The organism is Kitasatospora sp. NPDC041917 (genome assembly GCF_055589745.1).
This window is the reverse complement of sequence record NZ_JBVJBI010000044.1, coordinates 1-56,604: the sequence shown is the minus strand read 5'-3', so window position 1 is coordinate 56,604 and position 56,604 is coordinate 1. Positions and strand designations below refer to the sequence as shown.

Below are 56,604 nucleotides of genomic sequence, written 5' to 3'. Positions count from 1 at the left end.
GTCTCGCCGAGCGCGCCGAGCAGGGCGCGCACCGCCTGGACCAGCAGCCGCAGCCCCGGCGTCCCCTCACCGGCGGCCGCGGGCAGCGGCGGCAGCCGGTCGGCGAGGTCGGGCAGCAGCGGGCGCAGTGCCCCGGCGCTGGCCGGGATGCGGTCGGCGGGCGGCAGGAACGGGCCGACGCCGCGCAGCGCGTCCACCACCGGGCCGAAGGCCAGCGGCTCGCGCAGCGGATGGCAGAAGCCGGTCAGCACCAGGCGGCCCGCCGCCGCGGCACCGGCCGCGGCCTCGGCCACCAGGCGGGACTTGCCCAGGCCGGCCTCGCCCTCGACCAGGACCACGGCGGGCGGGCGGAGCATCGCGTCGGTCAGGCGGTCCAGTTCGGGCCGGCGCCCCACGAACACGAAACCGGCGCCGGGCGATCCCGGCTCGACGGGCCGACTCACGGCCGTCCGGTCGGTTCGGGTGCGCGGCGCTCGCCGAGGAGGGGTGCGAAGGCCATGGGCACATCATGCCGTGACGGTTTCCGGCGGTACCCGCCGGGGCGCCCTCGCGGCGCAGGTGGTGCGGGCGGTGCGGTGCGTTCCCGCGGTGCGTTCCGGTGGTGCGTTCCCGTGGTGTGTTGCTGTGGTGCGGGAGGTGTGTCCGTGCGCGTGCGGGCGGTGCGGGCAGTGTGTTCAGGCGGTCCGGGCGCGGACCGGCGGGTGGGGCGGCGGGACGTCCGGGCCGGGCAGTTCGAGTACCGCGCAGCCCAGCGCCTCCAGCCGGCGCACCGTCGCCCGGGCACTGCGGTCGTCGAGCGAGAAGACGAACGGCCCCGGCACCAGCACCACGTTCACCCAGCCCTGTTCGGCCCGCTCCAGCAACCGCTCCAGGGCGGGGTGCGGGTCGCCGGAGCGCACCCCGTCGTCCAGGAAGGCGGAGGGCACCGGCAGGCCGCGGTAGCGGGCCAGGCGCTCCAGCACCGCGCGCTGGTACTCCAGCCCCGCCGCGTCGGCGGGGTAACAGCGGAGGTACAGCGCGGGCCGGGCCGGGAGGCCGGGGTGCGGGGGGCGGTCGGTCATGTCGTTCACCTGCCCGGTGGGTGAGGAGTGCGACGGGAGTGGGGCGCCCGTCCACTCCAGCAGGCCCCGGTGAACAGTGCGGGATCAATAGCGGTCGCCACCCAATCGTGCGACCGCCGAACAGGTCACCGCCCCGCCCCGCAGGCCCCGCGGGCCCCGGGCGGCGCTCGCGCTCCCGGCCGTCCCGGGGGCCCCGCGCGGCGCGCCGAGGCGCTCCGGGCCGTTGACGCGGCGTCAACTAGCTGGAATGAAGCACACGTTCGCACCAAGGAGGAAATCGGCATGATCGACAGGCGCACCTTCACCAGGGCCGTCGGACTCGGCGCGGGCACCACCGCGCTGTCCCTGGCCGCCCCACCCCTGCCCCAGGCCCAGGCCCGGGCCGCCGGGGCCCCCGCCCCTGCACCGGCCGCCGCCCCCGCCCCCGCCCCCGCCGCCCGGACCGGCTTCGCCCGCCTGGCCCAGATCCGGGCCGGCCTGCTCGACGTCGGCTACGCCGAGGACGGCCCGGCCGACGGCCCCGCCGTGATCTGCCTGCACGGCTGGCCGTACGACATCCACAGCTACGTCGACGTCGCCCCGCCGCTCGCCGCCCGGGGCTACCGCGTCGTCGTCCCGTACCTGCGCGGCCACGGCACCACCCGCTTCCTGTCCGAGCGGACGACGCGCAACGCCCAGCAGGCCGCGGTCGCCCTGGACGTGCTCGCCCTGATGGACGCGCTGGGCATCCGGCGGGCCGTGCTGGCGGGCTTCGACTGGGGCTCGCGCACCGCCGACATCATCGCCGCGCTGTGGCCCGAACGGGTCGAGGCGCTCGTCTCGGTCAGCGGCTACCTCGTCACCGACGTCGAGATGCAGAAGGAGCCGCTGGCGCCCGCCGCCGAGCACACCTGGTGGTACCAGTTCTACTTCGCCACCGAACGCGGACGGCGTGCCATGGAGGACCGGGACAAGCGCCGCGAGCTGTGCCGCCTGGTCTGGCAGCAGGTCTCGCCGACCTGGGCCTTCGACGACGCCGTCTTCGACCGCACCGCCGCCGCCTTCGACAACCCCGACTACGCGGCGATCGTCATCCACAACTACCGCTGGCGGCTGGGCCTGGCGGAGGGCGAGCACCGCTACGACCAGCTGGAGCGCCGCCTCGCCGCCCGTCCCCGGATCGCCGTGCCGACCGTGACCCTGGACGCGGGCCGCGACCCGTTCACCGCCCCCGGCGACGGCGCCGGCTACCGCGACTTCTTCACCGGCCCCTACCTCCACCGGAGCCTGCCCGAGATCGGCCACAACGTCCCCCAGGAGGCACCCGAGGCCTTCGCGCAGGCCGTCCTCGACGCCGACCGGCTCTGAGCGAGGAATGCTCCTGACGTCAGGAGGCACAGGGGCATGTCCTTTCGGCCAACGTCGGGCGAGCGGACTTTGCCTGTCAGGACAAACCCTCCGGGCAGTCCTGACTGAGAGTCTGGGGTGCATGGCCATCTCAACAACACTGTCCGAGGTCGTGGGCTCGGCGATACGCCCGGGTGACCCGGGACTGTCCGTCGGGATCTACACCGACGGGAAGCTGATCCACCAGGCGTCTGCGGGGCTGGCGAGCGTGGAGTTCGAGGCGCCGGTCGACACCCGGACACGGTTCGACATCGCCTCCATGAGCAAGCAGTTCACCGCCGCGGCGGCGTTGCTGCTGTGCCGGGACGGGCGACTGTCGCTGGACGACGACATCCGCACGCACCTGCCCGAGCTGAAGCTGGCGGTGCCGGTGACCGTCGGTCAATGTCTGTGGCACACGGGAGGTCTGCGGGACTGGCTGGCGCTGGCGACGATCGCCGGCCGCCCGCTGACGAGGATCACCCAGGACCGGACGCTGGCCTTCGTGGCAGGGCTGACCGAGGTCGACTTCGAACCGGGGACCGCGTTCTCCTACTCCAACACGGGGTACGTCCTGGTCGCCTCGCTCGTGCGGCGGCTCACCGGTCGCACCCTGGGGGAGTTCACCACGGACCGGATGTTCACACCGCTGGGCATGAACGAGACCGTGTTCCGCGAGGACAGCCGGGAGCCGCTGCCGCGATTCGCCTACGGGTACGATGTCACCCGCGGTGCCGTCCGGCGCGCCGACACCGAGGAGTCCGCGGTCGGCGACGGCGGCCTGGCCACCAGCGTCGCCGACCTGGCGCCGTGGTTCGGGTTCCTGCAGGACGGCCGGGTCCTGGGCGCCGACATCCGCGACGGGCTGGTGCGGCAGGTCGACTCCGGGGACGGGGAGGAGTGGCCGTACGCGCTGGGTCTCTACCACACGACGATCGCGGGCCACCCGGCGTTCGGCCATGCCGGCGGTGTCCCCGGGTACCGGTCCCAGCTGCTGTTCATGCCGGACGCCGACCTCGGCGTGGCGCTGCTGAGCAACAACTCCTCGATCGACTCCGCGAAGCTGGCCACTCGGGTGCTCCGGCTGGCCGCCGGGCTGCCCGAGGACGATCCCGTCGCGCTGACGGCGGACCCGGTGGCCGCCGAGCCCGCTGCCCGGCTGGCGGGGGACTGGCTGGATCCGCGATCCGGCCTCACCCTCCGGATCGACGCCGTGGGCAACGGCCGGATCCGCATCCACGACGCGCCGTCCGCCGGCGAGTTCGCCCCGGCCGTCGACGGCAGCTGGCACGGCCTGGAGGACAGCGCCGGCTTCTGGCTGCGGGTGTCGTCCGGCACGATCAGGATCGGATCGGTGTACCGCCCCGGCCGCGCCACGGAGTACCGGCGCTGTCCCCCCGCGGCTGCCGGTGCCACACTGCCACCGGCCGTCTACCGCAGTCCGGAACTCGGTGTCCTGGCGACGGTCACCCGGGACGGCACGCTCGAACTCGGCCTGGAGTTCGTCGGGACGATCGAACCGGCACCGGACGGCGCGTTCCGCGCGGGCGGCCTGATCAGCCTGCGCCCCAGCGGCGACGACCTCCTGATCAGCACGCACGGTGTCCACCGGATGCGCTTCGTCCGACAGCCCGACGACACCGCCCCCCTGGGACTTCCCCCCGGCCTCAACCTCGTCCCCTGACGGCCCCCGTCCGCTGCTCGCTCTCCGCCGACCGCCCCGAGGTGTCCCTCATCGGCGCCCCCTTCACCCGACCCATCCCCTGACGAGGACTCCCCATGACTCCGACTCCGCCGAGCCGCCGGAAGGCCGCCGGGCCGAGCAACCACGTCGCCCCCCTGGTGGGCCACACCACCCCGCGGCCGGCGGTGGCCGGTCCGGAGAGGCAGCTGCCGCCGACCGGAACGACGCATGTGTTCCCGGCCGGTGAACAGGTGACCGCCGACGGTGAGTCCACCGGAGAGCGCCGAGGCCGGATGCCGCGATCGGAGCGGCGATGACAGCCCCCGCCGGGATCACCCTCGGGGTCGTGCTCGACAGCCTGGGAACCGACCTCCTACGGCCGCTCGCACTGCCGCGAGGCCGGGCGGTCGCCGTCGGGGCGCCCACGATCCATGACACCGACGCCCCCGGGACAGGGCTGACCGACGCGATCGTCCTGGTACCCGGCCGACTGACCGCCGACGTCCTGGAGCGGGCAGCCGAGCACCACGCCACGGCGGTGGTCATGCGAGCCGGCAGCACGGACACGGCAGCGCTGACACAGGCGGCCGAACGGACCGGAGTGGCGCTCCTGGAGCGCAGCGCCGAGATCTCCTGGGGGCAGCTCTACACCCTGATCGACGCGCTGCGTGCGATCACGAGCCCGGTGTTCGAGCCGAACAGGCACCGGTCCACCGACCTGTTCGCCCTCGCCAACGACATCGCCGTGCGCGCCGGCGGCGCGGTGGCGATCGAGGACCTGTCCATGCGCGTGCTGGCCTACTCCACGGTCCCGGGCCAACTGGTCGACGACCCGCGCCGTGACGGCATCCTCGGCCGCCGGGTGCCGGACCACCCGACCCACGCCGAGGAGTACGCCGCCGTCCTGCGCTCCGACACCGCGGTCTGGAGCTACGAGCCGAAGGAGTACCGGCCACGCCTCGCCATCGCCATCCGGGACGGTGGCGAGGCGCTGGGCACCATCTGGGTGCTCCAAGGCGATGAGCCCCTGACGGAGGAGGCGGCGGACGTCCTCGCCGAGGGCGCGCGGCTGGCCGCGCCCCACCTGGCCCGGGTCAGCCTCGCGGCGGACGCCGAGCGCCGGCAACGAGCCGAGCGCCTGGGCTGGTTGCTCCGCGGCCCGGGAGCGACCCGGGAGCTCGCCGACTCGTTCGCGATACGCTTCGACGCCCCGGCGACCGTGCTGGTGATCGGCCGCTTCGGCGACCCGGCCGGTCACGCGCGAGGCGTCTCGCCGGACTCCGCCGCCGAATACGTCGGCGACCTGCTGCGGATGGGACTCTCCGCCTACCGGCTGGGAGCCGCCGCCGGAGCGCTGGACGGTCAGGCCGTGGCGGTGGTCGACACGGCGCCCGACGCGCCCGTGATCCAGCTGATCATCGCGACGGTGCTGGCCCGGGCGAGCGACACCCTGGGCGGCGGCTGGCGGGCGGGGATCAGCCGCACCCTCCCCGGCCTCGCCGACGTCTCGACAGGGCTGAGCCAGGCCAGGCAGGCGCTCGAGGTGGTGTGCGGACCGTTCGGCAGGACGGAGATCGGACGGCACGACGAGCTGGCCGCCCCGATATTCCTGCGGGACGTCCACGAGGCGCTCCGGTACCGTCCGGCCCTGCACGGGGAGCCCCTGTCGACGGTGCTCGACCACGACGCCCGGCACGGAACGGAGTACGAGAAGACACTGCGCTGCTGGATCGCCGGGCACTACGACGTGCCACGGGTCGCCGAGGCCATGACGCTGCACCCCAACACGTTGCGGCACCGGTTGCGCCGGCTGGCCGAGCTGATCGACATCGACGATCCGGACCTGCGGCTGGCACTGGCGCTGCAACTGCGGCTACGGCTGCCGGACATCGGCACAAAGGAGGCCAGGTGAACTCGGGCCCGGACGCCAATGGCCCGGAGCGGCCCGCCGAGCAGACTCGTCGCACGGTCGATTTTCCTTCCGCCGGCGCGGAACGGGCGGACGTCCGAATCCGGTTGCTCCGGACCGTACCCGAACTCCAGCAGGCCGACGCGGTGCTGCGCACCGTGTGGAACACCCCGGACATCGCCGAGCCACCGCTGGCCCTGGACGTGATGTGCGCGCTCGCCCACACCGGCGGCTACGTCGCGGCGGCGTATCTCGGGACGGCGATGGTCGGCGTGACCGCCGGATTCCGCACCATCGGGGACAGCCTGCACTCGCACGTGGCCGGCGTGCTGCCGGGAATGCGCGGGCGCGGGATCGGCGCGGCGATGAAGTCGCACCAGCGGGAGTGGGCCGCCCAGGCGGGCCTGTCGTCGATCTCGTGGACGTACGACCCGCTGATCCGCCGCAACGCCCACTTCAACCTGCGGCGGCTCGGGGCGGTCGCGGAGGCGTACCTGCCCGACTTCTACGGGCCGTTGGCCGACGGCATCAACGACGGCGACGACTCCGACCGGCTGTTCGTCAGTTGGCCGGTGCACGGGACGCCGCACGCACCGGCACCGCTGCCGGACCCGGCCGCGGCGGAACCCGTGCTCGAAGCGGACGGCAACGGTGAGCCCGTACCGCGCGCCGCGACCGGCGGCGTACTGCGTTGTGTCACCCCCGTGGACGCGGAGTCCCTGCGGCGAACGGATCCGGCCGCCGCCCGGCGCTGGCGGTCCGCGATGCGCCAGGCGCTCGGCGGCGCCCTGGAGAACGGCTACCGGATCGACGGGTTCGACCGGTCCGGCTGGTACGTCCTGCGACGGAAGGAAACATCGGAATGAAGCTGCAGCAGGTGGAGTTGCGTGAGGTGGCCCTGCCCCTGGTCGCGCCGTTCCGGACCGCACTGGGAACCCAGGAACACCGGAACTCGCTGCTGGTCAAGGTCACCACGGCCGACGGAGCCGTCGGCTGGGGCGAGTGCGTGGCCGACGACGATCCGACGTACAGCGCCGAGTACCTGGCCGGGGCCCGGGAAGTGGTACGTGAGTTCCTGCTGCCCCGGTTGTCCCGGGCCCCCGGGCTGACCGCGGCACTGGTACCCGAGCTGCTCCGGCCGGTCAGAGGCAATCCGATGGCCAGGACGGCCGTCGAGATGGCGGTACTGGACGCCGAACTGCGGACCGCCGGCATCAGCCTCGCCCAGTACTTCGGGGCGACGCGCACCGAGCTCGCGGTCGGCGTGTCGGTCGGCATCACGGACACCGTCGACGAGCTGATCAGCGCCGTCGACGGCTACCTCCGCGCGGGCTACGCCCGGATCAAGCTGAAGATCGAACCGGGCTGGGACGTCGAGCCGCTGCGAGCGGTCCGGGAGACGTTCGGCCCGGACATCGCCCTGCAGGTGGACGCCAACACCGCCTACGGTCCGGCGGACCAGCCCCACCTGCGCCGGCTCGACGCCTACGGGCTGACGCTGATCGAGCAGCCGTTCGCCCCCGACGACCTGCTCTCGCACACCCGGCTGGCGGCCCGCATGGACACCCCGATCTGCCTGGACGAGTCGATCACCTCCGCCCGGGACGCGGCCACCGCCATCCGGCAGGAGGCGTGCTCGATCGTCAACATCAAGCCCGGCCGGGTCGGCGGGTACCTGGAAGCCCGCCGGATCCACGACCTGTGCCTGGCGAACGGCGTACCGGTGTGGTGCGGCGGCATGCTGGAGACCGGGCTGGGGCGGGCGGCCAACCTGGCGCTGGCCGCGCTCCCGGGCTTCACCCTGCCCGGCGACATCTCGGCCTCGGCCCGCTACTACACCCGCGACATCACCGACCCCTTCGTCCTCCACGACGGCCGTCTGACCGTCCCCACCGGCCCGGGGATCGGCATCGTCCCCGACCCCGACGCCCTGCAAGCCGCCACCACCTCCACGGAACTCCTCACCGTCTGACGAGCCGTAGGGCCTCGGGCACCGCCGTGCGGTGCCCGAGTCAGGGGGCTCCTCCCCGGCAACCCCGCAGCTCGACACGGGATCCACGGACAGGCCCGACACGACAGGACATCAGCCGGCCGAGGGCCGCTCCCGCGCCGCGCGCCACCTCTCGGGTCGCAGCCGGAGGAACTCGTTCCGGCGGGTTGCCGCAGCGGGTTGAGCCCGCCGCGCGAGGATCACACCGGCGGCGTGCTCACCGGCTTCCCCGGCTTCCCGCGCCGACACCCCACCACTGTCACTCCGGAGGGCCACACGAGACGGATCAGCCGCGAGACCATCCTGAGGACGGCGACCTTCTGGCTCCGCCCGGCGTTCGCGCTGCGCGTGGTCAGCCGCTTCCAGCGACTCGTGGGCTTCGACCGCTCGATGGCCCTGGCCTCGGCCGCGCTCACCGCCCTGGTGCCGCTGGCCATCGTCTGCGGCACCCTCGTCGTCCGCCTGGGCGGCAAGGACGTCGCCCAGCGCGTCATCGACCGCTACGGACTCACCGGGGGCGGCGCCGAAGCCGTGCGCGACATGCTCTCCGCGTCGAACGACTGGGGCACCGCGGGGCTCTTCGGGATCGCCTTCCTCCTCGTCTCGGTGCTGAGTTTCGCGCGGGCCGCCCAGCGGCTGTTCGAGCAGGGCTGGGAGCTGGAGCCGCTGAGCGTCCGCAACACGGTGAACGGCCTCAAGTGGATCGCGCTGCTGGCCGGGTACGCCGCGCTGAGCGGCTGGGTCCACGCCGTTCTCGACCGCGGGCCGCTGGGGCTGGGAGCGGACGTCGTGGAGGCGCCGCTGACGGCGGCCTTCCTCGTCTGGAGCGGTCGGCTGCTGTCCGCAGGCAGGATTCCCCGGCTCGGCCTCGTGCCGTTCGGGTGCATCGCGGCGGTCCTGCTGGCCGGGTACTCGGTGGCCATGGGCGTCTACCTGCCGCGCCTCGTCAATTCCTCCACGGACCGCTACGGCGCGATCGGGGCGGTCTTCGCCATGCTCTCCGCCCTGTTCGGAGCCATGCTCGCCATCGTGGCCTCGGCGGCGCTCGGACGGGAGGTGCGGGACGAACTCGACAGGATCGGGCGCGGCGAGCGCCCGCCGGACGACGAGGTCCGCCAGCAGTGGGACACGGTGCTGCGGCTGGCGCGCTCGCGCTGGCAGACGACTCGTGGCCACGGCCTCCTGGGGCGACTGCCAAGGAGACATTGAGTGCCTGGCGCCCCTCGCACCAGGGTGGGCGAGGGGCGCTGCGGGGTTGGGGCGGTCAGGCGTGGTGGTCGAATTCGCCGGCTTTGAGGCCGTGGAGGAGGGCGGCGAGGGTGGTGGGGGTGGTGCGGAGGACGAGGTGGCCCTCGTCGGACTCACGGAGTTCGACCGCCCCGGCGACCGTGCGGACCTCCACGCACTCATTGTTTGCGGCGCTGTAGCTGGACTTCTGCCAGGTGGACTCAGGCATTGTTGTCTTCCGTTTCCATCCTGGCCGGGGACCTTTGCCTTCGCGGTGCGGTGGTTGCGCCCCCTCGCACCAGGGTGGGCGAGGGGCGCTGCGGGGTTGGGGCGGTCAGGCGTGGTGGTCGAATTCGCCGGCTTTGAGGCCGTGGAGGAGGGCGGCGAGGGTGGCGGGGGTGGTGCGGAGGACGAGGTGGCCCTCGTCGGACTCGCGGAGTTCGACCGTCCCATTCGTGGCCCGCAGTTCGACGCAGTTGTCGCTGGCGCCGGAGTAGCTGGACTTCTGCCAGGTGGAGCTATGCATCCTTACTTCCTACTTCTTCCATGATTGATCGAATCAGATCTCGTGACATCTCTTCGGAGAGGGCCGAGCGGTCCATCTGGTCGAGGAGTGCGCGAAACCTTGCCAGATGTGCAGGCGCATCGAACATCCGGATGCCATGACCCGTGTCCATCTGAGCGGTGTCGAGCTCAGCGATCGGACCTTGCGCGTAGGTGAAGTTCTCGCTGGGACTTGGGGCGAAGCTGGCACTGAACGGCACTACACGGACCGAGATATCAGGGCGCTGGGAGTCAGTGATCAGCGAGCCGAGCTGTTCGGAGTGAGCCTCCGGTCCGCAGAACTGCATTCGCAGGGCGGCCTCGTGGACGTACGCAGTGTATGGAGTGCCTTCGGAGCGAACGGCGTCCTGCCGCCGCATGCGGAACGCTGTTCTCAGGTCGATCTCGTGACGTGGCAGGGGCGGAAAGGTCTGCGAGAACAGGGCGCGAGCGTAGGCGTTGGTCTGGAGAAGGCCTGGAGCGAACGCGGTCGTGTACGTGGACAGCCGTTGTGCCCCGGCTTCAAGCTCGGCGACCTCTGCGAAGTCTATGGTTACTTCACCTCGGTACTCCTCCCACCAGCCACCCTTCTCGCGGTCCGTGATGATGTCGGCGAGGGCGTCGATCAGCTGCTGGTTGGCGCACATGCAGACCGCAGCGATCGTGTGCAGCCGCTCGACACTGATCCCGGTCTTCGCGTTCTCCATCTGCGTCACCTGGGCGGGATAGATGCCGAGTTCTCGGGCAAGCTGACTGCCTCCGAGACCTGCCTGTTCCCGCATCCTTCGCAGCTCGGTGCCCAACCGCCGCTGGCGAAGGGTTGGGTTCAATCGAAGGGCCATGGCGTCCTCTCTGCGAGCTATGAGATCAGTGTGCCGCAGGGACCCATGTGGCTGGAGCCACGTTCGGGGGAACTTCACGGCGAGCGCCATAAATTTCTGACAGCGTGCGCTATGGTCGATCTCACATCGATCCGACGGATCGTCAGTAATGCCTGCTGGCAAGCGCTGAAGAGCAGCCACCTCCATCTCCACCGGCCTGGCTCACGGCGACACCTGTTCCGCCGGTTCCTCCCTCACTCACGCCTCGGGAGAACTCCCATGCGTCACGTCAACACCCCCACCATCGCCATCGCCCGTCAGACCCTCCACAACACCATGACCCGCGTCGGCTGGTCCCCCTCCGTCATCTCCGACGCGCAGCTCGCCCTCTGCGAGCTGCTCGTCAACGCCTGGCGCCACGGGGACACCCCCGCCCCGCTCGTCGAGATCATCTCCACCAACGGTTCGCTGCGCGTCTCGGTCACGGACGGGAGCCCGATCCTCCCCACCACCCCGCCGCTCTCCCTGCTCGCGGAGTCCGGCCGGGGCCTCCAGTTGGTCGAGGGCCTCACCCACCGCTGGGGCGTCGACCCCCACGAGCGCGCCAAATCCGTCTGGTTCGAGCTGGACGGCGCCGCGTGATGGCCCGCCGCCACCCGATGCTGCCGACCGACCCCCGGATCCGGCACTACACCGACGCCCACATCAGCACGCTCCTCGCCGAAGTCCAGGACCGGGGGCGGAAGTTCGGCCTGATCTTCCCCTCGGCCGGCACCGACCGGACCATCGACGGCCGCGTCCTCGTCCGCTTCAACACGGCGCCGGCCTCGACCCTCCTCAACCTCCTCGTCCTGCTCCTCGACGCGGAGCGGGACTCCTGGTGAAGTTCCTGATCGGGACGGCCTTCGCCGTCCTCCTCGCCGTCGCGGTCTCCATCGTCGCCCTGGGCGTCGTCACCGCCCTCCGCACGACCCCGCCGCCCGACGAGGACGCCTGACCCCGCCGGCCCCCGCCGCCTGTGCGCCGGGGGCTGCGGCAGTGCTTCATTCACGCCCTTGACGCCCCTTCACGGGCGGGGCCAAGGTCGTGGAACTGCGTGGAATCCACTCGGTACGGGAGGTAGTCATGACGCTAAAGTTCTTGGGGATCTACCCGAACACTCCTGATGACGGCTCGCCGACCATCTGGCTGGACGAGGCGACCGGCGACCTGGTGATCCAGTCCTGGAAGGCCGACGAGGCCACCATCAGGGAGGCCCAGGAGGTCGGTTCCATCCCGGGCCACTCCACGGACATCCCGGATCACGAGGGCGTGTTCCGGCTGCCCGCCAACATGATCCAGTTCATCCCCCGGCCGGACAGTGAGGTCAACGACGGTGGCAACGGCGGTTCGTGAGCAGCTGGCCAAGGCACAGCGCTCGGCGGTGCATCTGGAGATGCGGGACAGCTACATGCTGGACGACCCCGAGTTCATCGCCTGGCAGCAGGGCAAGAGGCTCGATCCGACGGACCGCGAGTCCTGGTGGCGGTCGTGGCTCGACGTGGTGGCCGAGGCGACCGGCCGCGGGGTCGCCATGCGCCGTCTGCGTGTCGTCTCCGAGCCGGTGACCGACTACATCCGGTACGAGTACGACGTGACGTTCCCGAACGTTGCGGCAGGGGAGGACGTGCGGTGGCTGCCGCGCTCCCGCGCCGGCGACCTGCTCCTGCCCGGCCTGGACGGCTGGGTGATGGATGACGAGGTGGTGATCCTGCACCACTTCACCGGGGACGGGCAGTGGGCCGAAGCCGGCATGGAGGTCCGGACCGATCCGGAGCTGGCCAAGCGGTACCTGGCAGCCTACGAAGCCGCCTGGGAACGGGCGACGCCGCACGCGGAGTACCGTCCCGGCTGATCGATCACCGTCCATGGCTGTCCCGGCGTCTTCGAGTGTCCAGCGTGCCCGCCAGAATCTCGCCGACCGGCTCGGCGAGATCCAGCGGGATTCCGGGCTGTCGGGGCGTGACCTGGCCGCGGCGTGTGGCTGGTACCCGTCAAAGGTCTCGCGGCTGTTGAACGCCCACACACCGCCGTCCGAGGACGACATCCGGAAGTGGTGCCGGGCCTGCGGGGCCGAGGACCGCGCGCCGGACCTGATCGCCTCTCTGCGGGCCGTCGAAGGCATGTTCATCGAGTGGCGGCGCATGGAGCGCGCCGGCCTCAAGGCTGCCCAAGAGGCTCGGCTTCCGCTGTACGAGCGAACGCACCGCTTCCGGTCCTACTCGTCCTGGTTGGTGCCCGGCCTGATTCAGACGCCGGGGTACACGACCGCCGCTCTGCAAGCCATCCAGCGGCGCCGAGGGCTTGTTGACGATGTTCCGGCTGCTGTGACCGCCCGCATGCAACGCCAACGAGTGCTGTACGAGGGCGATCGGCGGTTCGCCTTCCTGATCGAGGAGTCCGTACTGCGCTGCGGGATCGGCGGCGGCAGCGTCATGCACGACCAACTGCGCCACCTGGCGACCGTCGGATCGCTTCCCCATGTGAGCCTGGGAGTTGTTCCGATGCGCCCCGATCGGACGCGTTGGCCGGCCGAAGGCTTCTGGATCTTCGACAGTGCGCAGGTGAACGTGGAACTGATCTCCGGCTACCTGACCATCACCCAGCCGAGCGAGATCACAATGTACGCCGAAACGTTCTGCGAGCTGGCCGAGTTGGCCGTCTACGGGTCGACCGCTCGTGAACTGATCACATCCGCCGCTGCGCTGCTCGGATGATCTCCTGCCATCGGTGTGGAATTCCGTGGAACTTCATGGCGGTGACTGCCGCTCGCTCCGTACCTTCCTGTCAAGAGCATCGACGTCGGATCGCGGCGCGAGGCCGAACTGCTGGGACCAACAACCCGGCCAACCGGCCGAGCTGTCGGTCCCGTCAGCACCACCACGCAAAATGGAGGCGCAGCACAGATGACAACCGCACCGTGGGGTACCACCCGCATGGAGCCGTTCACGGCCACCGTCCCGGTCCCGCAGTACACGCCCGTCATCGACCCCGAGACGCAGGTCGCCATGTTCGTGGACGAGCGCGGCCGCACGGTCGAGATGGGCGGTCACGGCACCAGCACCAGCGGTTTGACGCCCACGCAGACCATGCCCGACGGAAACCCGGGCTCCCCGACCGACGCCGACACCACCGAGTCCTACGACCAGGACCAGAGCAACGACTGATGGACGACCGAAGCGGGTCGGTGCTGGTACTGACCAATCCCCTTGACGTGACCGCGGATGCGGTACTGCGGGTGCTCGCCGAGCGCCGGGTCCCGGTGGTCCGTCTCGATCCCGGCACCGACCTGCACACGGGTGCCTCGCTGACTGCCACGTACCGCACGGGCGGTCAGCGAGGCACCCTGCACACGGCCGGCCGGAACGTCGACCTCTCCGTAGTCCGGTCCGTCTGGGTACGCCGGGCGTCGCCCTACGAGGGACCGCCCGAACTGGCCAGCCAGGACCGCAGGTTCGCCGCCGCGCAAACCCTGGGGTGCGGGCGGCATCCTCGCGTCGCTCCCCGCCGCGCACTACGTGAACCACCCCTGGGCCAACCGTGCCGCCGAGCACAAGCCGGCACAGCTGGCGGCCGCGCAGCGCTTCGGTCTCACGGTCCCCGACACGGTGATCACGAACAGTGCGGACGAGGCCCGGGAGTTCGTGGCGGCCCAATCCGGCGGGGCGGTGTACAAGCCGCTGTGGAACACCCCTTACGCGGTCGAAGGGCGGCCCCACGCCGTGTGGGTGCGCGAGGTCGATCCGGCCGACATCACCGGCGCAGTGTCCGCCTGCCCGCACCTCTTCCAGGCGAAGGTTCCGAAGGCGTTCGACGCACGCGTGACGGCCGTCGGCGACCGCCTGTTCGGCGTCCGGATCGACAGCCCCGACCTCGACTGGCGGCGCCGCCAGGACCGGATGACGTGCACGCCGATCGACGTACCCGGGCCGGTCGCGCGTTCGATCGCCGCCTACCTTGGGCGGTTCCGCCTGGTCCACGGGGCCTTCGACTTCGCGGTGACCGCCTCGGGCGCCTGGTACTTCCTCGAATGCAACCCGAACGGCCAGTGGGCATGGCAGCCGGCCGAGACCACCGACGCCATCGCCCACGCCCTCGCCGACCAGCTCCAGAAAGGTTCCGCCGCACATGAGCACACCGGCTGAACTCCGCAACGCCCTGGCCGACAGGCTCACCGAGAGCGGTGCGCTGACCGAACGCGCGTGGCAGAGCGCCGCGAGGGCCGTTCCACGGGAACTCTTCGTCGGAACCCACTTCGCCCCGGTCACCGGCAGCGTTCCGACCAGCTACCGACCCGTCCGCGAGGGTGAGCCCGGATGGTTGGAGGGGATCTACGACGACCGGACGCTGGTCACCCAACTCGACGGCCGCATCGGGCCCGAGGACACGGCCGGTGAAGCGGTGACGGGCACCCCGTCCTCGTCGTCCACCCTGCCGTCCGTGGTGCTGCGCATGTGGCAGCAGCTCGATGTCGAGCCCGGGCACCGCGTGCTGGAGATCGGTACCGGGACCGGGTACTCGACCGCCCTCGGCGCCCACCGCCTCGGGGACGCCAATCTCACCAGCGTCGAGTACGACCCTGCCATCGGTGTGGCAGCGGCGGCGGCGCTCAAGGCCGCGGGATTCTCCCCCCGGCTCATCGTCGGGGACGGGCTGCGCGGGGACCCGGACGGCGGCCAGTACGACCGGCTCATCGCCACCTGCTCGGTTCGGTACATCCCCCTCCCGTGGCTCCACCAGGTCAAGCCCGGCGGTCGGATCCTGGTCACCCTCTCCGGGTGGAGCTGTGCGAACGCCCTCGCGCTGCTCGACGTGACCGGCCCCGGCGAGGCCACCGGCCGGTTCCTCACCGACCAGACCAGCTTCATGATCGCCCGCCCGCACGACCGGCCGCCCCGCCCGACGCTGGACCTGCTGCCCGGCGACGAGTCCCCGACCCTCATCGACCCGGCGACACTCGACAACTGGACGGGCGGCTGGGTGGCCCAACTCGCCGCGCCCGCAGCCGTCCGCATGGGTGCGGGGGCCCGGCAGATCCTCTGGGACCTGTCCACCGGATCGCAGGCACGGACAGCACCCGGCCCCGGCGGCGGGTGGACCGTGACCCAGCGCGGGCCCGTCCGCCTGTGGGACCGGGTCGAGCGCGCGGTCCAGTGCTGGCAGGCTGCCGGTGAGCCGCACCAGGGCGGCTTCGGGATCACCGTCTCGGCGGCCGGACAGCGCGTCTGGCTCGGCGCCGAGGACGGCCCGGGCTGGGACCTGCCGGTGTGAGCCGGGCTGGACCCAACCGGCGCGACCCTGCACCGAGCAATGTTCAACAGCAAGGCTCACGAAGCCATCGCGGCTATGTGGCTCGCCGCCGACGGTCCCGTTCACATCGACGTGCACACCACCCCGGAGAACCCCGCCAAGGGCGAGCCGGAGCACCGGCACATCGATGTGCGGTTCCCCTTCCGGACCGGTGGCGCGGAGCTGGTCGCCCTCCAGGAGGAAGAGGTCACCGGGTACGCAGGGCGGCCCGTCGAGGGCATCGCCGACGAGACGCTGCGGGCCCGATTCCTGGCCGCGCTGTAGCGCTCGACGGCCCCGGCCGTCCGCACCCCGTGCGGGCGGCCGGGACCACCGCGACGCGGGCGGGTGGTCTTCGCCCTGACCCTGACCCTGACCCCTGTGCCCCGGCGTGCCGGGGTGCCGGACACCCCATGGCGCAGGAAGTCGGCCGGTCCGACTTCCTGCGCCGAGCCCGTAGCGTGGGTTACGCGCTGGCGTCCCTGCCGCGCAGGAGGTCCGCGATGCGCGCGTCGACCTGCTCGCGGTCGTAGCCGCGCCACCTGATCCGGAAGGCCGGCACGGGTGGCGGTGGGGCGGCTCGGGACAGGGCGTCGAGGTAGCTGTCGACCTCGGGGCGGTCGTAGCCGCGCCGCACCAGGTCGAAGCCGTGGAACTCCGGTGAGGTCGACACCTCGCGGGTCCTCCGATCCGGCCTGCCCGGGGCAGGTCGCTGGGGTCGAGCCCGGTCCGCAGGGCGCACCGACCGGGGTGGCGCGTGAAAGGCGTCAGGCTTCTTGATCTTGTCATATGGATTGCGTCAGGAGTCGCGGGACGGAGAATTCCGATGCCTAGCATCCAACTTCTCCGAGAAGAAGGATGGTTCCGACGTGCCCGAAGCCCCCGACGAGCGGAGGCGGTTCCAGCATCCCGACCGAGCGGCCGCTGTTCCTGAAGCTCTCCAACGGGTTGGGTGCCTCGGCACCCACCGAGACCGCGAGCTGGGGCTCGCCCATCGTGGGCGGGATCCTGGGGTACAAGGGGTCCCGCTGGACCATCAAGCCGCTGGGCGGGGACCGCTACCGGATCGTCAACGACCTCGGGTACAACCTCACCGAGAACCCCGACACCTATGTCGCCGAACAGCAGGCCTGGGGCAACACCTCCAACCAGAAGTGGGAGTTCGTCAGCCTCGGCAACGGCAAGTACCGGGTCCAGATCGGTGACGACGACTGCCTCACCCACGACTCCGACTTCAAGCAGCTCGGGGTATGGAGCTGTGAAGGCGGCTGGAAGCAGGAGTGGTCCTTCCAGCTCCTCTGAACGGCAGCCCGGTGACGACTCGCACTGACCGGTTGGTGGCGGTGGTCCCGGCCCGGCCGGGACCACCGCAACGCGGGCGGGTGGACCCCGAGTGGGTCCGACCCGCCGCGACGTCCGGGTGGCTCGATGTCCGTTCGGCGGGCACCCGGAACCGGCACGTCGGCAAGCCCGCCCACTCCCTCGGGCCGGCGGGCACGGCCCGGGTGTCCGGGCCGTGCCCGCCGGCTAGACGTTCATGCGGAGCTGCAGCCGGCAGCCGCCGGGGCGGTTGTCGGTGTCGACGGCGAGTGCCACCGGATGGCCCGGGGACGCGGTGTGGACGTCGTTCGGGAGGGCGCCCCCGCACTGGCTGACGTCGCCGTCCCCGGCGTACCGGATGTCGAGGGTGGCGGACGCGGTGTTCGACACGAGGAAGGTGAGCGTGCACCCGCCCTGACGGCTGTCCGTGTCGATGCGGATCGTCGGGCCGAAGGTGCGGGCCGTCGACGAGGTCGGGATCCGGTAGTCGCCCTCGTTGCCGCACTGCCCCGGGGCGGTGCCGGGGGAGGACTGGAAGGCGTACCGGAAGGAGGCGGAGCCCAGTTGGTTCTGCGGGTCGTAGATGCCGAACGCGAGCCGGCAGCCGCCGGGGCGGTCGTCGGTGTCGAGCCGGATCTCGTCGGACCAGTCGCCGTTGAGGTGCCACTGTTCGCCCTGGCGCCCGCCGCACTGGCCGGGGTCGCCGTCCGGCGTGAAGCTGATGCCGAACTCCGCGGGGCCGAACAGCCGGGGCGCGGCGTGCGCGGGCGGGGCGGGGAGGACGGCCGCGGTGGCCGTCGTCGCGGTGGCGGCGGTGAGCAGGGCGAGTTTCCGGATGATGTGGTGCACGCTGGCGGTTCCCTTCGGTGCGGGGCCTCGCGGCCCTCTTGAGGCACAGGGATTCCGGCGGCGTGGACACGCCAAACGGAAACGGCCGGGTCGGGCGGACAAGTCACTGGAAAGGACGGCGGGCCGTCACCCGGCGAGGAGGCCGGCGCGGACCGTGGCAGGGCTGTTGCACACGAAGTGACGCGGCTCACTGCCGTCCGGCGCGGGGCGTGATCGACTCGGCCGATGCGCCAGACCTCCATGCCCCGACCATCGCTGATGGTCCGTCACTTCGCCGCCGCCGGCGCCGTACTGCTGCTCGCGGGCTGCGGCACCGCGGCCTCCGGCGGCACCGCGACGACCGCGGCCTCCGGCGGCGGCCCGGAGGCCTCCGGCAGCCCCGGGTCGTGCGGCACCCCGTCGCCGGGGGCACCCGGCGTGCCGCAGCCGACGGCGCTCGCCCAGGGCGGGGTGCGGATCACCGCCGTCGGCCGCACCTGCTTCGAGTACGAGGTGACCAACCCGAACAGCGAACCCTACGACTACACCGTGGTGTTCAACGGCCCCGATCCGAGCCGCGGCGCGGCGGTGTTCGGCAGCCCCGGGTCGGGCGGGGGAGGGAACCTCACCCGGACCGTCACCGGGCTCGCCCCCGGCGCCACCGAGAAGGGGCGGATCGACCTGACCGCGCCCGGCCCGACCGGGCCGGGCTCCCGCCCGGGCGCGCCCACCCTGGGACAGCCCGACAACCTCCGCCCGCCGAAGCCGGAGCTCCTCAAGGTCCGCAGCGTGCCCACCGCCGAGGCACCCGGTGCCGGCGGCCCCTGCCCGCCCTCCGGCCTGCGGCTGTACGCCGACGACGGCGACGCCGCCATGGGCCTGCGCGTGGTCGGCCTGCACCTGCGCAACTGCGGCACCGCCGTCGTCACCCTCGACGGCTACCCGCAGGTGCAGCCGCTCGACCTCGACCACAAGCCCCTCGACGGCGTGCGGATCCTGCGCGGCGGCGCCGGGATCGCCTCCGGCACCGGCGCCGACGACCCGCCGCGGAAGATCGCCCTGCGCCCGGGGGAGGGCGCCCGCACCACCCTGGTGTGGCGCAACACCACCGAGGCCGGTGCCGGGGACCCGCTCAACGCCCCGTACGTGCGGGTGCGCGCCACCCCCGACGCGGCCCCCGTCACGGTCGTCCCGGAAATCGACCTCGGCACCACCGGGCGCCTCGGCGCCGGTGCCTGGGTCCCGGAGGACACGAACGACAAGCCGTCACCGGCCCCGACAATGTGATCGCACTGTGATCGGACCGTCGTCAAGCGCCGCAATCAAGATCACTACGGTACGGCGGTATGTTCCCCACCGATCCTGACCAGCGGCCCGACGACTCCTCACCCCGCCCCCAGCGGGTCTGGCCGCGCAACCTCGCGCTCGCCGTCGTCGCCGCCGCGGTGACCGGCGGCGCCTTCACCCTGCTGCGCCCCTCCGGTGACGAGAGCGGGGCCCCGGCCGCTTCCGCCACTGCGGCCCCGCCCGCTTCCGTGTCCCCGGCCGCGTCCGTTTCCGTCACGGCTTCCGCCGCCGCGGCCCGGGCCTCGGCCACCCCGGACGCCTCCCTGCTGCCGCTCGACCAGCTGTTCCCCGCCCAGGTGACGGCGGCCGGCGGCGAGGTCTACACCAGGGTCGGATCGACCGTCATGAACTCCTGCGTCGAACCGGACTCGGTCGGCCCGCGGCTGATCGGGATGATCCGCGCCTCCAAGGGCTGCCTGGGCGAGCAGATCGCCCTGTACACCGACAGCGCCAAGAACCAGTACAACCTGGCCGTCTTCACCATGGCCGACCCCAAGGACACCGTCCACCTGGTCACCACCCTCAGCATGGCCTTCGACGACTACCAGGTCGGCGCCCAGGCCCCGCCGCCCGCCTCGGGCCTGGCCACCCTGCCCCCGGACAGCGGCATGGTGCAGGCGTTCTCCGGCGCCGGCCGGGCCATGGTCGCGGGCCTGGGCCAGTGGGCCGACGGCCGTGCCGGCGACTACCAGACCCTCGTCGACAAGCACCTGAGCCCGCTGCAGAAGGCGGTCGCCCAGGCCGTCCTCGCCCACGAGTCCGCCCGCTGAAGCCGCCGAGTCGCTGAGGCCGATGACCGGCTGAGCCCCGCCGAGTCCGGCCGGCCGTCCGGTCGGGCCGGGCGGTGCGGGACCCGGCGGCCCGGCACGCTCCCCCGTGGCGTGCCGGGCCGCCGGCGCGGAACGGAACTCGACGTTCCGCTGCGCGGTGTCCCTCAGGGAGGATGCCAGGGCGTCACCCCCGCCGTGTTGGCGCTGAGTGGACAGTCCTTGGCATTGCGTGCACTGATCCGGGATTCCCGCCCGCTCGTGCGCACCCGGTGCTCACGGTGCGGGGTTTTCGCGCCCGTGGGCCCGGTCCGTACGGGCCGCGCCGCCCGCACGGCTGCCCTTGCCCGTACGGGCCGCGCCGCCCGTACGGCTGCCCTTGCCCGTACGGGCCGCGCTGCCCGTACGGCTACCCGCCGACGGCCCCGGCCCCGCTCCCGGTCAGGGCGCGGTGGCGGTGCTCGCGGGGGGAGAGGCCGTACGCGGCCTTGAAGGCGCGGCTGAACTCGGCGGCGCGGGGCAGGCCGCAGCGGGTGGCGACGGCGTGGACGGGCAGGGAGCGCAGCGCGGGGTCGGCCAGGTCGCGGCGGGCCCGCTCCAGCCGGCGGCGGCGGATGAAGGCGGCGACGGTCTCGCCGCCGGACTCCCGGCCGAAGAGGCGGTGCAGGTAGCTGACGGAGATGTGGTGGGCGGCGGCGATCACGGCGGGCGTCAGTTCGGGGTCGTGCAGGTTGCGTCCGATGAAGGCCCGGACGTGCTCGACCAGGGCCCGCTGCCGGCTGTCGTCGGGCACGGCGGCCTCGGCGTCCACCTCCCGGGCGAGCCAGGCGGCCACCAGGTCGACCACGACGCCGCCCAGGCGGGGGGCGTCGGCGGGGCCCAGGAGGGCGGCCTGCCGGTCGAGGTTGAGGAGGAAGTCCGAGAGCAGCGCGCAGGTGCCCTCCCGGGAGGAGAAGCCGCGGCCCAGCAGGTCCTCCAGCCGGTGCGGCGGCACCGGCAGCAGGGCGGAGGGGAAGTCGACGCCGACGGCCTCGATCCGCAGGTCGCCGGGGGAGCGGGCGGCGCGGGAGCCGAAGGCCCGCAGGTCGAACGGGTGGGAGCTGTCGAGCATGTGCAGGTTGCCGGGCCCGAAGGTCTCGGTGCGCCCGGTGTCGCGGGTCAGGGTGAAGCCGCCGTCGAGCAGCAGGGTGAGGTGGAACACCTCCGGGTCCGAGCGCCGCACCCGGCGCGCGGTGCGGTGGAAGCGGGTCGGCTGGAAGGAGCTGCGCAGGAGGGTCACCGGGCCCAGCTCCAGGCGCCGCATCTCCGCCCGGAAGTCGTCGCAGTGGACGCTGGTCACCTCGCTGTCCCGGGTACGGCTGACCAACTCCCGCCAGCAGTCGAACCGTTCCGTCACGGGTACGCCCTCGCTGCGGAACACGCTCTGCGTGCTCGTGGCCACTGTCCGCCCTTTCCTTCCGGGGTCCGTCCCCTTCCTGCCCGGCCGGGCTCCCCTCCCCACCAGGTGTCACCGGCTCCTTGCAGCCGGTGACACCGAAACCTACAAGGTCGGGCCCGGTGGCCTCCGCCCGGCCCCCGGTCCGGCGGCCGGCCGCGGGAATCCCGGTGAACCGGCCGCCGCCCGCATCCCGTTGCCATGGACGCAGGGGTCGAGAGGCCCCGCTCCCACCGCACGACGGCGGGCGGGCCCCGGGTCCGTACAGCCGTCCACGACACCGTGCCGCGGCCGGTCGGGAACCGCGCCGCAGCAGAAACGAGGGGAAACGATGAGGAACACCGGAACGGTCAAGCGAACCCTGTCCCTGGTCGGCGCCGCCCTGGCGCTGGCCTCGGTCACCGGACTGACGACCGCCACCAGCGCCTCCGCCGACGTCAACAGCGAGTGGAACTGCTCGCGCAACCCGAGCGGCTGGGACCACATGAACTGGGGCAACTGCCTGCTGCCCGGCGACTCGCTCGTCTCCGGCAACGGCGACTACCGGCTGCTCTACCAGAACGACGGCAACCTCGTGGAGTACGACACCAACACCGGCTACGCGCTGTGGGCCAGCGGCACCAACAGCGGCGGCCCGGGCAAGGTGATCATGCAGTACGACGGCAACTTCGTCGTCTACGACACCTTCAAGAAGGCCAAGTGGTGGTCCGGCACCGCCCTCGGCTGCAACCCCAGCGCCAACTGGGTGCGCATGCAGAACGACGGCAACCTCGTCGTCTACCGCCCGCACGACAACAACAGCCCCTGGGCGCCGGTCTGGTCCTCGTACAACGGCCGCGTCGGCACCTGCTGACACCCGCAAGCCCCGGACGCTTCGTACGCCCCGCACGCCCCGCACGCCCCGCATGCCCCGCATGCCCCGCACGCCCTGCCGGCGGCGGCCGGACCCGCGGCCGCCGGACGGTCAGTTCGCGTTCGGGGCGCTCGGGGCGTCCGGGGCGCCCAGGGCGAGGGTGAAACTGAACCGGTCCCCGCGGTAGAGGGTGCGCACCTGCTCCAGCGGGCGCCCCGCCGCGTCCAGGCTGCGGCGGTGCAGCAGCAGCATCGGCAGCGCCGGCGGGGTGCCGATCAGCAGGGCCTCGCGCGGGCTGGCCGGCACCGTCTCGATCCGCTCGTCGGCGGCACCGAGCCGCACCCCCTGCTCGCGCAGATAGCCGTAGAAGGACCCCTCGGGGTCGAAGTCCCCTGCCAGCGCGGGCACCCGGGCGACCGGCACGTACGTGGACTCCAGCCCGACGCGCTCCTCGTCCGCGCGCAGCACCCGCTCCAGGTGCCACAGCGGCTCGCCCTCGGGGACCTCCAGCAGCCGGGCCATCGCCGCGTCGGCGGGCAGCCGGTCCAGGGCGATCAGGGTGCGGCCCGGGCGCAGGCCCTGGCGCGAGACGCCCTCGGTGTAGCTGCTCAGGGACAGCGGCTGCTCGATCTTCGGCCCGGCCACGACCGTGCCCCGGCCCTGCCGCCGCAACCGGCCCTCCAGCAGCAGCTCGCGCAGCGCCTGGCGCACCGTCGCCCGCGCGACCCCGTGACGCTGCGCCAGATCGACCTCGGTGGGCAGCCGCCCGCCCGGGCCCAGCTCGGCGATCAGCTCCTCCAGGCGGGCCTTGACCAGGTAGTACTTGGGCACCCGGCCGTGCTCGGGGACACCGGCGCGGGCGGGCTCGGGGACGGCCCTGGGGATGGGGTGGTTCACCGCGCAAGCCTATCGAGCGCCGTCCGGGCCGGGGCCCGCCGCCCGGGCCTGCTGCTGCCGCCGGCGACCCGTGGCCCTACCCCTCGGAGGCCGCCCGGGCCGCCGGCCCGCCGTCCTCCTTGCTTTTCCCCTCACAGTCCTCCTCGACGTGGTGCCTGAAGTCCGCCAGATCGTCGATCACCCGGCGGTCGACGAAGCCGAGCGCCTCGGCGAGGTGCTCCCAGAGCCCGTGCGGCTCGACCTCCAGCTGGAGCATCACCCGGGTGGTCCGCTCGTCCACGGGGTGGAAGGTGACCACACCCCGGTGCCGCACCGGCCCGGGGCCGCTGTCCCACGCCACCCGCTCGTCCGCCACCAGCTCGGTGGTCACCGCCTCGAACTCCCTCGGCCCGGCCGCGGTCCGCACCACCCAGCTGGTGCCCGGACCCGACCGGTCGACACTGACCACCCCCCGCATGAACCGCGGGAACTCCTCGCACCTGACCCAGCTCGCATAGACCGCGCCGAGCGGCGCCGCCACCTCGACGGACTCCTCGATCCGGTGCATCGCTCCTCCTGGCCTCTCGTCACCAGCCGCCCCGGGGCGGCTTCCTGCGGAACGCGCCTGCCCGCAGAGCGGCCGGGCATGCACCGCATGGTCGATCCGGCCCTCCCGCACCTCGGGGTCCCGCCGGTGTCGTCGTCCGTTCGTGCGGCGAGGGTGCCGGTGTCGGTGCTGGTCAGGGCTCCTCGGCGCTGTATAGCCTGACGGGGCGTCGGGCCGGACCGGGAAACGGAAGTTCGATGACGAACTCCCTCGGCGGCGGAAGCGGCACCTTTCCGGTGTCGATCAGTGCGCGGACAGGCGAGCCGCGCGGCCGGAAGGGGCAGTGGCGTGGACTACGGACTGATGTCGTTCGGATCGGCCCTCGGGGAGCCCGTCGCCGTCGCGGACGTGGCGTCGGAGTACACGAAGGACGTCGAACGCGTCCTGGCGTACGGCTACCGCACCGTCCACCGCAGCCCGGCCGGGGTCGGGCTCACCGACCTGGCCGTCGACGCCGCCCGGGCGGCCCTGGACGAAGCGGGCACCGACCCCGCCGAGCTGGACCTGGTGGTCCTCGCGATCACCGACATCCCCGAGTACCTGTACTGGGACGCGGCCGCGAGCCTCCAGGACCGGCTGGGCGCCCGCCGTGCCGAGGCGGTCCTCGTCGGCCAGGGCTGCGTCAGCGGCATCACCTGCTTCGACCTGCTCGCCGGCCGCTTCGCCACGCACCCCGAGTACCAGCGGGCGCTGGTGGTCGGGGCGAACCGGACGTGCGAGCCGTACTGGAACCGGATGCACACCAACTCACTGCTGTTCTCCGACGGCGCCGGTGCCGCGGTGGCCGGGCGCGGCCACCCCGAACTGCGCTGGCGGGCCAGCGAGACGATCAGCGACGGCCGCTACGTCGACCTGTTCCGGATGGACCGGGGCGGGGCGGCCGACCCCTTCCGCGGCGGTCGGACGCCCCCGCCGGCCCGCGACGCCTGGGGCCTGATGGAGTTCTTCGACTACGACGCCGAGCGCTTCCAGGAGTTCGCCGGCCTGATGGGCGAGCGGGTGCACGAGGTGGTGGCCCGGGCCTGCAAGCGGATCGGCGCGTCCGTCCCGGACCTGGCCAGGGTGGTGCTGCTCAACGACAACCTCGGCACGCTGACGAAGCTGGCCGACCGGCTCGGCGTCCCGGTGGAGCGCACCAACCTCGAAATCTCCCTGGAGCGGGGCCACTTCGGGGCCGCGGACCACCTCCTCGACCTCCATCACCACCGCGCGTCCGGGCACTTCGGCGACGGCGACCTGATCGCCCTGGCCGGCATGGGGCGCGGCATGCACTGGAGCTGCACCCTCCTGGAGTGCTGACGCCACGAACTGACGTGAATAGCCGGAAGGTTGGCCGTGCACACAGGCTGTTGCGGGTGGCCGAACCGTCCCTATACTGCCGTTGCCCGTCGACCAGAACCGGCCGCGGGCATCCGCTGCCGCGCCCGGTCAGGGCGGCCGGCCGGCCCGTACGAGGGAGAACCGATCATGGTCAAGCACTACCTCAAGTACGCCTTCAGCACCCTCACCGCCGCCATGTTCCTCCACATGGTCTGACCTGATCGGGGCCTGATCCGATCGACCCCGGCCGGGGCCGGGTGGCGTACCGTCCGACCCTGGCCTGGGGAGTCCGCTTGTTCGCGACCGCGCTGAGCCAACTGCGTTACGGCGCAGCAATCCTGACGAACCGTCGAATACGCCCGAACGACCTGGAACGCCTCGCGCGGGACCTGGTCGCCACCATCGCCGAGTTCGGCGAGCCCGGCGAGGACTCCGCCCTGCTGCCCGGCCGGGCCGGACACGTCGACCCGCAGGTGCGGCGCGAGGTGGCCCGGCGCAGCCTGCGCGCCACCGCCCGCGCCGCCGCCCGGCACACCGCCCACTACCGCCGGCTGTTCGCCGAACTCGACCTCGACCCGGCCCGGTTGGAGCCCGAGGACTGGTCGCGCGTCCCCGTCACCCCCAAACAGGCGCTGCGCGCCCTGCCCGCCGCCTTCGTCTCGGACGCCGCCACCCCCGTCCTGATGGCGCTCACCACCGGCACCAGCGGCACCCCCACCGCGGTGTGGTTCTCCCGCGCCGAACTGGAGTGCGCCGTCGCCTTCAGCACCATCTCCGCCGTGCTCGGCCTCGGCCTGCGCCCCCGCCACACCGTCGCCTACGCCGGCTGCTCCCGCGCCACCCTGCCGCTGGTCAACGCCGAGGAGTCGGCCACCCGCGCCGGCGCCGGGTTCGTCCAGTTCGGCACCGTCGGCCCCGCCGTGGCCCTCGACCGCCTCGCCGCCCCGCTCGGCCTGCCCGGCAAGGACCCCCAGATCACCCACCTGACCACCTCCGCCTCCTACCTGGCCGCCCTCGTCCAGGAAGCCGAACAACGCAAGTGGCGCAGCGCCGACTTCGGCCTGCGGTCGATCAGCGTCGGCGGTGAGGTGCTCTCCGCGCCCCTGCGCCGCCGCGCCGAGGAGGTGTTCGGCGCCACCGCCACCTCCGCCTACCTGATGACCGAGATCCTGCCCTCCGGCGCCACCCCCTGCACCCGGGGCCACCTCCACCACACCACCGAGTTCGGACACCTCGAAGTCCTCGACCCGCTCACCTGGGAACCCACCGCCCCCGGCGCCACCGGCACCGTCGTGCACACCCCCTACGTGCCCTACCGCGACTGCACCCTGCTGCTGCGCTACGCCACCGGCGACCTCGTCCGCCTCCCCGCCGAGCCACCCACCTGCGAAATCGCCCACCTCCCCGCCACCTCCGAGATCCTCGGCCGCTGGAACGGGCCGCTCAGCCGCACCGTCACCACCCGCGAGGTGCTCGACCTGGTCGAGGCCGAACCGGAGGTCCCGCTGCCCGCCCGCCACGCCCTCACCGAAGGCCCCGACGGCCCCGGCGGACCCGCCCGCCTGCACCTGCTGGTCGACCGCCTGCCCGCCACCGCCCTGCGCGGCCGCCTGGAGGAGCGCGCCCACGCCGCCGGCCTGCGGCTGTCCGACATCGTGCTGTACGAGGACCGCGCCGCCATGCCGCCCACCGCACCCCTGCGCGCCGACCTGCGCGAGCACACCTTCGACACCCTCGACACCACCCTCGACACCGCCGGCGGCCCCGGCGCCCTCGGCACCCCACCGGCACCCCCGGCATCCCCGGCACCGTCGACGGCCCCGGCCGCGGGAGGAACCGCATGACCGTCAGCCCCGCCGCCCTGGCCGCACTGAGCGCCGCCGTCGCCGCCGAACTGGCCCTGGCCGCCTGGTACCTCGCCCGGATCCGGATGCCCCGCCCCCCGGTCGGCGTCTACACCGGCGGTGACATCGCCGTCCTGTGCGCCGGCGTCGTCCTCGCCCCGCTGCTCTACACCGCCCTGCCCGGCGCCGCCGTCTCCGCCGTCTTCGGCCTCGTCAGCTGCCTGGCCGTCCAGTTCACCCTCGCCCCGCTGCTCGCCGCCACCCGGCTGCGCGCCGCCCCCTGGTCCTGGGCCGCCGCCCTCACCGCCACCGCCGCCACCACGCTCGCCGCCCTCACCGGCCACCCCGGCGCCGCCCGGGCCGGCAGTGACCTGATGATCGCCGCCGCCGTCGTCGGCGTCGCCAACCTCTGGACCCAGAGCGGCCTGCGCTCCGTCCACACCGCCGCCCTGGCCGCCGTCCTCACCGCCTACGACCTCGCCGCCACCACCCTCACCGACACCACCGCCCGCTTCTTCGAACAGGTCCAGGACCGCCCCTTCGCCCCGATGCTCGCCCTCACCGGCGGCCCGGCCCCCGTCGCCGTCGGCCTCGGCGACCTGCTGCTGCTCGTCCTGTACCCGCTGGTCGCCGCCAAGGCCCACGGCCGCACCGCCGCCGTCGTCGCCGCCCTCGTCGGCCTGCTGACCACCAGCGCCGTCAGCGCCTGCTTCGCCCTCGGCCGGCTCACCACCGGATTCCCGCTGCTCACCGCGCTGGGCCCGCTGATCGTCGCCCAGCACCTGTACTGGCGGCGCCGCTCGGGCGGCGAGCGGACCACCGCCCAGTGGCGCGAGGGCCACCCGGTCCCGGTTCCTTCCGGTGCCGGACCCGGCACCGAGCCCGGCGCCGCCCTCGCCGCCCCCGTCCCCGAGGGCACACCCCCGGGCACCTGGCTCGCCCTCGCCGACGGCCGCGTCCTCGGCACCGGCCCCACCCCCGGCCACGCCCGCCGCGACGCCCGCCGCAACGGCGCCGGCACCCCCACCACCGCCCGGCTGGTCTGACCGCCCCCGGGCGCCGATGTCAGTGCCGGCCGTCATGATTCCCGCATGATCGAGACCGCAGCACCGCTCTCCTCCCCGTCCGCGTACGCCGACGCCGTCGCCGCCGCCGTCCGGGCCGCCGCCGCGTACTACACCGACGGTTCCACCCCGCTCGGGGACGACGAGTACGACGCCCTGCTGCGGGACATCGCCGCCTACGAGAGCGCCCACCCCGACCAGGCCCTGCCCGACTCGCCGACCGGAAAGGTGGCCGGCGGCGCCGCCACCGGCGACGTCCCGCACAGCGCGCCGATGCTCTCACTGGACAACGTCTTCTCCGCCGAGGAACTGGAGTCCTGGGCCGCCGGCCTCGAACGGCGCCTGGGCCGGCCGGTCGCCGCCTGGTGCGTGGAGCCCAAGCTCGACGGCCTCGCCGTCGCCGCCCGCTACCGCGCCGGGCGCCTGCAGCAGCTCATCACCCGCGGCGACGGCCTCGCCGGCGAGGACATCACCCACGCCGCCGACGCCGTCCTCGGTCTGCCCGCCGAGCTCACCGAGCCCGCCGACATCGAACTGCGCGGCGAAGTCCTGCTCACCCAGGAGCAGTTCGAGCACGCCAACCGGGTGCGCGCCGAGCACGGCGCCACCCCCTTCGCCCACCCCCGCAGCGGTGCCGCCGGCACCCTGCGGGCCAAGGACCGCCCCTACAGGATCGAACTGACCTTCTTCGCCTACGACGCCGTCGGCCCCGAGGGCCTCGACCACAGCGCCCTGCTGGACCACCTCGCCGCCCTCGGCGCCAACACCGCCGCCACCACCGACGCCCGCCCGCGGCACTGCGCGGGCATCACCGAGGTCCAGCAGCGCATCGAGGAGATCGCCGCGCTGCGCGCCGAACTGCCCTTCGGGATCGACGGCGTGGTGGTCAAGGCCGACCTGGCCGCCGACCGTGCCGAGGCCGGCCTGGGCTCGCGCGCCCCGCGCTGGGCGGTGGCCCGCAAACTGGCCGCCCAGCACAAGGTCACCCGGCTGCTCGGGGTGGAGTGGAACGTCGGCCGCACCGGGATCATCGCCCCGCGCGCCGTCCTCGAACCCGTCGTCATCGACGGCGTCACCGTCACCTTCGCCACCCTCCACAACCCCGCCGACATCGAACGGCGCGGGCTGATGATCGGCGACCAGGTCTTCGTCTACCGCGCCGGCGACGTGATCCCCCGGGTGGAGGCCCCGGTGCTCGACGCCCGCACCGGCGCCGAGCAGCCGATCGCCTTCCCCGAGGCGTGCCCGCGCTGCGGCGACGCCATCGACACCACCGAACAGCGCTGGCGCTGCACCCGCGGCCGCAACTGCCAGGCCGTCGCCTCCGTCCTCTACGCGGCCGGCCGCGACCAGCTCGACATCGAGGGCCTCGGCGGCACCCGCGCCGTCCAGCTCGTCGAAGCCGGCCTGGTCGCCGACCTCGCCGACCTGTTCACCCTCACCCGCGAGCAACTGCTCACCCTGGAACGGATGGGGGAGACCAGCGCCGACAACCTGCTCGCCGCGATCGCCACCGCCCGCACCCAGCCGCTCAACCGGGTCTTCTGCGCCCTCGGCATCCGCGGCACCGGACGGACCATGTCCCGCCGCATCGCCGCGCACTTCGGCAGCATGACGGCGATCCGCGCCGCCGACGCCGAAACCCTGGCCGGCGTCGACGGCATCGGCACCGAGAAGGCCCGCGTCGTCGCCGCCGAACTCGTCGACCTCGCCCCGCTGCTGGACCGCCTCGCCGCCCTCGGCGTGGGCACCGCCGTCACCGCCCCGACCGCCCCCGCCGCCGCGGCGGGGGCGAGCGGCACCGGCGACGGGAACGGCACCGGCGAGGGGAGCGACGGCGGTGGCGACGGCGGACCGCTGGCCGGTGAGGCCGTCGTCGTCACCGGCAGCATGACCGGCGCCCTCGCCGACCTCTCCCGCAACCAGATGAACGAACTGATCGAACGCGCCGGGGGCAAGGCCTCCTCCTCGGTCTCCAAGCGCACCACCCTCCTGGTCGCGGGGGAGAAGGCCGGCTCCAAGCGCGCCAAGGCCGAGGAACTCGGCATCCGCATCCTCACCCCTGAGGAGTTCGCCACCCTGGTGGCCACCCACCTGGAGGCCTGACGGCCGGCCGGCGCTACGGGGGGTTGCCGTTGGCGGCGAGGCGGGCGCTCATGTCCGCGTGGGCGCGCTCGGAGCGGGTGTTGGCCGGGTCGTGGACGAGGCGCAGGTAGTCGTAGAGGATCCGCACGCACGCGTCGCGGGTGGAGCAGGGCGCGTCGGGGGCCAGGTCGAGGCCCCTGGTGATCTCCATCAGCCGGCCGTCGGCCGCGGCGTACACCGGGTGCCAGACGAGCCGCACCGCCGGGTCGAGCGCCATGACCACCCGCAGCTGCGGCACCTCCTGCGCGATCAGGACGCTCTCGGGGTCGTAGGCCCGCAGGAAGATGTGGACGGGGCCGCGGGCGCGGCTCACGAAGGCCTTGGACAGGACGTTCCACATCGGCGTCTTGAGCATCCAGTCCGGGGTCAGCGCCAGCCGGTCGACCACGCCGCCGAAGGCGGTGGCCTCCAGCGGGGTGTGGCCCTTGGCGAGGGCGTAGTCGCTGATCTCCCGGCCGCCCGACCACAGGGCCAGCGTCGGCGTGTCGATCTCCAGGTGGTCGCCGACGACCTTCACCAGCTCCTGGTACCAGCTGTTCGACGCGCGGTGGTCGCGCTGGTCCTGGCGTTCGGTGAACCGCGCCATGGCCTCGTCGTTGAGCCGTCCCTGGTCGGCGATGCCGCCGAGGACGAGCTGCCAGGCGATCTCCGTGACGTCCCCGGAGAAGCCCGCCCGGGCCATGTCCTCGCGGAACGTGCCCCACTCGCCGTGCCCGGTGGGGTCGGCGGCGTCGCGCCGCGCCTGCTCCCTGACCCCGGGGGCCTCCTGGCGCTGCAGCCGGCGCGTCACGGCCGCGTTGCCCACCGTCCGCTGGAGGGCGGCGAGTTCGGCCGGGTACGGCGCCCTCCCGGGGGCGGTGGGCACCGCGGCCGGGCCCGGCGTCGTACGCCTCCTCGGTGCGGCCCCGGGCACCGGCGGCACCGAGTGTGTCACGGCCTTGCGCACGCTTCCCCGCCCTCCCGTGTCGCCGTCCGGCCCCCGGCCGTCGAGACTACGGCCCCGGCGCGGGTGTCCACGAGGGCCGAAAGGGCAGAGCGGGGGCAGCGCCCGGGGGCGATGCCGACCCGTGGCCGCGCACGGCCGTCCGGGTGGACGTAGGACCAAAAGCCGATGCCCCCGCGCCCCGCACCCCGGTGGAACGGCCGAATGGATCACGCGCCAGACCCCGAGCGGACCCTCGCCGACGACGAGGCCCTCGCCGCCTACCGCACCCGCTTCGGGATCGCGCTGGACCGACTCCCGGCCCTGCCGGTCCCGCCGGTCCCGCCGGTCTCCTCGGGCTGAGCGCTCGGCGGCCGCCGAGCGCTCAGCAGGAGCAGGCCGCGGCCGGCCCCGCCCGCCGGTTCGGCGAGCCGACCGCCCGAGCGGGACCGCCCCTCAGCCGTCGCCCTGCCCCGAGGGCCGAGGGCCGGTGATGCGGACCAGGTCCGGCCAGTACCGCGGCCCGTCGCTCTCGATCCGCCGCACGACGGGATCGATGGCGCCCAGGGTCGCACGGAGCCCGTCGGCGACCTCCGTCAGTACGGCGTCGCCCTCGCCCGGCTGCTCCTCGCGGTCGCGGTCCATGACCTGCGCGCAGTGCTGCCCGGCCCGTCGGGTCTGCTCCAGCGCCGCCCACCACGGCCCGTCCAGGCCGGAGTCGGGGATGTGGAGGTGTCCCAGGGCGGTCCCGGCGGCGCGGTGGAGCGTGGTGCAGATCCCGGCGAAGCGGCGGCCGTCGAACCGCACCTGCTCGCCCGGGTGCTCCCGCGCCGTCCGTTCGAGCACCTGGACCTCGTCGTAGAAGGCCTGGTACCCCTCGATGAGCGCCAGGGTGTCCTGCTTCCCGCCGACCCGGTACCACATCAGCAGCTGGAAGACGCGCACCCGTTCGGACCGGGCGTCGGCCGGACGCTGCACCACGGGGCCGAGCCCGCCCGCCGAACCCGACGCCGACGCCTGCACGGCGACGGGCCCCAGCGCCAGCGCCCCGACGAGGACCCCGGCGAGCACCGCCCGCCGGGCGCCGGAGCGCGCCACCCGGTCGGCGGTCTCCGGGCCGCCGCCCCGTCGGACGAGCGCGAGCGGCAGCCGCACCAGTGCCGCGGCCATCGCCGCCCCGAACAGCGCCGGAAGCACCGGGCCGGCCAGCACCTGCACCACCGGCCAACCGCCCCGCGGCACCCACAGACAGCTGTCGCCCATGGTCCGCATCGGCCCGAGGCACCCGTCCACCGACATCAGCAGGAACACCGCCACCAGCGCGCACGCCTGGGCGATGCCCGCCGCCACCAGCGCCCCGACGAGCCACAGTCGCCGGGACACCAGCGCCACGACCACCGCCGTGACCACCACCCCGGCCCAGATCGCGACCGTCAGCCACCACACGTACCGCAGCGCGTACCCGCTCCCGCGCTCACCCAGCGGCGGCCGGCCCGGGTACAGCGCCGCCTTGACCACCAGCAGCCCGACCACGCACAGGACACCGCCCAGCAGCCCGCGGCGCAGCACCCGGCCGAGCCCCCGGTGCCCGCCGAACAGCCACAGCAGGTACGGCAGCGCCCACAGCGCCCCCGCGGCCGCGGCGAAGGCCACGGTGCGCCCGTCCGTCCCGAGACGCGGCAGCACGGCGGCGATCCACCCCAGTTCGGCCCGGTGCCGCTCCCACCCGTCGGGGAACTGCTGGACCAGCACCTCCCGGATCCCGCCCTGGACCATGAAGTCCCCGGCGGTGTACAGGTGGCCGCCCCCCGACCACCAGGTCAGCCCGGCCGCGGCGACCAGCACCGCCGCCGCCAGCGCCATCACCGCGGCCACCCGCCCGCGCCCCGGAACCAGCCCCAGCCGGGCGCACTGCACCAGCCACGGGACGTACGCCAACGCGCCGACCAGCGGCACGAGCAGGGCGATCGGATGCTCCGGAAACCAACTCCGGCCGGCGGTGATGTCCACGGTCAGCTCGCCGACCACCAGGCCGGCGCCCAGCCACAGCCCCGCCCGCAGCCCGTCCGGCCCGGCCGTCCCGCGGTGCGCCGCGTACGCCGTCGACCGCCAGGCCGCCACCGCGAGGATCAGCACCGTCGGCACGGTGGCCAGCCACACCCCGACCGTCCCGTCGGCGAACGGGGGCAGCAGCAGGGGGACGGCGATACCGGCCGCGCCCACCAGGAACGTCTGCAACGGCGCCAGGGTGAACAGCGCCGCCGGATCGTCCAGCGCCCGGCGCCGCTGCGCCCAGGTCGGATGCGACCGCCAGATGCGGCCGAGCCGGGCGGCCGGGCCCGCGGGGTCGCGCACGTCCCACACCCGCCGGTCGGCGCCGAGGGCGACGGCGTCCGCGTCCGCGTACAGCTCCCGGTGGCGCAGCGTGTCGGCGCGGGCCAGGACCACCAGCAGCGCCATCCCCAGCGCGGTGGCCGTCTGCCGCACCAGAGGCGCCCGCCCGGCCGGCCAGAACACCCGGTCGGCGCCCACGAAGAGCCCGAACTCCGCGCCCACCAGCGTCCCGCCGACCACCAGTACGAACGGCAGGGCCACCAGCAGTGCGAACACCCGCCACAGGGCGGTGACCGCGTACCCCAGGTCCACGTCCCGGTTGCGGATGTGCGCGAACTCGTGGAGCACCACGGCCCGGAACCCGGCCGGATCGCTGTGCCGGCTCACCGAGAGCCCCGCGTACAGGCACACGGTGCGCCGGCGCGCGTGGCCGAACGCCACCGCCCCCGGGCCGAGCCGGCGCGGGTCCACCACGAACTCCGGTACCACGGGCAGCCGGGCCTGCCCCGCCAGGCGCTCCAGCTCCTCCCGCAGCTGCCCGTCCACGGGTACCAGCCGGCGGGAGCGCCGACGCCAGCGCGGCAGCAGCAGATACAGCGCCGCGGCCATGGCCAGCACCAGCGCCAGAGCGACGGGCACCGGCCACGACGGGTCGTCCGGTACGGCGGCCAGGCAGGCGCGCAGGGCCGGGTCCGTCCCCGGGGCGACTCCCAGCTGTGCCAGGAAGTCCCCGTCCGGGTCGAACCCGGCGGCCAGCTTGCAGGCGTACTCCGCCGGCCGGCCCTTGCGGACCAGGTCCAGCACGGTCGTCAGCATGTGGTGGCCGGCGACAAGCATGGACAGCAGCAGCAGGCCGAAGCGCAGGGCGGTTCCGGCGGGCAGCACCCGTGGGTCGAGGACCGGCGGGGCGGCGGGCGGCTGCGGCGGCATCGGTGGCACCGGCGGCGCGGCGGGTGCGCTCATGCCGGCGGCTCCGGGAGGAGCGGTGCGCCGGACCCGCACCCGGCCCCGGAGCCGGGTTCCGCCGGGGGAGCGGGCGCGCCCGGCTCCATGGCCAGCCGGGCCACCACGCAGTCCGCGAGCGCGCCGGCGGCCGGCTCGTCGAACCCGGCCTCGCGGGCACCCGTGCGCACCCGGGCGTGGACGGCCGCCAACTGCCGCTCGTCCAACGGCGGTACGGGCGGCTCCACCGCGGACCGGGCGCGCACGCGCCGCCACAGCCGCCGCAGCCCGCCGCCCGCGCGCCTCACGCCGGCACCGACCGCGGCCCGGCACGCCTCGTCCACCGCCATCCACACCACCGGGGTGGCCAGCGCGGCCGCCTCGGCCAGCCCGAACCCCAGCGGCTCGCCGCGCTGCCGGCGTCCGAACAGCGCCACCACCTCCTCGGAGGACAGCCCGTCCAACCCCCGCAGCAACGGCAGTTCCTCCGGCGCCAGCCGGGTCACCACATCCACGACGACGTCCCGAACCGATCCGGCCATCCGCCCGACCTCCCAGCTGATCATTCGTCAACTGACGATGTGCTGGCGGAACTTACCCCAGTCGGAGCTTCGTCATCCAGGAAGTTTTCCGACCGTTCCCTGCGGACGGGCCCCGGGTCCGGCGGCGCGGCAGGGCGCCGGCCCCCTCTGCCCTCGGCGAATCCGCCGCGGGCAGAGCGGCCGCATCCGGAGGCCCTCCCGGGGCGAGAGTGGAGTGGACGGCGAGTTCCGCCCCCCGCCTCGACAAGGAGACCCGATGGCCCCGCTCACCACGCCCCCGCCCCGCGCGGCGGAGGGCGACACCCCGCCCAGCGCCTTCGACGACCACCTCGCGGCGCAGCTGCTCGCCCAGCGGATCGTGCTGCTCGGCACGCAGGTCGACGACGTGTCGGCGAACCGGGTGTGCGCGCAGCTGCTGCTGCTGTCGGCGGAGGACCCGCGCACCGACATCAGCCTGTACATCAACAGCCCCGGCGGCTCGGTCACCGCGGGTCTGGCCGTCTACGACACCATGCGGCTCATCCCGAACGACGTCTCGACGCTGGCGATGGGCTTCGCCGCCAGCATGGGCCAGTTCCTGCTCACGGTGGGGGCGCCCGGCAAGCGCTTCGCCCTGCCGAACGCGCGGATCATGATGCACCAGCCCTCGGCGGGCATCGGCGGCACCGCCGCGGACATCGAGATCCAGGCGGAGAACCTCCAGTTCACCAAGCGGGCCATCGAGCGGATCACCGCCGAGCACACCGGGCAGAGCGAGGAGACCATCGCGCGCGACGGCGACCGGGACCGCTGGTTCACCGCCGAGCAGGCCAGGGAGTACGGGCTCGTGGACCGGGTGGTGGAGTCGGTCGCCGACATCCGCCCGGCCGCCTCCCGCCGACGGATCGGACTGTGACATGGGCTCGTACACGGTTCCCTACGTCATCGAGCGCACCGCGCAGGGCGAACGCACCTACGACGTCTTCAGCCGGCTGCTGAACGAGCGGATCGTCTTCCTCGGCACCGAGATCGACGACTCGGTCGCCAACGTGGTCATCGCCCAACTCCTGCACCTGGAGTCGGAGAACCCGGAGCGGGAGATCTCGATCTACCTCAACTCGCCCGGCGGATCGTTCACTTCACTGATGGCGATCTACGACACGATGACCTTCGTGCAGGCGCCGATCTCCACCTTCTGCGTCGGCCAGGCCGCCTCCACGGCGGCGGTGCTGCTGGCCGGCGGGGACCCCGGGCGGCGGTTCGTGCTCCGGCACGCCCGGGTGCTGCTCGGTCAGCCGGCCAGCGGCGGCCGGCGGGGGACGGTCTCCGACCTCAGCCTCGCGGCCAAGGAGATGGTCCGCATCCGCGCGCAGGTGGAGGAGGTCCTGTCCCGGCACACCCACCACGACGTGGCGACGCTGCGCGCGGACATGGACCGGGACAAGGTGCTCTCCGCCGAGGAGGCCGTCGCCTACGGGATCGCCGACCAGGTGCTGAGCCGGCGCTTCGCGTCCGGGTGAGCCGCGCGCGGCCGGGTACGGCAGGGGCTCGCCCCCCTGCCGTACCCGGCCGCCGCGGTGCCGCGCCGCGGTCAGGCGACGAGGCAGAGTCCGTCGTACCGCCCCGTGGGCGAGGTGCGGCCCCGGCCCGCGAGGCCCTGGCCCGTCCGGCCCACCCGGTTCCGGTCCGCCCGGTTCCGGTCCGCCAGGCCCTGGCCGACCCGGCTCGGGGCGTAGCGGGCCAGTTCGTCCTGGGCGAGCGAGAGCAGGTCAGCGAGGCCGAGCCCCAGCGCCCGGGCGGCCGCCGCGAGCACCTCGGAGGAGGCCTCCTTGCGCCCGCGCTCCAGCTCCGACAGGTACGGCATCGAGATCCGGGCCGCCTCCGAGACGTCCTTCAGCGTGCGCTCCTGGGCGAGCCGCTCGCGCCGCAGCACGTCGCCGACGACGTCGCGCCACAGCGGCTCCCTGCGCGCGGGCGTCCGCGGTGGGCGGGACTCCCCGCCGGACGCGGGCGGCGAGGCGTGCGGGCGCAGGGGGATGACGCGGGCTTCGTTCGGCGCTTGAGTGCTCACCCCTTCAGCCTAGGGACCGGGGGCCCGGGGGGAAGAGCACGGCGTTCTGCCCTGGGTGAATCCGCCCGTCCCCGCCCGCCCCGCCCGCGCGGGCGCCGCCCGGTGGCCGGGTGCGCACCCGCAGGACACCGGACTGTCGCAGGCCCGTGGTAACCATGGGGCCGTGGACCCCACGGAGCCGTCGCCGCTGCCCCTGCCGCCCCTGTCGCCCGCCGCCGAAGCCGCGTTCGGGCGCGGGCGCGAGGCCGCGGACGAGGGGGAGTGGGAGCGCGCCCGCGACCTGTTCGAGGAGGCGGTCCGCGGCGCGGGGCCGCCCCCGCAGGAAATCTGACGGAGTATCAGGCGAGTCACGAATTGGCAACCCAGGGCCGGGTCCGCGGCGATACACCTGTGGCGGACCGACCGGTTCCCCTATTCTCCATCCGGCGTGGCGTACTCCCGCCGCGCCGGAGGACAGGGGGGTCGCGGTGGTTCTGGACGGACGGGCGGCTGTGTTCAAGGCCGTCGTTCCCTCGCTGGTCGGCCTCGAACTGTCGGGGCCCGAACCCGGGGGCGGCACCCGGCTGCGCATCCCGGCCGGGATCCCCCTGCTCATCGAGTGCTCCGGCGGGCGCCTGACCGGCAGGACCACCCTCCTGAAGACCCTGGAGGTGCGGTACGCCGAGCGCCTGCCCCAGGCCTACGCGGACCTCGGGCGCGCGGACTTCGGCCGCCCCGGCCTCGCCCTGCCCGCCGAGAACGAGGCCCCCCGGCTGAGCAACGCCTCCCACACCTCGGACCTGCTCTTCCACCTGCGGTACGAGCTGAGCCGGCGGGCGAACAGGTTCGGCGCGGGCCTGTCCTTCCCCCGGCTCACCCAGGGCCTGCTGGCGGTCACCAGCTGGCAGACCGTCGGGCTCGGCGAACTGGAGGCCGCCGGCCGGCGCCTGGAGAGTCTGCTGCGCGAGAGCCAGCCCGACGCCCAGGTGCGCCGGGACAAGGTGGCGAAATGGATCAGACAGGTCGCCCCGAACCTCGGCACCGCGGCCGGGCTGGGCCCCGGGGTCAACGAACTCGTCGCCTCGCTCGCCGACATCGTCGCCACCGAACTGCTCGGCGCCCGCGCCAACAAGAACGGCCTGCGCTGGTGGGCCGAACGGCGGGTCAGCGCCCAGGGCGAGGCGAACGTCCAGCTCTCCGAGCTCGCCCGCGGCTTCCGCGGCAACGCGCACGACCGCGAGCGCGCCGAGCGGCACCTGATGGCCGCCCTCCTGGCGGACATCGACGACCACTACACCTGGGCGCGCCTGAGGAACCGGCTGCCGCGCCCGCTGCTGCTCCTGGACAACGCCCACACCCCGCTCGGCCGCCCGGTCCTGGACATGCTGACCCGGGTCTGGCACGAGGAGACGGTCCGGACGCGGCCGGGCGTGGTCGTCACCGTCCTGGCACCGGAACCGGCCACCCCCGACCCCGAGAGCACCACCGCGACGACACGCAACGCCACCGGCCCGTTCTGGCGCGAGGACCGGCCGCAGACACCGGCCGGCTGGACCCTGCGGCTGCCGCTGGCCCAGCTGACCCTCGACGAGGTCACGTGGATGTTCGGCACGGACCACCCCGGGCCCGACATCGCCCAGTTGATCCACCGCCTCAGCGCGGGCCGGGCCGGCATCGCCCACGCCCTGGTCCAGGCCGTCCGACGGGCCGTGCGCCTCGGGCAGAGCCCCGACCCGCGCACCCTGTTCGACCTGCCCGCCGAGGACGAGCCCGACACGCCGGCGCACGAGCGGCTGCTGCGCCTCCTGGTCCCCGACGACACCGCCCGGGAGCGCCTGACCAACTTCGCCCCGGCGCTCGACGAGGACGCCGCCCACGCGCTCGACGCCCACTACCCGCCCGGCGACAACGGGACCCTGCGCGTCCAGACGACCAGACAGCTGCTGCAGCACGACCACTGGGGCGCCCACCCGTGGCCGGGCACCGGCGCGCCGTTCGTCGGCGACCCCACCCTGCGCGCCCTGCTCGGCCACCGCCTGGTCACCGCGCTCGACGCGACCCCTGGGGCCGAGCGGTGGCACGACATCCACGAGACCCTCTGCGACCGCTACGCCCCGCAGGCCGCCGACCCGCAGACCGCCGACCCGCAGGCCGTGGCCCCGCGCAACGCCGCCCCGTCCGACGACCGCTTCCTGCACCACTCCCTCGCCGTCCTCGACACGGGCACCGTCGTGCGCGCCCTCCACCGGCGCCTGGCCGGCCACGACACGGCCGGCTGGCTCACCGCCCTCAACCTGGTCTGCGCCGCGCCGCACCCGCCCCGGAACCTGACCGCCCTCGCGGCCCAGCCCGAGGACTGCCCGGCCTGCGGGGGCGCCGGCACCCCCGTGCACCAGGCGGTCGAGTTCCTCGTCGACGCGCTGTGGCAGCAGTCGCACCCGCTCGCACCGCCCGACGAGCGGCTGATCGGGAGCGTCCAGCTGCAACTGCTCACCCTGGCCCAGCTCGCCGGGGCCGCCCACCAGACGGTGTTCTTCCACGCGTACGAGACCTGGCCGCAGCTCCTGCGGCGCTGGGTCCAGGCCCCCCACCTCCCGATCTGAGGAGACCCCCGACCATGAGCGTTCTGCCCGACGGTCCCCTGAACCGCGCGCTGGCGGCCGTCCTCGCCGCCGCCGTCCTGGCCGCCGGGGGCTATCTGGGATACGAGTACCTGCTGGTCGACGACCCCTCCTGCGCCCCCGGCGTGGAGCGGCGCGGGGACCGGCACGAGTGCGTCGGCGTCACCGACGGCGCCTACGTCTTCACCGACGAGCTGAAGCAGGTCACCGCCCGCATCAAGGCCGAGAACGACCGCGTGGCCGACAGCTCGCCCGTCACCGTCGCCCTGATGATCCCCATGACCTCCGCCGCGCCCGCCGAACGGCGCGAACTGGTCGAACAGGTGCAGGGCGCCTACCTGGCCCAGCACTGGGCCAACGACGACAGGAACAAGAACAAGCGGCAGCCCCCGATCCGGCTGGTGCTGGCCAACCCCGGCCGCGGCTACCTCCAGTGGCGCGCCGTCGCCGACCAGCTGGCGCAGGCCGCGGCCGACGGGAAGCAGAACCTGCGGGCCGTCACGGGCATCAACATCAGCATCGCCGAGACCGAACAGGCCGTGCGCTACCTCACCGCGGACAAGCACATCCCGGTCGTCGCCGGCCCCATGACCGCGGACGACATCAAGAACACCGCCGCCGACCCGCGCCGCTACCCGGGACTGGCGCGCATCGCCCCCGGCAACGCCGACCAGGCCGGCGCCCTCACCTCGTACGGGGCGGCCATCAAGCCCGAAGAGGCCCTGGTGATCGAGGACACCCGCGACAACGACAACTACCTCGCCACCCTGCGCCAGACCTTCGAGAAGCTCACCAAGGGCGCCCCCAACGCCCCGGAGACCTACCAGTCGCCGCCCGACTTCAACGACGAGGGCAACCTCGCCAACGACTTCCACCAGATGGTGCCAAGCATCTGCACCTCCGCCGCCACGACCCTCTACTTCGCCGGCCGCCCGGTCCAACTGCGCCAGTTCCTGGTCGAACTGGGCAACCGGAAGTGCAACAAGCACTACACGGTCGTCACCGGCTCGCACGCCTCCACCCTGATGGTCGACGAGAAGTTCGCCGACAAGTGGGACGCCCTCAGCACGGGCGCCGGCATCACCGTGCGCTACACCGCCCTCGCCCACCCCGACACCTTCGGGGAGAAGAGCACCGAGGGCCCCGGCGGCTCCAAGGCCGCCTCGAAGGAGCTGGCCGACCTGCTGGGCGAGCCCGACACCAAGGCACCCGACGCGATCGGCCCCGCCGACCTGCGCGACGGCCGCGTGATCATCACCTACGACTCGGTCTCCACCGCCATTGCGGGCATCCGCAACCAGACGGTGGGGAACGTGAGGACGCCCTCGACGGACGACGTCGTCCAGAGCTGGCGACGGCTGCACGGCGACAACCGGGTCGACGGCGCCAGCGGCTGGATCTGCCTCGACCAGTACGGCAACCCGTACAACAAGGCCGTGCCCGTCGTCCACCTCGACCCGGCCACCAGGAACGCCGTCCTGGACACCCTCGCCTGGCCCCTCGGCCACGCCCCCGACCCCAACTGCTCGATCGGCAGCGACGGCTGACCGGGCCGCGGCGCCGCGGCACGGCCTGCGCCCGACGGCCCGCCCCCACCGGTAGCCTGCCCGCGTGGACCCCGCGACGCCGCCACCCGCGGCACAGGAACCCGCAGCACCGCGGCCCGCGACACCGCGGCCCGCGACGGACCGGCCCGTGCTCTACGAGCGGGCCGGCCACGTCGCACGCGTCACCCTGAACCGGCCCCACGTCCTCAACGCGATGGACCAGCGGATGCACGCCGAACTCGGCGCGGTCTGGGACGAGGTCGAACGCGACGACGAGGTGCGGCTGGTCGTGCTGACCGGCGCGGGCGAGCGCGCCTTCTCCGTCGGACAGGACCTCAAGGAACGGGCCCGGCTCGACCGCGAGGGACACCCGCCGACGAGCTTCGGCTCCCGGGGCCAGCCGGGCTCGCCCCGCCTGACCGACCGCTTCACGCTGTCCAAACCCGTCCTGGCCCGGGTCCGCGGCCACGCCCTCGGCGGCGGCTTCGAACTCGTCCTCGCCTGCGACCTGGTGATCGCCGCACAGAGCGCCGTCTTCGCCCTGCCCGAAGCCGCCCTCGGCCTGATCCCCGGCGCGGGCGGGGCCTTCCGGCTGGCCCGGCAGATCCCGCTCAAGGCCGCGATGGGCTACCTGCTGACCGGGCGCCGGATGTCGGCCCACGAGGCACTGGCCCTCGGACTGGTCAACGAGGTCGTCCCGGACGACCAGCTGGACGCCTGCGTCGAGCGGTGGACGGCCGACCTGCTGCGCTGCGCCCCCCTGTCCCAACGCGCCCTGAAGGAGGCCGTGCTGCGCTCGGTGGACCTGCCGCTGGAGCAGGCCTTCACCACCCGCTACCACTGGGAGCAGGTCCGCCGGGCCAGCGAGGACGCCCGGGAGGGACCGCGCGCCTTCGCCGAGAAACGCGCACCCGTGTGGCGCGGGCGCTGAACCGGCCCCCTCCGGAGCCGCTCCGACGCCCGCGCCGGCGCGACCCGCTCAGCCCCGGCCCTCGCCCCTGCCCTCGCCCCGGCCTTCGCCCGCACCGCCGAAGGCCGACTCGAACTCGTCGATGTCCTCCTGCCCCAGCGAGATCAGCGAGAAGTCCGACGGGGTGTGGCCCCCGGACCCCTCGGCGGCGTGCCGCACCAGGCCCTCCAGCACCGCCCGCCAGCGCCCGGCGAGATCGCCCAGCTCCGCCCCGGTGAGCAGCCCGCCCGGCGACTCCAGGACGAAGCCCAGCTCGGGCCCCTCGGGCAGGTCCCGCGCCGAACCGTTGATCTCCAGCACGTGCCGCAGCGGTGTCGACGGGTCCACGCCGCCGTCGGGCACCGGGCGCTCACCCGCCGGCGTCCACGCCCGCGCGGACACCCCGGCCGGCACCCCGTCGGCACCGGGGACGTCCGCCTCCCCGCCGGTCCCGCCGAACCGGCCCAGGTAGTTGAACCCGATCTGCGGCTGCGCCAGCGGCTCCAGCACCGCCCGCGTGGCCGGGTTCACGTACCGCAGCAGCCCGTACCCCAGACCGTCGCCCGGCACCTGCCGCAGCTGCTCCTTGACCCGCTTGATCAGCCGCGCCGCGTCCGCCCCGCCCGCCCGGACCTCGGCCGTGTCGACCGGACCGGGCTCCAGCCACACCGGATGGACGGCGGTGAACCAGCCGACCGTGCGCGTCAGGTCCATGTCCTCGGCCAGCGGCACCCGGCCGTGCGCCTCCCGGTCGATCAGGAAGCCCTCCGGGGACCGCCCGCCGCGCGCCCGCAGCCACTCGTCGAGCGCCGCCGTCAGCCCGGACAGCAGCACGTCGTCGACCCCCGCGTGGTAGGCCGCGGGCAGGGCCGCCAGCAGCGCTCCCGCCATCGGCGCCGGAACGGTCAGCTCGGCGCGGGACACCCCGCCCCCCACGGTGTCGGTCCGCGGGTCCGGCGCACGTCCGGCGATCGGCGGCTCGACCCGGTCGAGCACCCGCCGCCAGGCCGGCAGCTCGTCCACCGTCCGCTGCGCCCTGGCCCGCTCCGCCAGGGCGCCCGCCCAGCGGCGGAACGAGGTCGGCTCGGGGGCGACGGCCGCCCGCGCCGCGTCCGCGCCCCCGGCGGCCAGGGCCGTGTGGGCGAGCGCCAGATCGGGCATCAGCACCCGCCAGGAGACCCCGTCGATCACCAGGTGGTGGGCCGTCAGCAGTACCAGGGCGCCCTGCGCGGCGCCGCGCTCGACGAGCACGGCCCGCAGCATCACGCCGTCCCGCGGCGCGAGCGCGGCCTCGGCGGCCGCGGCCTGCTCGTCGAGCAGCGCGTCCAGCCGCGCCCCGTCCAGGCCCGCCGCCTCCACCCGGGTCACCAGGTCCGCCGCGGCGACGGCCGGGGCCGTGCCGGGCTCGGGGACCACCAGCCGCCCGTCCGCCTCCTCCAGCCGCGCCCGCAGCACGTCGTGCCGGTCGAGGACAGCGTGCAGCACGGCGGCCAGCAGGCCGGGCGTCAGACCGGGCGGGGCGGTCAGCACCATCGACTGGCTGCCCGCGCGCGCGGCCGAACCCGTGCGGGCCGCGATCTCGTGCATCACCGGGGTCAGCGGCACCGGGCCCCAGGGGACGTCCTCGGGGCGGGCCGCCCGCTCGGCGTCGACCGGCTCGGCCACCCGCGCGAGCTCCGCGGGCGTGCGCAGCTCGAAGACCTGGCGCGGCGTGATCGCCAGCCCGGCCTTGCGGGCCCGCCCCGCCAGCAGCATCGAGGTGATCGAGTCGCCGCCGAGGCCGAAGAACGAGTCCTCCGCGCCCACCCGTTCCAGGTTCAGCACCTCGGCGAAGAGCCGGCACAGCAGCTCCTCCGCGTCGGTGGCCGCGGCGCGCCCCTGCGCCGGGCCGGCGAAGACGGGCCGCGGCAGGGCGGCCCGGTCGACCTTGCCGTTCGCCGTCACCGGCAGCGCCTCCAGCACGGTCACCGAGGCCGGGACCAGGTAGTCGGGCAGCTTCCCGGCGAGGTACTCCACCAGAGCCCGCGGCTCGGGCGGGGCCTCCCGGCCGCCGGCCGGCACCGCGTACCCGGCCAGCCGCTTGCGGCCGTCCGCGTCCTCGACCGCGACCACCAGCGCCTGCGCGACGCCCGGGTGGGCGGCGAGCACGGCCTCGATCTCGGCCGGCTCGACGCGGAACCCGCGGATCTTGAGCTGCTTGTCGGCGCGGCCGAGGAAGAGCAGCTGCCCGTCCCGGGTCCACTGCGCCAGGTCGCCGGTGCGGTACATCCGCGCGCCCTCGGGCTCGCCCTCGGCGGGGAAGGGGCAGGCGACGAAGCGCTCCGCGGTGAGCGAGGCGCGCCCCAGGTAGCCGCGCGCCAGCCCGGCCCCGGCGAGGTAGAGCTCGCCCGTCATGCCGACCGGCACGGGCCGCAGGAACGCGTCCAGGACGAACGCCCTGGTGTTGTCCATCGGCAGGCCCAGCGGCACCGCGTCGGGCACCGCGTCCGGGTCGGTGAAGGGCAGCTGGGTGGCGAAGGCGGTGGACTCGGTCGGGCCGTAGGTGGTGCGCACCACCAGGCCCGGGTGGGAGCGCAGCAGCGTCCGTACGGCGTGCGCGGAGACCACGTCGCCGCCGGTGGACACCTCGCGCACCCCGGCGAAGATGTGCGGGGCCTGCTCCGCGAGCACCCGGAAGTGCCCGGCCGTGGCGTGCACGCTGGTCACCTTCTGGTCCGCGATCAGCCGGCCGCGCTCGACCGTGTCGACGTCCCCGGGCGGCACCAGCACCAGCCGGCCGCCGTGCAGCAGCGTCGTCCAGATCTCGTAGGTGGCGGCGTCGAAGGCGTGGTTGGCCTGCACCAGCACCCGTTCGAGGGTCTCGGCCGACCAGCACCCGTCCAGGCAGAACGCCAGGACGCTGCCGTACGTCACCGCGACGCCCTTGGGCAGGCCGGTGGAACCCGAGGTGTAGACGACGTACATGAGGTTCTCCGGGCGCACCGGCACGGCGGGGAAGGCCGCGCCGTCCCCGTTCGCGGCGGGGGAGCCGGGCGGGCCGGGCGGGCCGGGGGAGTCCGGGCCCGCGGGGGCCGGCTCCAGGAGGAGCACCTCGGCGCCCTCGAACAGCGCGGCGTCGGCCAGGCCCCGCCGCGCGTTCGGCCCGTCGACCAGGACGACGGCCGCACCCGCCTGCGCCGCCGTCGCGGCGAGCCGGGCGGCCGGGTGCCGGCCGTCCATCGGCAGGTACGCCGCACCGGCCTTCACCACCGCCAGCAGCGCGGCGATCAGCTCGGGCGAACGCTCGGCGACCACGCCCACCACCGTCTCCGGGCGCACGCCGAGCGCGGCCAGCCGGCGCGCCAGCCGGTTCGCCCGCCGGTCCAGCCCGGCGTACGTCAGCTCGGTGTCCCCGGACACCACGGCCACGGCCCCGGGGGTGCGGCGCGCCTGCTGCTCGAAGAGCTCGGCGAGCGTCGCGCCGGGCAGCTCGCGGCGGGTCCGGTACCCGGAGCCGTCCAGTTCGTGCCGCTCCTCGCCGGTCAGCACGTCGAGCCGGCCCAGGGGCACGTCCGGGTCGTCCGCGACCTGGCGCAGCACCAGGAGCATCCGGTCGACCAGGCCCCGGGCGGTGCGCTCGTCGAACAGGTCGGGCCGGTAGTCCAGCCGGACCTCGATGTCGTCGGTCGGCGTGACCACGATGGTCAGCGGGTAGTGGGCGGCCTCCTCGCCGCCGCCGGCCGAGACCCGGATGCCGGCCGGGCCCCGCAGGCCGATCCCGGACGGACCTCCCGGCGGCTCCCGCCCGTCGCCCGGCGGCGGCCCCAGCGGGCCGCCGGCCTGTTCCCCGCTGCGCAGCGCCGTGCCGCCCAGGCCCTCGCCCGGGGGCGAGCCGTCGGCGGGCCGCGGCGCCCGGCCCGGACCGGCGGGCGCCGCCGGTCCGGCCGAGGGGGCCGCCATCGGCCCGCGCGGATAGTTCTGGAAGACCATCAGAGTGTCGAAGACCGCGCCGGGACCGCCGGCGCGCTGGATCTCCGGCAGGCTCAGCTGCTGGTGGTCCAGCAGGGCGGTCTGCTGGTCCTGCAGCGCCGCCATGGCCCGGCGGAAGGGCAGGGCCGGGTCCAGCGGCACCCGCACCGGCACGGTGTTGATGAACAGCCCGACCATCCGGTCCGCCTGCGGCACCTCGGCGGGCCGGCCGGAGACGGTCGCGCCGAAGACGGTGTCCAGCCGGCCGGACAGCTTGCCCACCAGCAGCGCCCAGGCGACCTGGAAGACCCGGTTGAAGGTGACCCCGGCGGAGCGCGCCGTCTCCCGCAGCCGCTCGGCGAGGTCGTCGCCGAGCCGCTCGACCACGTGCCGCAGCATCACCGGCGCGCCGCCGCGGTCGGCCGGGCCCACCAGGGTGGGCTCCTCCGTCCCGGCCAGCATCGCGCGCCAGGCCGCGCGCGAGGCGTCGGTGTCCCGGCGCACCAGCCAGGCGAGGTAGTCGCGGTACTGCGGCACCTTGGGGAGCACCGAGGCGTCGCCGCCGTTGCCGTAGACCTCCCACAGTTCGCCGAACAGGATCGGCAGCGACCATCCGTCCATCAGGATGTGGTGCATCGTCACCACCATCCGGTGCCGGCCGGGGCCGGCGCGCAGCAGCAGCACCCGCAGCAGCGGCGGCACGCCGAGGTCGAAGCGCCGCGCGTCGACCGCGGCCAGGCGCGCGGCCTCCCGCGCGGCCTCCTCCTCGCCCAGCCCGCCGAGGTCGGCGTACGTCCAGGGGATCCGCACGCCCCTGGCGATCACCTGGACGGTGTCGCCGGACGCGCGCGAGCGGAAGGCGGCGCGCAGGCTCGCGTGCCGGTCCAGCACCGCCTGCCAGGACGCCTCCAGCACCTCGGGGCGCAGGTCCCCGTCGAGGTTGAGGATCCGCTGCCCCACGTACACGTCCCGGGGCGCGTCCTGGTCGTACGAGGCGTGGAACAGCAGTCCCTCCTGCAGCGGGGAAAGCGGCCACACGTCCTCGACCGTCAACTGGCTCATCGTGCTCTCCGTTCGGGTCGGCCGGGCTCGGGCGCCGTCTGGGGCGGCGGCAGCCGGCGCAGGGGCCCTCCGCCGCGCGGCAGCGGGGGCAGGTCGCCGTAGCCGTTCGCCGAGTGCTGCTCGGCTTCCGGGCGCGGCGCGGGCGGTTCGGCGAACTGGGTGCGGTAGAGCTCCGCGTACAGGCCGTCGGCGTCGACGAGGTCGGTGTGCCGGCCGCGTTCGACCACGCGCCCGTCCTGGACCACGAGGATCTGGTCGGCCTCGCGGACGGTGGACAGGCGGTGGGCGATCACCAGGGCGGTGCGGCCGGCCAGGGCGGTCCACAGCGCTTTCTGCAGGGCCGCCTCGGACTCGGAGTCCAGGTGGGCGGTGGCCTCGTCGAGCACGACCACGGTCGGTTTCTTGAGCAGCAGCCGGGCGATCGACAGGCGCTGCTTCTCGCCGCCGGAGAAGCGGTAGCCGCGGTCGCCCACGACGGTGTCGAGCCCGTCGGGCAGCGCGGAGACCAGGTCCCAGACCTGCGCGGCCCGGCAGGCCTCGACGAGCTGCGTCTCGGTGGCGTCCGGCTCGGCGTAGAGCAGGTTGGCGCGGATGGTGTCGTGGAACATGTGCGCGTCCTGGGTCACCATGCCGACGGTGTCGTGCAGCGAGGCCAGGGACAGGTCGCGCACGTCGTGGCCGCCGATCCGCACGGTGCCCGCGGTGGGTTCGTAGAGCCGCGCGACCAGCTGGCTGATCGTGGTCTTGCCGGCGCCGGAGGGCCCGACGAGCGCGGTCAGCCGGCCCGCCGGGGCGCGGAAGCTCACCCCGCGCAGCGCCGCGGCGTTGCCGGAGCGTTCCGGGGCCGGCAGCGACAGCGTCTCCAGCGAGGGGAGGGAGACGTCCTTCGCGGAGGGGTAGCGGAAGGAGACGTCCTCGAACTCGACCTCCGGGGCCGGGGCCCGGGCCGCGGCGGGCAGCACGACCGGGTCGGGCCGTTCCGCGATCAGCGGCTTGAGATCCAGCACCTCGAACAGCCGGTCGAAGGAGACGAGGGCGGTGAGGTAGTTCGACTGCAGGTTGGAGAGCTGGTTGATCGGGCCGAAGAGCCGCGCCAGCAGGGTGGCCAGGGCCACCAGCGAGCCGATCTGGATGGCCCCGTCGATCACCAGTTCGCCGCCGACGCCGTAGACCACCGCGGTGGCGAGCGAGGCCAGCAGCGTCACCGTCACCAGCAGCATCCGCGAGTAGACGGAGGTGACCACGCCGACGTCCCGCACCCGCGCCGCGGTGCCGGCGAACCGCCGGGCCTCGCCCTTCGGCCGGCCGTAGAGCTTGACCAGCAGCGCGCCGGCCACGTTGAAGCGCTCCTGCAGGAACGAGCCGAGTTCGGCGTCCAGTTGCATCGACGTGCGCAGGTTGCGCTGCAGCCGGCGCCCCACGACGCGGCCGGGCAGCACGAACAGCGGCACCGTGACGAGCACGACCAGGCCCACGAACCAGGACAGGAGGAAGATCGTGACGAGCACCAGGCCCAGCACCACCAGGCTGGAGAGCACGTTGGACAGCAGCACGGTCACCGCCTGCTGGGCCTCCATCACGTCGGTGTTGAGCCGGCTCACCAGCGAACCGGTCTGGGTGCGGGTGAAGAACGCCAGCGGCTGGCGCTGCACGTGCTGGAAGACCTCGGTGCGCAGGTCGTAGACGAGCCCCTCGCCGATGCGCGCCGAACTGCGGCTGACGAAGAAGCCCACCAGCGCCTGCAGCAGCGCCAGGCCCGCCACCGCGGCGGCGGCGGCCGCCACCACGCCCCGGTCGTGGGGCACGATGCCGTGGTCGATGAGCACCTTGAACAGCAGCGGCGTGGAAACGGTGATGACGGCGTCGACCACGGTCAGGCTCAGCAGCGCGGCGATCTGCCGGCGGTAGGGCCGCAGGTAGGGCCGGATCCGCCGCGCGGTGCCGGGCCTGACCCGGCCCCGGGCCGGGTCGGGCCCGTCGCCGCCGGTGGCCCGTACCGTGATCAGCGGGCCCGGGCCGGCCATCATGGCGCGGCGACCTCCTTGCCGTTCGTGGCCGTGACCGGGCCCGGTGGCCGCTGGTCGCTCCAGACCCGGTCGATGTACTCCAGGCACTCGTCGCGCGCGCCCGGGCCGTGGGCGATCCGCCACCCGGCGGGTGTCTGCGCGAACGCCGGCCACAGCGAGTACTGGCCCAGGGGGTTGACCAGGACGAGGTAGGAGGCGTCCGGGTCGTCGAAGGGGCTGGTCATCTCGGTCTCCTCAATCGTTCGGGGGCCGCCCGCCGGGGCGGCGGGGGAGGGGCCCGGGGGGCCTCAGCCGGGCGGCCGGGCCGTGAAGCGGCCCGCCTTGCCGAGCACGTCCGCCGCGTGGACGCGCAGCGCCTGCTGGACGGCGAACTCCGCCATGTACGCGCGGAAGCCGTCCGCCGGTTCCAGGGCGAGGTTCACCATGCGGCGGTTGGCGGTGACGGCCGGGTCGCGCAGCAGTTGCACGGCGTGCTCGACGGCCCCGTCGAGCTCCGCCGGGTCGACGACCCGGTCGACGAGCGTGCGGGCCTCCGGATCGCTCGCGCGCACCCGCCGCCCGCCGAGGATGATCTGCCGGGCCAGCCGGGGGCCGGTCACCGCGGGCAGGCGGAAGTCCGCCGCGCCCGGGACGATCCCCTCCTGCGCGGCCGGCAGGCTCAGATAGGCGTCGGAGGCCGCCAGGACGTGGTCCACCGCGAGCAGCAGCTGCATGCCGCCGCCGATCGCGAAGCCGTCCACCGCGGCCACCCACGGCATGTCGGTGAGCGGGTAGCGCCAGGACGCCTCGTCCGTGCGCAGCCCGAGCAGCAGCTTCCTGAGGTAGCCGAGCTCGCGGCGCAGCAGGAAGCCGACCAGCGTGATCTCGCCCGCGTGCAGGCGCTTGAGGTTGATCCCGGCGCTGAACACCCGGCGGCCCGCGTAGCGCGGGTGCGTCATCTCGCCGCCCCGGACGAGCCCGATCTCGCACTGCCCGTCCAGCAGCGCGAGGTCGACCGCGGTCTCCATGTCGTCGACCTGCTGCTCGTCCTCGGCGTTGAGGCGGTCCCCGGCGCACATGGTGATCCGGGCCACCCCCGCGCGCCGCTCCAGCCGGGTGCTCTCCATCCGCACCACCCCGGTGGCCCGGAACTCCCCGAGCAGGGCCAGCGCGCGCCCGGTGGGCCGCAGCATGGAGTCCATCAGGTGGTGGCCGGCGGCCGGGCAGCGCAGCAGCCCGCGCAGGAGGACGCCCAGGTCGATCTCGTAGCCCAGGCGCCGTGCGACCGGCAGGGCCCGTTCCGCCCGCAGCTGCGCGGGCGTGGGCACCAGGTGGGGCACGGCGAACGCGGCGCCCTCCACCAGGGCCTCCAGCCGTGGGCGCAGCGTGCGGCCCTCGGTGAGCCGGTCGTACAGCGCCTCGGCGTGCAGGTCCAGGAAGGCGGTGCGCCGCGCGCGGCCGTCCTCCAGCGCCCGCTCGGTGCCGGCGGGCGGGCCGCCGGTGCGCGGCCCGGGCTCGGGGAACGGCGGCAGCTGCCGGGCCGCCCGGTCGAAGCCGTCCGCGGCGCGCTCCCGTACGGCGGCGGGTGCCCGCCCGTTCGGGGTGCTCACGCCGTCACCCCGTCCGCCGCCCGGGCGCGCCGCAGCGAGCGGTCGCAGGCGGCCAGGTGCGGGCCGAGCGCGTCCTCGAAGCTCATCCACTGGGCGTCGAAGGCCAGTTGGCGGCGGATCGCGAGTTCGGGGCCGGACAGCCGGCGCAGCAGCCGGGCCGCCGCCGCCAGGGTGCGCCCGGGGTCCGTGCTCACCCGGTCCACCAGGCAGTGCTCCAGGGCCTCACGGGCGGTGATCGGCATCCCGAAGAGCACCGTGCGGCGCGCCGGGGCCGGCCCGAGCTGCTGGACCAGCCGGAAGCCGGCCATGCCGGGCCACACGGCCTGCCCGTGGAAGGCCACCTGCAGCCGCAGGTCGGGTGCCGCCACCCGCACGTCGGTGGCGAGCAGCAGGTCCAGTGCCGCGCCGCCGCACTCCCCGCCCGCCGCCGCCAGTGTGGGCAGCCGCAGCCGTTCGAAGCGCCGTACGGCCCGCTCCCACTTCGTCACGGTGGCCACGTCGGCCGGCTTCGCCACCGCCTCGCCCGTCGGGGAGCCGGAGAGGTACAGGGTCGCGAAGTCGGCTCCGGCGGACTCCGCCTCGTCGCACAGCGCGCCGACGGCCTCGGTCAGTTCGGCCGAGATCTCCCGGCCGCCGTCCACGTGCAGCACGGGGCCTTCGGGCAGGGCGTTGACGGGCATCGCGGTCTCCCTCGCGTCGGTTCACCACTGGATGAGCGCGGATTCGATCGTCGAACCCGGCCCCATGGTCATGAGCACGCCGTAGTCGCCGTCGCGGACCACGCCCTCCTGCAGGAGCCGGTCGTAGGAGAAGAGGAACGAGCCGCTGGAGACGTTGCCGAAGTCGCGCAGCACGGTGATGGTGTGGCGCAGGTCGTGGCGGGTCAGCCCGAGGTTGACGGCGACCGCGTCGATGACCTTCTTGCCGCCCGAGTGCACCAGCCAGTGCGCCACGTCGTCGCGGCGCAGCGACGTGCCGGCCAGCAGCCGGTCGACGACGCCCTCCACGTGCGCGCCCACCAGGTAGGGGATCTGCGGATCCAGGAAGAAACTGAAGCGGTCCTGGTCGCGGTCCCAGTCGTAGCGCATCGCGTCGATGGCGTCGACGATCGTGACGCTCGCCGTCCGCAGGATCCGCGGGCCCTCCGGGCGCGGGCCGGACCCCTCCTCCTCGGCCCCCTCGCCGCCCCGCGGGTCGGCCATCACCGCCACCGCCGCCGCGCCGTCGCCGAAGAGGCTGTTGACCACGGCCGTACGCATCGTGGAGTCCATCGTGTACGCGGCCGAGCAGGCCTCCGAGCAGACCATCACGGCCAGCCGGCCCGGATTGGCCGCGGCCCAGTTGCCCACCACGGCCAGCGCGTTGAGCCCCGCGTTGCAGCCCATGCCGACGATGTCGGCCCGCGCCGTGTGCCAGTCCATGCCCAGCTCGCGGATCAGCAGCGCGCTCAGACCCGGGGTGAGGAAGCCGGTCGACGTCACGCAGCACAGGTAGCCCACCTCGGACAGGTCGGCCCCGATCCGCTTGAGGCACACCGACATCGCGTCCGACCCCATGCTCACGGCCCACGCCTTGTGCTTGTCCAGGAGGTCGCCCTGGCTCTCGCGCACCCGCGAGCCGTCGGGTGCCGCCGGGGGCAGCACCAGCGAACGCTGCCGGATGGAGCCCAGCAGGAAGACCGAGCGCACCTTGCGGTCGGTGATCCCGAACAGGTCGAGCAGCTCCTCCTGGGAATAGTGCTCGGGCGGCACGGCGGTGCCCACGCTCAGGATGCGCGGGGCCGTGGCGACCATTGCTCGCTCCAGGGCCGCGGTCATGATGCGTCACTCTCCGTTCCGGTGCCGGGCACGTCGCCGCCGTGCGCCGCGGCTCTGTACGTCCTGGCTCTGTGTGTCCTGGCTCTGTGCGTCCCCTCCGGGCGCCGCTCGCCGCTGAGCGCCTCCACGAACCGCGCGAGCCGCTCGACGCCCTCGGTCACCTGCCCGGGCGTCAGATAACTGATCGAGAGCCGGATGTCCTGCTCGCCCCCGCCGTACGGATGGAAGAACTCCATCGGCGTCCAGATCACACCGAAGTCCCGGGCCGAACGCTCCAGGGCAGCGGCGCCGGTCCGGAAACCGGTGCGCAGCGTGAGGAAGAACCCGCCCTCGGGACGGTTCCACCCCACCCCCAGCTCCCGGCGCCGCCCCTCGGGCAGCCACCGCTCCAACTGCGCCAGCGTCGCGGCCATGCTGCGGCGGTAGTGCTCGGCGGCCCTGGCGTTCAGCACGGAGAGCCGGCCGTCCGCACCCAGCAGCGCACCCGCCGCGGCCGCCTGGCTGAGCGAGGACGTGTTCACCGTGACCATGCTCTTCACCCTCGCCAGGTCCCGCGCGAGCAGCCGCACCCCGCCGCGCCCGCCCCGCACCTCCTGGTCGGCCACGACGTAGCCGATCCGCGCGCCGGGGAACAGCGTCTTGGAGAAGCTGCCGAGCTGGACGACGCTCCTCGACCGGTCGAGCGCCTTGAGCATCGGCTGCCGCGGCCCCGGGCCGCTCAGCCGGTAGGGACTGTCCTCCAGGACGAGCAGCCCGTGGCGCTCGGCCAGCTCCAGCAGCGCGGTCCGCGTCGCCAGGTCCAGCGTGGACCCGGTCGGATTGGCGTGGTCCGGCACCACGTACACCGCCCGTGGCCGCCGGCCCGCCGCACGCTGTGCCCGCACCGCCCCGTCCACGTCGGCCACCACCAGCCGCCCGTCACGCTCCGGCACCGCGACCACCGGGATGTCCAGCAGCCGCGCGGCCCCGATGATCCCGACATAACAGGGGGTCACCAGCAGCAGGACGTCCTCGGGCGTCGCGAACAGCGCGCGCAGCACCAGGAACATCGCCTCCTGCGCACCGACCGTCACCACGATCGCCTCGGGCGCGACCTCCAGCCCCTCGTCCTGCCGCAGCCAGTACGCGATCAGCTCGCGGATCCGCCCCGCGGCCGGCCCGTACTGGTAGAAGCCGTCGCGCACTTCGGCCGGCCCCGCGCCCCGGCTCTCCAGGTACGTCGCGTACCGGCGCAGGTGGGCGTGGATCTCCTCGACCTCGAAGAAGCCGTCATAGGGCCGCCCCGGCGCGAAGGACACCGCGTCCGGGTAACTGGACGTGATCTCGTTCAGGAAGTTCATCCGGTCGAGAACCGGGTCCTCGATGCTCACGTGCAGAGTTGTCGAATCGAGCACCATGGTGCCCGCCTTTCCGTCGACGAGCCGCAGGGCGGCAGTCCGTCGGAAGGGCGGATGCCGGGGCTCGCGTGAAGGACGCGCGGCAGAGCGGCGATGCGGGCGCGGTAGCGGCACACGAAAAGGGCCCGTCGACGGCACCGGGCCGGGCACGACGCGGGGGTGCGGAGCATCCCGACGCCCTGTCGCCGCTTCGCACCGGCCGCGGAGATCGAACGGAATCCTGGAGCACAGGGCCCTGTCTGCTGTTTGTCCTTGTTCCAGTACGCGCCTCAGGGCAAGAGACTGTCAAGTGCTGAGGGTTCCCGTCCCGTCACGGTCCGCTACCGGCGGGCCCGGTGGCGGCCGCCGGACCCGGCGGCCCGCCGGTGCCCGCCCCGGCCCCGGCGCGGGAACCCGGACCCCGCAGGCGGCGCCCGGGCCGCCGGGAGCCCGGCCCGGGAAAGGCCGCCGGACGGCAAACCCCTTGGGCGGGAGCATGGTTGGCCGTGCGATATCCCGGCGGCCGGGGCGGTGCGGCGCGTACCATCGGACGCCCGCCGTCAGGTCGCGGACCGGCGCGCGGGCAGCGGGCGGCCGGGCGGGGACAGGGGTGGCGTGTGACGAAGAGTGATGTCCGGCGGGGCGTGGTGCGACGCGGGCTGACGGCGCTGGCCGTCTGGTGGCTGTGGATGCCGCTGGTCGCGCTGCTGGTACGGCTGGTCAAGCACACCGTGTTCGGCGGGTTCGGGCAGCAGGACCAGAGCTACGTGCTGCTGATCGAGCGGGAGTTCCTCCCGCACGGCGGCGTGCTGGACGCGGCGCCGCTGTTCTGGCTCTGGGTCGCGATCGGGCTGTGCGGCACGGTGGGCGTGGTCGCGTACGTCGCGCAGGAGTCCGGGGCCGGCTACGGCGGGTGGCGGGTGCGCCTGGCACTGGCGGCGGTGCTGCTGGCGGTGGCCGGCTCGCTGGTGCGCACGGGCACCGGACTGTGGGACGACGACAAGGACGCGGGCCGCTTCTACGCGGCGGCCACCGTGCTCGACGTCCCCGCCGGCGGGGCCGGCACACCGCGCTCGGTCCTGCCGGTGACCGAGCACACCCGCGCCGGCGACGGCACCCGCTGCGACCTGGTCGGCACCGCGGACGTGCCGGCCTGCGTGAAGACCGCGCCGATGCCGGACTTCGACTTCGAGGCCCGCACCGCCTCCTACGCGGCGGCCGCCAAGGCGCTCACCGACAGTGCCGGCCTGACCTCCGGGGTCCACCTGATGGGCCACAGCCTGCACTACCTGCCCGACGCCTCGCCGGGCGGCGGCGTGTGGACGGCCGTCCTGGACGGCTCCGGCGAGCAGCCGATGGAGGGCGTCGCCGTCTGGGACGGCCGCTCCAACTCCGTCACCACCTGCGCCTTCCGCGGCGAGCACGCCTTCGGCCGGGCCTTCGCCGGCACCGGGGCCGTCAGCCTGCGCAACCTGCTCGCCGAGCGCTTCCCGGACCTCGTCCACAGCGACCAGGACATCTGGGGCTACTGCGACGGCACCGACCCCCGCACCGCCCAGCCGGTGGTGGTGATCTCGGTGGCCCGGCAGACCGGCTGGCGCCAGCGCACCGTCCTGGAACCCGCCGGGGTGCTGGTGCTGCGCGGCTCGCCCGACGGCCGCCCGAGCGTGACGTACCGGGCGGACGTGGCCCCGGGCGAACTGCCGGGGGCCGTCTACCCGGCCTCGGTGGTCCGCTCGCAGATCCACGAGATCCAGTGGCTCGGCGGCCGCGGCGCGAAGGACGACCGCGGCTTCGGCTACGCGCACACCTCGGCGTCGACCAACGCCGTCAACCCGGGCGAGTTCCTGCTGCGCTCCAGGGCGGACGGCCACCTGTACTACGTGACGCCGCTGGTGCCGCGGGAGAGCTCCTCGCAGCTGGTGGTGGCCTTCGCCGTCCTGCAGGCCGACCGGGTCGGCGGCGGCCTCAACGACCTGCACGTGTACGTGCGCGGCGACGACAGCCCGTCGGTGAACCTGGACGTGCTGGCCAGCCGGATGGTGTCGTACATGGCGCAGCAGACCTCGATCACCATCAGCGCCGGGCAGGGCGGCGCGCTGCAGGAGATCGTCCCGTTCGGCCGGGACATGTGGCGCGGCTTCGTGGACTTCAACGGGCAGACCCAGGACTACATCGACCTGTCGGGCGACGCCACGGTGACCCCCAACCTGGTGTCGCTGAGCGGCGACATCACCGCGCCCGGCGGACGCCCGGCCCCGACCCCGGCCCCGACAGCGGCCCCGACACCGGCCGCACCGGCGGCCGGGTGCGGCGGCGACCCGGGGCAGCTGACGACCGGACAACTCGCGTCCTGCGTCGCCGAACTGTCCAAGGCCCTGCAGGGGCGCGTCCAGGACCCGGCACCCGCCAGGCCCTGACGGCCGGGCCCGCCACCGCCCGTCCGGTCGTCGCTGTCCGTCACCCTGACGTGGTCTCAACCACGTGAAGGAAAGCCCAGCTTGACGCAAAGCCGGACCTGCGGGCTTGACGGAATTCGCCAACCCGGCGCCTCACGCGCACCAG

51 protein-coding genes and 1 pseudogene (1 of these 52 only partly in view) are annotated in these 56,604 nt (G+C 74.1%); 31 read left to right on the top strand and 21 right to left on the bottom strand.

The window, feature by feature from the left end:
- Positions 1-443, bottom strand: partial view of an ATP-binding protein gene (locus ACZ6EM_RS34215; protein WP_465774095.1) — the start only. The gene continues 2,458 nt to the left of window position 1, outside the view; only the first 443 of its 2,901 coding nucleotides appear in the window; it begins with the start codon at positions 441-443; its stop codon lies beyond the left edge, outside the window.
- Between the two features lie 231 nt (positions 444-674).
- A complete protein-coding gene (locus ACZ6EM_RS34210) occupies positions 675-1,061 on the bottom strand; it encodes a recombinase family protein (RefSeq protein ID WP_452178868.1) in 387 nt (128 codons plus the stop codon).
- Positions 1,062-1,343: 282 nt separating this feature from the next.
- On the opposite strand from ACZ6EM_RS34210, the gene ACZ6EM_RS34205 reads away from it, so the two are divergent.
- The 6 genes from ACZ6EM_RS34205 (at position 1,344) to ACZ6EM_RS34180 (ending at position 9,218) form a co-directional block, all read left to right on the top strand.
- Positions 1,344-2,408 (top strand): alpha/beta fold hydrolase, encoded by a 1,065-nt coding sequence (locus tag ACZ6EM_RS34205; protein WP_465774094.1) that lies wholly within the window; start codon positions 1,344-1,346, stop codon positions 2,406-2,408.
- Between the two features lie 121 nt (positions 2,409-2,529).
- Positions 2,530-4,110: a serine hydrolase domain-containing protein gene (locus ACZ6EM_RS34200; protein ID WP_465774093.1), complete on the top strand. Its 1,581-nt coding sequence runs from the start codon at positions 2,530-2,532 to the stop codon at positions 4,108-4,110.
- Positions 4,111-4,423: 313 nt separating this feature from the next.
- Positions 4,424-6,022 carry a PucR family transcriptional regulator gene (locus ACZ6EM_RS34195; RefSeq protein WP_465774092.1) on the top strand — a complete coding sequence of 533 codons (1,599 nt, stop codon included), beginning with the start codon at positions 4,424-4,426 and terminating at the stop codon, positions 6,020-6,022.
- Entirely contained in the window at positions 6,019-6,885 is an 867-nt protein-coding gene (locus ACZ6EM_RS34190; RefSeq protein ID WP_401049320.1) for a GNAT family N-acetyltransferase, read from the top strand. The genes ACZ6EM_RS34195 and ACZ6EM_RS34190 overlap by 4 nt, the downstream gene beginning before the upstream one ends.
- Positions 6,882-7,991: an o-succinylbenzoate synthase gene (menC, locus tag ACZ6EM_RS34185; RefSeq protein ID WP_401049322.1), complete on the top strand. Its 1,110-nt coding sequence runs from the start codon at positions 6,882-6,884 to the stop codon at positions 7,989-7,991. The genes ACZ6EM_RS34190 and menC overlap by 4 nt, the downstream gene beginning before the upstream one ends.
- A 231-nt stretch (positions 7,992-8,222) precedes the next feature.
- Positions 8,223-9,218 (top strand): YhjD/YihY/BrkB family envelope integrity protein, encoded by a 996-nt coding sequence (locus ACZ6EM_RS34180; protein ID WP_465774091.1) that lies wholly within the window; start codon positions 8,223-8,225, stop codon positions 9,216-9,218.
- 55 nt (positions 9,219-9,273) lie between these two features.
- On the opposite strand, the gene ACZ6EM_RS34175 is transcribed toward ACZ6EM_RS34180, so the two are convergent.
- From ACZ6EM_RS34175 to ACZ6EM_RS34165, 3 genes are all read right to left on the bottom strand, one after another.
- The gene (locus tag ACZ6EM_RS34175; RefSeq protein WP_465774090.1) at positions 9,274-9,465 is read right to left on the bottom strand and encodes a DUF397 domain-containing protein; all 192 of its coding nucleotides are present in this window, start codon (positions 9,463-9,465) and stop codon (positions 9,274-9,276) included.
- A gap of 105 nt (positions 9,466-9,570) precedes the next feature.
- On the bottom strand, positions 9,571-9,762 hold the full coding sequence (locus ACZ6EM_RS34170) for a DUF397 domain-containing protein (protein WP_465774089.1): 192 nt from the start codon (positions 9,760-9,762) through the stop codon (positions 9,571-9,573).
- Positions 9,755-10,621: a helix-turn-helix domain-containing protein gene (locus ACZ6EM_RS34165; RefSeq protein ID WP_465774088.1), complete on the bottom strand. Its 867-nt coding sequence runs from the start codon at positions 10,619-10,621 to the stop codon at positions 9,755-9,757. The genes ACZ6EM_RS34170 and ACZ6EM_RS34165 overlap by 8 nt, the downstream gene beginning before the upstream one ends.
- A 258-nt stretch (positions 10,622-10,879) precedes the next feature.
- Here ACZ6EM_RS34165 and ACZ6EM_RS34160 point away from each other — a divergent pair, with 258 nt between their 5' ends.
- From ACZ6EM_RS34160 to ACZ6EM_RS34120, 9 genes and pseudogenes are all read left to right on the top strand, one after another.
- Positions 10,880-11,242: an ATP-binding protein gene (locus tag ACZ6EM_RS34160; protein WP_401047295.1), complete on the top strand. Its 363-nt coding sequence runs from the start codon at positions 10,880-10,882 to the stop codon at positions 11,240-11,242.
- Positions 11,242-11,484: a hypothetical protein gene (locus ACZ6EM_RS34155; RefSeq protein WP_452180777.1), complete on the top strand. Its 243-nt coding sequence runs from the start codon at positions 11,242-11,244 to the stop codon at positions 11,482-11,484. The genes ACZ6EM_RS34160 and ACZ6EM_RS34155 overlap by 1 nt, the downstream gene beginning before the upstream one ends.
- A gap of 241 nt (positions 11,485-11,725) precedes the next feature.
- Positions 11,726-11,995, top strand: a complete 270-nt coding sequence (locus tag ACZ6EM_RS34150) for a hypothetical protein (protein WP_465774087.1) — start codon at positions 11,726-11,728, stop codon at positions 11,993-11,995.
- Positions 11,976-12,494 carry a DUF6879 family protein gene (locus ACZ6EM_RS34145; RefSeq protein WP_465774086.1) on the top strand — a complete coding sequence of 173 codons (519 nt, stop codon included), beginning with the start codon at positions 11,976-11,978 and terminating at the stop codon, positions 12,492-12,494. Before ACZ6EM_RS34150 ends, ACZ6EM_RS34145 begins: the two co-directional genes overlap by 20 nt.
- Positions 12,495-12,507: 13 nt before the next feature.
- Positions 12,508-13,356, top strand: coding sequence for a helix-turn-helix domain-containing protein (locus ACZ6EM_RS34140; RefSeq protein ID WP_465774085.1), 849 nt, complete (start codon positions 12,508-12,510; stop codon positions 13,354-13,356).
- Between the two features lie 189 nt (positions 13,357-13,545).
- Positions 13,546-13,806, top strand: coding sequence for a putative ATP-grasp-modified RiPP (gene tgmA, locus ACZ6EM_RS34135; RefSeq protein ID WP_465774084.1), 261 nt, complete (start codon positions 13,546-13,548; stop codon positions 13,804-13,806).
- A pseudogene (tgmB, locus tag ACZ6EM_RS34130) lies at positions 13,806-14,784 on the top strand (ATP-grasp ribosomal peptide maturase). Before tgmA ends, tgmB begins: the two are co-directional and overlap by 1 nt.
- Positions 14,768-15,910: an ATP-grasp peptide maturase system methyltransferase gene (gene tgmC, locus ACZ6EM_RS34125; RefSeq protein ID WP_465774083.1), complete on the top strand. Its 1,143-nt coding sequence runs from the start codon at positions 14,768-14,770 to the stop codon at positions 15,908-15,910. Before tgmB ends, tgmC begins: the two are co-directional and overlap by 17 nt.
- Before the next feature lie 75 nt (positions 15,911-15,985).
- Positions 15,986-16,213, top strand: coding sequence for an NUDIX hydrolase (locus ACZ6EM_RS34120; RefSeq protein ID WP_452180771.1), 228 nt, complete (start codon positions 15,986-15,988; stop codon positions 16,211-16,213).
- A 181-nt stretch (positions 16,214-16,394) separates the two neighbouring features.
- Here the strand turns inward: ACZ6EM_RS34120 and ACZ6EM_RS34115 are convergent, their stop codons facing one another.
- On the bottom strand, positions 16,395-16,601 hold the full coding sequence (locus tag ACZ6EM_RS34115; protein ID WP_452180770.1) for a DivIVA domain-containing protein: 207 nt from the start codon (positions 16,599-16,601) through the stop codon (positions 16,395-16,397).
- Positions 16,602-16,786: 185 nt separating this feature from the next.
- Here ACZ6EM_RS34115 and ACZ6EM_RS34110 point away from each other — a divergent pair, with 185 nt between their 5' ends.
- On the top strand, positions 16,787-17,230 hold the full coding sequence (locus tag ACZ6EM_RS34110; protein ID WP_465774082.1) for an RICIN domain-containing protein: 444 nt from the start codon (positions 16,787-16,789) through the stop codon (positions 17,228-17,230).
- Between the two features lie 225 nt (positions 17,231-17,455).
- Here ACZ6EM_RS34110 and ACZ6EM_RS34105 read toward each other — a convergent pair whose 3' ends face one another.
- Positions 17,456-18,097 (bottom strand): hypothetical protein, encoded by a 642-nt coding sequence (locus tag ACZ6EM_RS34105; RefSeq protein WP_401055735.1) that lies wholly within the window; start codon positions 18,095-18,097, stop codon positions 17,456-17,458.
- A 225-nt stretch (positions 18,098-18,322) separates the two neighbouring features.
- Between ACZ6EM_RS34105 and ACZ6EM_RS34100 the strand changes: the two genes are divergently transcribed.
- Together ACZ6EM_RS34100 and ACZ6EM_RS34095 are read left to right on the top strand one after the other, a co-directional pair.
- The gene (locus ACZ6EM_RS34100) at positions 18,323-19,363 is read left to right on the top strand and encodes a DUF4232 domain-containing protein (protein WP_465774081.1); all 1,041 of its coding nucleotides are present in this window, start codon (positions 18,323-18,325) and stop codon (positions 19,361-19,363) included.
- 59 nt (positions 19,364-19,422) lie between these two features.
- Entirely contained in the window at positions 19,423-20,193 is a 771-nt protein-coding gene (locus tag ACZ6EM_RS34095; RefSeq protein ID WP_465774080.1) for a hypothetical protein, read from the top strand.
- Positions 20,194-20,599: 406 nt separating this feature from the next.
- On the opposite strand, the gene ACZ6EM_RS34090 is transcribed toward ACZ6EM_RS34095, so the two are convergent.
- Complete coding sequence (locus ACZ6EM_RS34090) at positions 20,600-21,631, bottom strand: AraC-like ligand-binding domain-containing protein (RefSeq protein ID WP_401055199.1); 1,032 nt, start codon at positions 21,629-21,631, stop codon at positions 20,600-20,602.
- Positions 21,632-21,956: 325 nt separating this feature from the next.
- Between ACZ6EM_RS34090 and ACZ6EM_RS34085 the strand changes: the two genes are divergently transcribed.
- Positions 21,957-22,478: a hypothetical protein gene (locus ACZ6EM_RS34085; protein ID WP_401056543.1), complete on the top strand. Its 522-nt coding sequence runs from the start codon at positions 21,957-21,959 to the stop codon at positions 22,476-22,478.
- A 111-nt stretch (positions 22,479-22,589) separates the two neighbouring features.
- Here the strand turns inward: ACZ6EM_RS34085 and ACZ6EM_RS34080 are convergent, their stop codons facing one another.
- Positions 22,590-23,375: a GntR family transcriptional regulator gene (locus ACZ6EM_RS34080; RefSeq protein WP_465774079.1), complete on the bottom strand. Its 786-nt coding sequence runs from the start codon at positions 23,373-23,375 to the stop codon at positions 22,590-22,592.
- Positions 23,376-23,451: 76 nt separating this feature from the next.
- Positions 23,452-23,922: an SRPBCC family protein gene (locus ACZ6EM_RS34075; protein ID WP_401048928.1), complete on the bottom strand. Its 471-nt coding sequence runs from the start codon at positions 23,920-23,922 to the stop codon at positions 23,452-23,454.
- A 327-nt stretch (positions 23,923-24,249) separates the two neighbouring features.
- Here ACZ6EM_RS34075 and ACZ6EM_RS34070 point away from each other — a divergent pair, with 327 nt between their 5' ends.
- From ACZ6EM_RS34070 to ligA, 4 genes are all read left to right on the top strand, one after another.
- Entirely contained in the window at positions 24,250-25,260 is a 1,011-nt protein-coding gene (locus ACZ6EM_RS34070; RefSeq protein WP_401048926.1) for a 3-oxoacyl-ACP synthase III family protein, read from the top strand.
- A 314-nt stretch (positions 25,261-25,574) separates the two neighbouring features.
- Positions 25,575-27,125, top strand: a complete 1,551-nt coding sequence (locus ACZ6EM_RS34065; protein ID WP_465774078.1) for a phenylacetate--CoA ligase family protein — start codon at positions 25,575-25,577, stop codon at positions 27,123-27,125.
- Positions 27,122-28,171 carry a hypothetical protein gene (locus ACZ6EM_RS34060; RefSeq protein ID WP_401048924.1) on the top strand — a complete coding sequence of 350 codons (1,050 nt, stop codon included), beginning with the start codon at positions 27,122-27,124 and terminating at the stop codon, positions 28,169-28,171. Before ACZ6EM_RS34065 ends, ACZ6EM_RS34060 begins: the two co-directional genes overlap by 4 nt.
- 45 nt (positions 28,172-28,216) lie before the next feature.
- Positions 28,217-30,295, top strand: coding sequence for an NAD-dependent DNA ligase LigA (ligA, locus tag ACZ6EM_RS34055; RefSeq protein ID WP_465774077.1), 2,079 nt, complete (start codon positions 28,217-28,219; stop codon positions 30,293-30,295).
- Positions 30,296-30,308: 13 nt separating this feature from the next.
- On the opposite strand, the gene ACZ6EM_RS34050 is transcribed toward ligA, so the two are convergent.
- A complete protein-coding gene (locus ACZ6EM_RS34050; RefSeq protein ID WP_465774076.1) occupies positions 30,309-31,280 on the bottom strand; it encodes a hypothetical protein in 972 nt (323 codons plus the stop codon).
- Positions 31,281-31,481: 201 nt separating this feature from the next.
- Between ACZ6EM_RS34050 and ACZ6EM_RS34045 the strand changes: the two genes are divergently transcribed.
- Positions 31,482-31,619 (top strand): hypothetical protein, encoded by a 138-nt coding sequence (locus ACZ6EM_RS34045; protein ID WP_465774075.1) that lies wholly within the window; start codon positions 31,482-31,484, stop codon positions 31,617-31,619.
- Between the two features lie 93 nt (positions 31,620-31,712).
- Here the strand turns inward: ACZ6EM_RS34045 and ACZ6EM_RS34040 are convergent, their stop codons facing one another.
- Both ACZ6EM_RS34040 and ACZ6EM_RS34035 read right to left on the bottom strand, forming a co-directional pair.
- Positions 31,713-34,553, bottom strand: coding sequence for a M48 family metalloprotease (locus tag ACZ6EM_RS34040; protein ID WP_452179463.1), 2,841 nt, complete (start codon positions 34,551-34,553; stop codon positions 31,713-31,715).
- Positions 34,550-35,098, bottom strand: a complete 549-nt coding sequence (locus tag ACZ6EM_RS34035; RefSeq protein WP_465774074.1) for a hypothetical protein — start codon at positions 35,096-35,098, stop codon at positions 34,550-34,552. The genes ACZ6EM_RS34040 and ACZ6EM_RS34035 overlap by 4 nt, the downstream gene beginning before the upstream one ends.
- Before the next feature lie 232 nt (positions 35,099-35,330).
- Between ACZ6EM_RS34035 and ACZ6EM_RS34030 the strand changes: the two genes are divergently transcribed.
- Both ACZ6EM_RS34030 and ACZ6EM_RS34025 read left to right on the top strand, forming a co-directional pair.
- The gene (locus tag ACZ6EM_RS34030; protein ID WP_380354999.1) at positions 35,331-35,969 is read left to right on the top strand and encodes an ATP-dependent Clp protease proteolytic subunit; all 639 of its coding nucleotides are present in this window, start codon (positions 35,331-35,333) and stop codon (positions 35,967-35,969) included.
- 1 nt (position 35,970) lies between these two features.
- Positions 35,971-36,573 carry a ClpP family protease gene (locus tag ACZ6EM_RS34025; protein WP_387695131.1) on the top strand — a complete coding sequence of 201 codons (603 nt, stop codon included), beginning with the start codon at positions 35,971-35,973 and terminating at the stop codon, positions 36,571-36,573.
- Positions 36,574-36,644: 71 nt separating this feature from the next.
- Here the strand turns inward: ACZ6EM_RS34025 and ACZ6EM_RS34020 are convergent, their stop codons facing one another.
- Positions 36,645-37,124 carry a helix-turn-helix domain-containing protein gene (locus tag ACZ6EM_RS34020; protein ID WP_465774073.1) on the bottom strand — a complete coding sequence of 160 codons (480 nt, stop codon included), beginning with the start codon at positions 37,122-37,124 and terminating at the stop codon, positions 36,645-36,647.
- A 163-nt stretch (positions 37,125-37,287) separates the two neighbouring features.
- On the opposite strand from ACZ6EM_RS34020, the gene ACZ6EM_RS34015 reads away from it, so the two are divergent.
- From ACZ6EM_RS34015 to dpgD, 4 genes are all read left to right on the top strand, one after another.
- On the top strand, positions 37,288-37,455 hold the full coding sequence (locus tag ACZ6EM_RS34015; RefSeq protein WP_465774072.1) for a hypothetical protein: 168 nt from the start codon (positions 37,288-37,290) through the stop codon (positions 37,453-37,455).
- Between the two features lie 160 nt (positions 37,456-37,615).
- Positions 37,616-39,706 (top strand): hypothetical protein, encoded by a 2,091-nt coding sequence (locus ACZ6EM_RS34010; protein ID WP_401051076.1) that lies wholly within the window; start codon positions 37,616-37,618, stop codon positions 39,704-39,706.
- Positions 39,707-39,720: 14 nt separating this feature from the next.
- Entirely contained in the window at positions 39,721-41,271 is a 1,551-nt protein-coding gene (locus ACZ6EM_RS34005) for a hypothetical protein (RefSeq protein ID WP_401051078.1), read from the top strand.
- A 148-nt stretch (positions 41,272-41,419) separates the two neighbouring features.
- Positions 41,420-42,202 carry an enoyl-CoA-hydratase DpgD gene (gene dpgD / locus ACZ6EM_RS34000; RefSeq protein WP_401051080.1) on the top strand — a complete coding sequence of 261 codons (783 nt, stop codon included), beginning with the start codon at positions 41,420-41,422 and terminating at the stop codon, positions 42,200-42,202.
- 48 nt (positions 42,203-42,250) lie between these two features.
- Here the strand turns inward: dpgD and ACZ6EM_RS33995 are convergent, their stop codons facing one another.
- From ACZ6EM_RS33995 to ACZ6EM_RS33965, 7 genes are all read right to left on the bottom strand, one after another.
- Positions 42,251-47,230 (bottom strand): amino acid adenylation domain-containing protein, encoded by a 4,980-nt coding sequence (locus ACZ6EM_RS33995; protein WP_465774071.1) that lies wholly within the window; start codon positions 47,228-47,230, stop codon positions 42,251-42,253.
- Positions 47,227-49,257: an ABC transporter ATP-binding protein gene (locus ACZ6EM_RS33990; RefSeq protein WP_401053718.1), complete on the bottom strand. Its 2,031-nt coding sequence runs from the start codon at positions 49,255-49,257 to the stop codon at positions 47,227-47,229. Before ACZ6EM_RS33990 ends, ACZ6EM_RS33995 begins: the two co-directional genes overlap by 4 nt.
- Complete coding sequence (locus ACZ6EM_RS33985; protein WP_380550548.1) at positions 49,254-49,481, bottom strand: MbtH family protein; 228 nt, start codon at positions 49,479-49,481, stop codon at positions 49,254-49,256. The genes ACZ6EM_RS33990 and ACZ6EM_RS33985 overlap by 4 nt, the downstream gene beginning before the upstream one ends.
- Before the next feature lie 63 nt (positions 49,482-49,544).
- A complete protein-coding gene (gene dpgC, locus ACZ6EM_RS33980; RefSeq protein WP_401049845.1) occupies positions 49,545-50,846 on the bottom strand; it encodes a (3,5-dihydroxyphenyl)acetyl-CoA 1,2-dioxygenase DpgC in 1,302 nt (433 codons plus the stop codon).
- Positions 50,843-51,526, bottom strand: coding sequence for an enoyl-CoA-hydratase DpgB (gene dpgB / locus ACZ6EM_RS33975; protein ID WP_401049842.1), 684 nt, complete (start codon positions 51,524-51,526; stop codon positions 50,843-50,845). Before dpgB ends, dpgC begins: the two co-directional genes overlap by 4 nt.
- A gap of 21 nt (positions 51,527-51,547) precedes the next feature.
- Complete coding sequence (gene dpgA, locus ACZ6EM_RS33970) at positions 51,548-52,663, bottom strand: 3,5-dihydroxyphenylacetyl-CoA synthase DpgA (RefSeq protein ID WP_380550557.1); 1,116 nt, start codon at positions 52,661-52,663, stop codon at positions 51,548-51,550.
- On the bottom strand, positions 52,660-54,033 hold the full coding sequence (locus tag ACZ6EM_RS33965) for an aminotransferase-like domain-containing protein (protein ID WP_401049840.1): 1,374 nt from the start codon (positions 54,031-54,033) through the stop codon (positions 52,660-52,662). Before ACZ6EM_RS33965 ends, dpgA begins: the two co-directional genes overlap by 4 nt.
- Positions 54,034-54,656: 623 nt before the next feature.
- On the opposite strand from ACZ6EM_RS33965, the gene ACZ6EM_RS33960 reads away from it, so the two are divergent.
- Positions 54,657-56,459, top strand: coding sequence for a hypothetical protein (locus ACZ6EM_RS33960; RefSeq protein ID WP_465774070.1), 1,803 nt, complete (start codon positions 54,657-54,659; stop codon positions 56,457-56,459).
- The last annotated feature ends 145 nt before the right edge of the window (positions 56,460-56,604 follow it).

Bases quoted from the DNA above. Each gene is read 5' to 3' on its own strand.
- ACZ6EM_RS34100 (WP_465774081.1), top strand. From the start codon at position 18,323: ATGCGCCAGACCTCCATGCCCCGACCATCGCTGATGGTCCGTCACTTC.
- ACZ6EM_RS34195 (WP_465774092.1), top strand. From the start codon at position 4,424: ATGACAGCCCCCGCCGGGATCACCCTCGGGGTCGTGCTCGACAGCCTG.
- ACZ6EM_RS34005 (WP_401051078.1), top strand. From the start codon at position 39,721: ATGAGCGTTCTGCCCGACGGTCCCCTGAACCGCGCGCTGGCGGCCGTC.
- ACZ6EM_RS34120 (WP_452180771.1), top strand. From the start codon at position 15,986: ATGTGGCTCGCCGCCGACGGTCCCGTTCACATCGACGTGCACACCACC.
- menC (WP_401049322.1), top strand. From the start codon at position 6,882: ATGAAGCTGCAGCAGGTGGAGTTGCGTGAGGTGGCCCTGCCCCTGGTC.
- ACZ6EM_RS33995 (WP_465774071.1), bottom strand. From the start codon at position 47,230: ATGAGCCAGTTGACGGTCGAGGACGTGTGGCCGCTTTCCCCGCTGCAG.
- ACZ6EM_RS34165 (WP_465774088.1), bottom strand. From the start codon at position 10,621: ATGGCCCTTCGATTGAACCCAACCCTTCGCCAGCGGCGGTTGGGCACC.
- ACZ6EM_RS33990 (WP_401053718.1), bottom strand. From the start codon at position 49,257: ATGATGGCCGGCCCGGGCCCGCTGATCACGGTACGGGCCACCGGCGGC.
- dpgB (WP_401049842.1), bottom strand. From the start codon at position 51,526: ATGCCCGTCAACGCCCTGCCCGAAGGCCCCGTGCTGCACGTGGACGGC.
- ACZ6EM_RS34170 (WP_465774089.1), bottom strand. From the start codon at position 9,762: ATGCATAGCTCCACCTGGCAGAAGTCCAGCTACTCCGGCGCCAGCGAC.
- ACZ6EM_RS34085 (WP_401056543.1), top strand. From the start codon at position 21,957: ATGAGGAACACCGGAACGGTCAAGCGAACCCTGTCCCTGGTCGGCGCC.
- ACZ6EM_RS34110 (WP_465774082.1), top strand. From the start codon at position 16,787: ATGGTTCCGACGTGCCCGAAGCCCCCGACGAGCGGAGGCGGTTCCAGC.
- ACZ6EM_RS34060 (WP_401048924.1), top strand. From the start codon at position 27,122: ATGACCGTCAGCCCCGCCGCCCTGGCCGCACTGAGCGCCGCCGTCGCC.
- ACZ6EM_RS34205 (WP_465774094.1), top strand. From the start codon at position 1,344: ATGATCGACAGGCGCACCTTCACCAGGGCCGTCGGACTCGGCGCGGGC.
- tgmA (WP_465774084.1), top strand. From the start codon at position 13,546: ATGACAACCGCACCGTGGGGTACCACCCGCATGGAGCCGTTCACGGCC.
- ACZ6EM_RS34045 (WP_465774075.1), top strand. From the start codon at position 31,482: ATGGATCACGCGCCAGACCCCGAGCGGACCCTCGCCGACGACGAGGCC.
- ACZ6EM_RS34095 (WP_465774080.1), top strand. From the start codon at position 19,423: ATGTTCCCCACCGATCCTGACCAGCGGCCCGACGACTCCTCACCCCGC.
- ACZ6EM_RS34140 (WP_465774085.1), top strand. From the start codon at position 12,508: ATGGCTGTCCCGGCGTCTTCGAGTGTCCAGCGTGCCCGCCAGAATCTC.
- ACZ6EM_RS34035 (WP_465774074.1), bottom strand. From the start codon at position 35,098: ATGATCAGCTGGGAGGTCGGGCGGATGGCCGGATCGGTTCGGGACGTC.
- ligA (WP_465774077.1), top strand. From the start codon at position 28,217: ATGATCGAGACCGCAGCACCGCTCTCCTCCCCGTCCGCGTACGCCGAC.
- ACZ6EM_RS34030 (WP_380354999.1), top strand. From the start codon at position 35,331: ATGGCCCCGCTCACCACGCCCCCGCCCCGCGCGGCGGAGGGCGACACC.
- ACZ6EM_RS34160 (WP_401047295.1), top strand. From the start codon at position 10,880: ATGCGTCACGTCAACACCCCCACCATCGCCATCGCCCGTCAGACCCTC.
- ACZ6EM_RS33985 (WP_380550548.1), bottom strand. From the start codon at position 49,481: ATGACCAGCCCCTTCGACGACCCGGACGCCTCCTACCTCGTCCTGGTC.
- ACZ6EM_RS34150 (WP_465774087.1), top strand. From the start codon at position 11,726: ATGACGCTAAAGTTCTTGGGGATCTACCCGAACACTCCTGATGACGGC.
- ACZ6EM_RS34210 (WP_452178868.1), bottom strand. From the start codon at position 1,061: ATGACCGACCGCCCCCCGCACCCCGGCCTCCCGGCCCGGCCCGCGCTG.
- ACZ6EM_RS34075 (WP_401048928.1), bottom strand. From the start codon at position 23,922: ATGCACCGGATCGAGGAGTCCGTCGAGGTGGCGGCGCCGCTCGGCGCG.
- ACZ6EM_RS34175 (WP_465774090.1), bottom strand. From the start codon at position 9,465: ATGCCTGAGTCCACCTGGCAGAAGTCCAGCTACAGCGCCGCAAACAAT.
- dpgA (WP_380550557.1), bottom strand. From the start codon at position 52,663: ATGACCGCGGCCCTGGAGCGAGCAATGGTCGCCACGGCCCCGCGCATC.
- ACZ6EM_RS34200 (WP_465774093.1), top strand. From the start codon at position 2,530: ATGGCCATCTCAACAACACTGTCCGAGGTCGTGGGCTCGGCGATACGC.
- ACZ6EM_RS34025 (WP_387695131.1), top strand. From the start codon at position 35,971: ATGGGCTCGTACACGGTTCCCTACGTCATCGAGCGCACCGCGCAGGGC.
- ACZ6EM_RS34040 (WP_452179463.1), bottom strand. From the start codon at position 34,553: ATGAGCGCACCCGCCGCGCCGCCGGTGCCACCGATGCCGCCGCAGCCG.
- tgmC (WP_465774083.1), top strand. From the start codon at position 14,768: ATGAGCACACCGGCTGAACTCCGCAACGCCCTGGCCGACAGGCTCACC.
- ACZ6EM_RS34155 (WP_452180777.1), top strand. From the start codon at position 11,242: ATGGCCCGCCGCCACCCGATGCTGCCGACCGACCCCCGGATCCGGCAC.